Annotated in this window: 47 protein-coding genes, 2 pseudogenes and 1 riboswitch; of the genes and pseudogenes, 25 read left to right on the forward strand and 24 right to left on the reverse strand. The window is 38.6% G+C overall.

Annotation, left to right across the window (positions count from 1 at the left end; all coding sequences use genetic code 11):
- Nucleotides 1–186: 186 nt before the first annotated feature.
- Complete coding sequence (locus CFPU101_RS17655) at nt 187–816, forward strand: precorrin-8X methylmutase (protein ID WP_206816653.1); 630 nt, start codon at nt 187–189, stop codon at nt 814–816.
- Between the two features lie 85 nt (nt 817–901).
- Here the strand turns inward: CFPU101_RS17655 and thiC are convergent, their stop codons facing one another.
- The 3 genes from thiC to CFPU101_RS17670 form a co-directional block, all read right to left on the reverse strand.
- The gene (gene thiC / locus CFPU101_RS17660) at nt 902–2,281 is read right to left on the reverse strand and encodes a phosphomethylpyrimidine synthase (RefSeq protein ID WP_206816654.1); all 1,380 of its coding nucleotides are present in this window, start codon (nt 2,279–2,281) and stop codon (nt 902–904) included.
- 7 nt (nt 2,282–2,288) lie between these two features.
- Nucleotides 2,289–2,384, reverse strand: a riboswitch (TPP riboswitch).
- A 196-nt stretch (nt 2,385–2,580) separates the two neighbouring features.
- A complete protein-coding gene (locus CFPU101_RS17665) occupies nt 2,581–2,775 on the reverse strand; it encodes a hypothetical protein (RefSeq protein ID WP_206816655.1) in 195 nt (64 codons plus the stop codon).
- A gap of 154 nt (nt 2,776–2,929) precedes the next feature.
- Nucleotides 2,930–3,463: an AAA family ATPase gene (locus CFPU101_RS17670; protein WP_242578063.1), complete on the reverse strand. Its 534-nt coding sequence runs from the start codon at nt 3,461–3,463 to the stop codon at nt 2,930–2,932.
- Nucleotides 3,464–3,565: 102 nt separating this feature from the next.
- Between CFPU101_RS17670 and CFPU101_RS17675 the strand changes: the two genes are divergently transcribed.
- Both CFPU101_RS17675 and CFPU101_RS17680 read left to right on the forward strand, forming a co-directional pair.
- Entirely contained in the window at nt 3,566–3,907 is a 342-nt protein-coding gene (locus CFPU101_RS17675) for a DUF6883 domain-containing protein (RefSeq protein ID WP_206816656.1), read from the forward strand.
- A complete protein-coding gene (locus CFPU101_RS17680; RefSeq protein WP_206816657.1) occupies nt 3,900–4,139 on the forward strand; it encodes a DUF4926 domain-containing protein in 240 nt (79 codons plus the stop codon). The genes CFPU101_RS17675 and CFPU101_RS17680 overlap by 8 nt, the downstream gene beginning before the upstream one ends.
- 42 nt (nt 4,140–4,181) lie before the next feature.
- Here CFPU101_RS17680 and CFPU101_RS17685 read toward each other — a convergent pair whose 3' ends face one another.
- From CFPU101_RS17685 to CFPU101_RS17700, 4 genes are all read right to left on the reverse strand, one after another.
- A complete protein-coding gene (locus tag CFPU101_RS17685) occupies nt 4,182–4,775 on the reverse strand; it encodes a hypothetical protein (RefSeq protein ID WP_206816658.1) in 594 nt (197 codons plus the stop codon).
- A gap of 374 nt (nt 4,776–5,149) precedes the next feature.
- Nucleotides 5,150–5,497, reverse strand: a complete 348-nt coding sequence (locus CFPU101_RS17690) for a hypothetical protein (protein ID WP_206816659.1) — start codon at nt 5,495–5,497, stop codon at nt 5,150–5,152.
- Between the two features lie 34 nt (nt 5,498–5,531).
- Nucleotides 5,532–6,233, reverse strand: coding sequence for a tetratricopeptide repeat protein (locus CFPU101_RS17695; RefSeq protein WP_206816660.1), 702 nt, complete (start codon nt 6,231–6,233; stop codon nt 5,532–5,534).
- A gap of 45 nt (nt 6,234–6,278) precedes the next feature.
- Complete coding sequence (locus CFPU101_RS17700) at nt 6,279–6,656, reverse strand: hypothetical protein (RefSeq protein ID WP_206816661.1); 378 nt, start codon at nt 6,654–6,656, stop codon at nt 6,279–6,281.
- Nucleotides 6,657–6,773: 117 nt separating this feature from the next.
- Here CFPU101_RS17700 and CFPU101_RS26325 point away from each other — a divergent pair.
- Nucleotides 6,774–7,658, forward strand: a pseudogene (locus CFPU101_RS26325) (IS982 family transposase).
- Between the two features lie 164 nt (nt 7,659–7,822).
- Nucleotides 7,823–8,452, forward strand: coding sequence for an NAD(P)H-dependent oxidoreductase (locus CFPU101_RS17710; RefSeq protein WP_206816662.1), 630 nt, complete (start codon nt 7,823–7,825; stop codon nt 8,450–8,452).
- A 32-nt stretch (nt 8,453–8,484) separates the two neighbouring features.
- On the opposite strand, the gene CFPU101_RS17715 is transcribed toward CFPU101_RS17710, so the two are convergent.
- On the reverse strand, nt 8,485–8,832 hold the full coding sequence (locus tag CFPU101_RS17715) for a hypothetical protein (RefSeq protein WP_206816663.1): 348 nt from the start codon (nt 8,830–8,832) through the stop codon (nt 8,485–8,487).
- Nucleotides 8,833–8,962: 130 nt separating this feature from the next.
- Between CFPU101_RS17715 and kefC the strand changes: the two genes are divergently transcribed.
- Nucleotides 8,963–10,879, forward strand: a complete 1,917-nt coding sequence (kefC, locus tag CFPU101_RS17720; protein ID WP_206816664.1) for a glutathione-regulated potassium-efflux system protein KefC — start codon at nt 8,963–8,965, stop codon at nt 10,877–10,879.
- Here kefC and CFPU101_RS17725 read toward each other — a convergent pair.
- Complete coding sequence (locus CFPU101_RS17725) at nt 10,863–12,521, reverse strand: ATP-binding protein (RefSeq protein ID WP_206816665.1); 1,659 nt, start codon at nt 12,519–12,521, stop codon at nt 10,863–10,865. The genes kefC and CFPU101_RS17725 overlap by 17 nt on opposite strands.
- A gap of 548 nt (nt 12,522–13,069) precedes the next feature.
- On the opposite strand from CFPU101_RS17725, the gene CFPU101_RS17730 reads away from it, so the two are divergent.
- Both CFPU101_RS17730 and CFPU101_RS17735 read left to right on the forward strand, forming a co-directional pair.
- Entirely contained in the window at nt 13,070–13,870 is an 801-nt protein-coding gene (locus tag CFPU101_RS17730; RefSeq protein ID WP_206816666.1) for an SDR family oxidoreductase, read from the forward strand.
- A gap of 183 nt (nt 13,871–14,053) precedes the next feature.
- Nucleotides 14,054–14,164 (forward strand): NAD synthetase, encoded by a 111-nt coding sequence (locus CFPU101_RS17735; protein ID WP_206816667.1) that lies wholly within the window; start codon nt 14,054–14,056, stop codon nt 14,162–14,164.
- A 10-nt stretch (nt 14,165–14,174) separates the two neighbouring features.
- Here the strand turns inward: CFPU101_RS17735 and CFPU101_RS17740 are convergent, their stop codons facing one another.
- Both CFPU101_RS17740 and CFPU101_RS17745 read right to left on the reverse strand, forming a co-directional pair.
- Entirely contained in the window at nt 14,175–18,119 is a 3,945-nt protein-coding gene (locus tag CFPU101_RS17740) for a PAS domain-containing protein (RefSeq protein WP_206816668.1), read from the reverse strand.
- A 358-nt stretch (nt 18,120–18,477) separates the two neighbouring features.
- Nucleotides 18,478–19,155, reverse strand: coding sequence for a uracil-DNA glycosylase family protein (locus tag CFPU101_RS17745; RefSeq protein ID WP_206816669.1), 678 nt, complete (start codon nt 19,153–19,155; stop codon nt 18,478–18,480).
- Between the two features lie 198 nt (nt 19,156–19,353).
- Between CFPU101_RS17745 and CFPU101_RS17750 the strand changes: the two genes are divergently transcribed.
- Nucleotides 19,354–19,782 (forward strand): hypothetical protein, encoded by a 429-nt coding sequence (locus CFPU101_RS17750; RefSeq protein WP_206816670.1) that lies wholly within the window; start codon nt 19,354–19,356, stop codon nt 19,780–19,782.
- Between the two features lie 68 nt (nt 19,783–19,850).
- Here the strand turns inward: CFPU101_RS17750 and CFPU101_RS17755 are convergent, their stop codons facing one another.
- The gene (locus CFPU101_RS17755; RefSeq protein ID WP_206816671.1) at nt 19,851–20,273 is read right to left on the reverse strand and encodes a DUF1824 family protein; all 423 of its coding nucleotides are present in this window, start codon (nt 20,271–20,273) and stop codon (nt 19,851–19,853) included.
- Nucleotides 20,274–20,581: 308 nt separating this feature from the next.
- Between CFPU101_RS17755 and recJ the strand changes: the two genes are divergently transcribed.
- On the forward strand, nt 20,582–22,924 hold the full coding sequence (gene recJ / locus CFPU101_RS17760; RefSeq protein ID WP_206816672.1) for a single-stranded-DNA-specific exonuclease RecJ: 2,343 nt from the start codon (nt 20,582–20,584) through the stop codon (nt 22,922–22,924).
- On the opposite strand, the gene der is transcribed toward recJ, so the two are convergent.
- On the reverse strand, nt 22,859–24,217 hold the full coding sequence (gene der, locus CFPU101_RS17765) for a ribosome biogenesis GTPase Der (protein ID WP_206816673.1): 1,359 nt from the start codon (nt 24,215–24,217) through the stop codon (nt 22,859–22,861). The genes recJ and der overlap by 66 nt on opposite strands.
- Nucleotides 24,218–24,673: 456 nt before the next feature.
- On the opposite strand from der, the gene CFPU101_RS17770 reads away from it, so the two are divergent.
- The 4 genes and pseudogenes from CFPU101_RS17770 to CFPU101_RS17785 all read left to right on the forward strand — a co-directional run bounded on the left by CFPU101_RS17770 (nt 24,674) and on the right by CFPU101_RS17785 (nt 35,768).
- Complete coding sequence (locus CFPU101_RS17770) at nt 24,674–30,466, forward strand: HAMP domain-containing protein (RefSeq protein WP_206816674.1); 5,793 nt, start codon at nt 24,674–24,676, stop codon at nt 30,464–30,466.
- A 73-nt stretch (nt 30,467–30,539) separates the two neighbouring features.
- Complete coding sequence (locus CFPU101_RS17775; protein ID WP_206816675.1) at nt 30,540–30,929, forward strand: hypothetical protein; 390 nt, start codon at nt 30,540–30,542, stop codon at nt 30,927–30,929.
- A 299-nt stretch (nt 30,930–31,228) separates the two neighbouring features.
- Nucleotides 31,229–35,217 (forward strand): annotated as a pseudogene (locus tag CFPU101_RS17780) (magnesium chelatase subunit H).
- A gap of 116 nt (nt 35,218–35,333) precedes the next feature.
- Nucleotides 35,334–35,768: a DUF29 domain-containing protein gene (locus tag CFPU101_RS17785; protein WP_206816676.1), complete on the forward strand. Its 435-nt coding sequence runs from the start codon at nt 35,334–35,336 to the stop codon at nt 35,766–35,768.
- A 12-nt stretch (nt 35,769–35,780) separates the two neighbouring features.
- Here CFPU101_RS17785 and CFPU101_RS17790 read toward each other — a convergent pair whose 3' ends face one another.
- From CFPU101_RS17790 to CFPU101_RS17800, 3 genes are all read right to left on the reverse strand, one after another.
- Nucleotides 35,781–36,560 (reverse strand): photosystem II S4 domain protein, encoded by a 780-nt coding sequence (locus CFPU101_RS17790; protein ID WP_206816677.1) that lies wholly within the window; start codon nt 36,558–36,560, stop codon nt 35,781–35,783.
- Nucleotides 36,561–36,617: 57 nt separating this feature from the next.
- Nucleotides 36,618–37,124: a hypothetical protein gene (locus CFPU101_RS17795; RefSeq protein ID WP_206816678.1), complete on the reverse strand. Its 507-nt coding sequence runs from the start codon at nt 37,122–37,124 to the stop codon at nt 36,618–36,620.
- 99 nt (nt 37,125–37,223) lie between these two features.
- Nucleotides 37,224–38,792, reverse strand: coding sequence for a photosystem II high light acclimation radical SAM protein (locus tag CFPU101_RS17800; RefSeq protein ID WP_206816679.1), 1,569 nt, complete (start codon nt 38,790–38,792; stop codon nt 37,224–37,226).
- Nucleotides 38,793–39,262: 470 nt separating this feature from the next.
- Here CFPU101_RS17800 and CFPU101_RS17805 point away from each other — a divergent pair, with 470 nt between their 5' ends.
- Nucleotides 39,263–39,658, forward strand: a complete 396-nt coding sequence (locus CFPU101_RS17805) for a DUF1830 domain-containing protein (RefSeq protein ID WP_206816680.1) — start codon at nt 39,263–39,265, stop codon at nt 39,656–39,658.
- Between the two features lie 58 nt (nt 39,659–39,716).
- On the opposite strand, the gene CFPU101_RS17810 is transcribed toward CFPU101_RS17805, so the two are convergent.
- Together CFPU101_RS17810 and glyQ are read right to left on the reverse strand one after the other, a co-directional pair.
- Nucleotides 39,717–39,920, reverse strand: coding sequence for a hypothetical protein (locus CFPU101_RS17810; RefSeq protein WP_206816681.1), 204 nt, complete (start codon nt 39,918–39,920; stop codon nt 39,717–39,719).
- Nucleotides 39,913–40,806: a glycine--tRNA ligase subunit alpha gene (gene glyQ, locus CFPU101_RS17815; protein ID WP_206816682.1), complete on the reverse strand. Its 894-nt coding sequence runs from the start codon at nt 40,804–40,806 to the stop codon at nt 39,913–39,915. The genes CFPU101_RS17810 and glyQ overlap by 8 nt, the downstream gene beginning before the upstream one ends.
- 185 nt (nt 40,807–40,991) lie before the next feature.
- Here glyQ and CFPU101_RS17820 point away from each other — a divergent pair, with 185 nt between their 5' ends.
- Nucleotides 40,992–41,615 carry an FMN-dependent NADH-azoreductase gene (locus CFPU101_RS17820; RefSeq protein WP_206816683.1) on the forward strand — a complete coding sequence of 208 codons (624 nt, stop codon included), beginning with the start codon at nt 40,992–40,994 and terminating at the stop codon, nt 41,613–41,615.
- 3 nt (nt 41,616–41,618) lie between these two features.
- Nucleotides 41,619–42,488 carry an RNA polymerase sigma-70 factor gene (locus CFPU101_RS17825; RefSeq protein WP_206816684.1) on the forward strand — a complete coding sequence of 290 codons (870 nt, stop codon included), beginning with the start codon at nt 41,619–41,621 and terminating at the stop codon, nt 42,486–42,488.
- 104 nt (nt 42,489–42,592) lie between these two features.
- Here the strand turns inward: CFPU101_RS17825 and CFPU101_RS17830 are convergent, their stop codons facing one another.
- The 3 genes from CFPU101_RS17830 to crtO form a co-directional block, all read right to left on the reverse strand.
- On the reverse strand, nt 42,593–42,730 hold the full coding sequence (locus CFPU101_RS17830; protein ID WP_206816685.1) for a high light inducible protein: 138 nt from the start codon (nt 42,728–42,730) through the stop codon (nt 42,593–42,595).
- Between the two features lie 50 nt (nt 42,731–42,780).
- Complete coding sequence (locus CFPU101_RS17835; RefSeq protein WP_206816686.1) at nt 42,781–42,918, reverse strand: high light inducible protein; 138 nt, start codon at nt 42,916–42,918, stop codon at nt 42,781–42,783.
- Between the two features lie 355 nt (nt 42,919–43,273).
- A complete protein-coding gene (gene crtO / locus CFPU101_RS17840) occupies nt 43,274–44,929 on the reverse strand; it encodes a beta-carotene ketolase CrtO (protein WP_206816687.1) in 1,656 nt (551 codons plus the stop codon).
- Between the two features lie 112 nt (nt 44,930–45,041).
- Between crtO and CFPU101_RS17845 the strand changes: the two genes are divergently transcribed.
- Nucleotides 45,042–45,383 (forward strand): STAS domain-containing protein, encoded by a 342-nt coding sequence (locus tag CFPU101_RS17845; RefSeq protein WP_206816688.1) that lies wholly within the window; start codon nt 45,042–45,044, stop codon nt 45,381–45,383.
- Here CFPU101_RS17845 and CFPU101_RS17850 read toward each other — a convergent pair.
- A complete protein-coding gene (locus CFPU101_RS17850) occupies nt 45,370–46,506 on the reverse strand; it encodes a PP2C family protein-serine/threonine phosphatase (RefSeq protein ID WP_206816689.1) in 1,137 nt (378 codons plus the stop codon). The genes CFPU101_RS17845 and CFPU101_RS17850 overlap by 14 nt on opposite strands.
- 219 nt (nt 46,507–46,725) lie before the next feature.
- On the opposite strand from CFPU101_RS17850, the gene CFPU101_RS17855 reads away from it, so the two are divergent.
- From CFPU101_RS17855 to CFPU101_RS17870, 4 genes are all read left to right on the forward strand, one after another.
- Nucleotides 46,726–47,166, forward strand: coding sequence for an anti-sigma regulatory factor (locus CFPU101_RS17855; RefSeq protein ID WP_206816706.1), 441 nt, complete (start codon nt 46,726–46,728; stop codon nt 47,164–47,166).
- Nucleotides 47,159–48,007 carry a sulfurtransferase gene (locus CFPU101_RS17860; protein WP_206816690.1) on the forward strand — a complete coding sequence of 283 codons (849 nt, stop codon included), beginning with the start codon at nt 47,159–47,161 and terminating at the stop codon, nt 48,005–48,007. The genes CFPU101_RS17855 and CFPU101_RS17860 overlap by 8 nt, the downstream gene beginning before the upstream one ends.
- Nucleotides 48,008–48,356: 349 nt before the next feature.
- A complete protein-coding gene (locus CFPU101_RS17865) occupies nt 48,357–48,899 on the forward strand; it encodes an NYN domain-containing protein (RefSeq protein ID WP_206816691.1) in 543 nt (180 codons plus the stop codon).
- A gap of 91 nt (nt 48,900–48,990) precedes the next feature.
- Nucleotides 48,991–50,580, forward strand: coding sequence for a 2-isopropylmalate synthase (locus CFPU101_RS17870; RefSeq protein ID WP_206816692.1), 1,590 nt, complete (start codon nt 48,991–48,993; stop codon nt 50,578–50,580).
- 55 nt (nt 50,581–50,635) lie between these two features.
- Here CFPU101_RS17870 and CFPU101_RS17875 read toward each other — a convergent pair whose 3' ends face one another.
- Nucleotides 50,636–50,833 (reverse strand): transferase hexapeptide repeat containing protein, encoded by a 198-nt coding sequence (locus CFPU101_RS17875; protein WP_206816693.1) that lies wholly within the window; start codon nt 50,831–50,833, stop codon nt 50,636–50,638.
- A gap of 226 nt (nt 50,834–51,059) precedes the next feature.
- Complete coding sequence (locus tag CFPU101_RS17880; protein ID WP_206816694.1) at nt 51,060–51,368, reverse strand: hypothetical protein; 309 nt, start codon at nt 51,366–51,368, stop codon at nt 51,060–51,062.
- Between the two features lie 1,093 nt (nt 51,369–52,461).
- On the opposite strand from CFPU101_RS17880, the gene CFPU101_RS17885 reads away from it, so the two are divergent.
- From CFPU101_RS17885 to moeB, 3 genes are all read left to right on the forward strand, one after another.
- Nucleotides 52,462–55,386: a UPF0182 family protein gene (locus tag CFPU101_RS17885; RefSeq protein ID WP_206816695.1), complete on the forward strand. Its 2,925-nt coding sequence runs from the start codon at nt 52,462–52,464 to the stop codon at nt 55,384–55,386.
- Between the two features lie 93 nt (nt 55,387–55,479).
- Complete coding sequence (locus CFPU101_RS17890) at nt 55,480–56,316, forward strand: neutral zinc metallopeptidase (protein WP_206816696.1); 837 nt, start codon at nt 55,480–55,482, stop codon at nt 56,314–56,316.
- Between the two features lie 134 nt (nt 56,317–56,450).
- Nucleotides 56,451–57,623, forward strand: coding sequence for a molybdopterin-synthase adenylyltransferase MoeB (gene moeB, locus CFPU101_RS17895; RefSeq protein ID WP_206816697.1), 1,173 nt, complete (start codon nt 56,451–56,453; stop codon nt 57,621–57,623).
- The last annotated feature ends 48 nt before the right edge of the window (nt 57,624–57,671 follow it).

The following is a 57,671-nucleotide window of genomic DNA, read 5'->3' on the forward strand; positions in this document are numbered from 1 at the left end:
TTTTGTCCTCATTTCTTTGATGAGTTTAACCTATCTGTAGCCTATTTTTCAATAATTGGTATAACTCGATACTTGTCATATTTCTTTACAATATGGAGTATGGATTTGGCTTCCTTCTATAAAAACGAAATCAGCTTTCGACGTAATAGGATATAAACAAGCTAAAACAAAACTTTTTAACAATTTATGGAATGGCACATCACTGATGTTCAAAATTTAACTGTAATTGAGCAAGAAATTGAAAATAATGAGCTTAAACCCGCTATTATTGAAATTGTGCGCCGTATTATCCTAGAAACGGCTGATTTTGAATATCAAAACTTAATGCAATTTTCCGAACGTGCCTTAAATGATGGGGCGGCGGCAATAGCGGCCAGAAGTACGATTATTGTTGATACACCGATGGTACAAGTGGGGATAGCATCTAATTTACAGCATACTTTTGCTAATCCTGTATATTGTGCGATCGAAACCATTACCCGACCTCAAAAAGATAAAACAAAAGCTGAATGGGGCATTATTACCCTAGCTAAACGATATCCTGAAGCGATTTTTGTTATTGGACAATCCTTAACAGCCCTTACTGGATTAATTGAATTAATCGAAGAACAAGAAGTTAAACCCGCTTTGATTATTGGAACACCTGCGGCATTTATTGAAGCTGATATCGCTAAAGAACGGCTTAAAGATACAGATATTCCTTATATTACGATTAGTGGACGCAAAGGGGGCGCAATGGTCGCTGTAGCTATCGTCAATGCTCTAGTTGATTTAACTTGGCAAGCTTATGGACAAAATTCTCATGCTCAAGAATAAATTGAGAGTTTTTGGCTTAGAAACCAAGCCCCTACATTAATTAAATTTGTAGGGGTTTGGTCTCCAAACCCTTATGATTTGTTCGTTAAACCTGTGCGGTTTCCTTCTCTTTTGAAGCTAGGAATTTTTCTAACTCCGTCAACGCATCCGCATCCACTTTCGTTTGCATCGGACAGAATTTCGGCCCACACATCGAACAGAATTCCGCAGTTTTATAAATATCTGCGGGTAAGGTTTCATCATGATATTCTTTAGCACGTTCGGGGTCTAAAGATAACTCAAACTGACGATTCCAATCGAAATTATAACGAGCGTGGGACAGTTCATCATCTCTGTCTCTTGCATTTGGACGATGACGCGCAATATCAGCCGCATGAGCCGCAATTTTATAGGCAATTAAGCCATTACGGACATCTTCAGCATTCGGTAAGCCTAGATGTTCTTTGGGTGTTACATAACATAACATGGCGGCACCACTCCAACCCGCGATCGCTGCCCCAATTGCTGAGGTAATATGGTCGTATCCTGGCGCAATATCGGTCACCAAGGGGCCAAGTACATAGAAAGGAGCTTCGTCACATTCTTCCATTTGTTTCTTGACATTAAAGTCAATTTGATCCATAGGAACATGACCAGGCCCTTCAACCATTACTTGTACATCGTGTTCCCAAGCACGGCGCGTTAGTTGGCCAAGGGTTTTTAGTTCTGCGAGTTGTGCTTCATCCGTCGCATCGTGAGTACAACCAGGACGTAGTGAATCACCTAAACTAAAAGAAACGTCATATTTCTTAAAGATTTCGATAATGTGGTCAAAGTGTGTATAGAGGGGGTTTTGTTTGTGGTGATGCAACATCCATTTTGCTAAAATCCCACCACCGCGAGATACAATCCCTGTAATCCGATTTCTCACTAGGGGTAAATGTTCGATTAAAATACCTGCGTGAATCGTCATATAATCGACACCTTGCTGGGCGTGTTTTTCGATGATGTGAAGAAAATCATCGGGGGTAAGTTTTTCTACATTACCATGCACACTTTCTAACGCTTGGTAAATGGGAACCGTACCGATAGGCACACTAGACGCATTAATAATAGCTGTGCGGATTTCATCTAAGTTACCACCACCTGTCGATAAATCCATCACCGTATCTGCACCGTATTTAATCGATAGATGGAGTTTATCGATTTCTTCTTGCATATTAGAAGAATTGGGCGATGCTCCCAGATTAGCATTAACCTTACACTTAGAAGCAATCCCAATACACATCGGTTCTAGATTGACGTGATTGATATTTGCAGGAATAATCAGTCTTCCTCGTGCAATTTCTGCTTTAATCAAATCTACTGGAAGATTTTCGCGTTTGGCGACATATTCCATTTCTTCGGTAATGATTCCTTGACGTGCGTAGTGCATTTGCGATACATTATCTTGACCACGCCGTTTAGCAATCCATTGAGATCTCATATTTGTTATCCTCTATAAACAGCTTCCCTACGCTGGTATTAGCCAGTCTCAGGTTCTAAGGGTATTTCTCAGCCTGTCTATTCAGGCACCCCTAGCTATGTCTGGATTGTATCATTAAGTAAGAGGGTAGTTTGATTTTGCACAGAATGTCATAAGATTTGGTATATTGCCTAGAATCGGTGAACAAGACTAGCAAATCTAGAAAAATTTATCTTTTAAGTATAAGATTTTTTGCGCCTTACTGAATATATTCATATCAAAGTCTCGCGTCAAGATTTCCAGATCTAGAACCCAAAGACTCAATCTTTAACCTCCGTATTTTCCTCATCTAATGCTTGTCTATAATCTTGAATATACTGCTGAACTGTCTCAAAATCTGGATTATCTTTAAATACTCCTGCAAACTTCATCCAAGGCTTTTCGAGTTGTTGTGATTGAGGAATTTCGATTTTTAAGGGGATAACTTCTATATTTTCTAAATGGGAAGCAACCATTTTTTTAGGCTTTCTATTGCCTGTTTATCAGTTGATGCTTCAACACGACAATTAGGTAATTCAAATACAGACGCTATGATTTTTCCTGTATCAGTTCGTTCTAGTAAAATATGTAAGGTAAATGATTCGCCATCTCCCAAGAACGAGGTGAGGGCTAAGAGGACTGTTGCGGGTCGAATTGGTGTAATAATGGAGTTCGATAAGCCAAAAAAGCGACGATTTGCTCATCAATTTTTCCATTGAACGCATACATTTTAAAACTATCAAAGTCAGGTTCTACAGATAGATGCAAAAAACGATTAGCTAAAGGTGCAGGCATTTCAAACACCGATGTACGGTCTTCTTTACGGTTTCCTGCGGTCCAAATGAACCAATTTTCAGGTACTTGATAACTGCCGACATCTCGATCTAAAATTAGCTGTTGGGCGACTCCTGGCATGACTGGGGGTGCCATATTTAATTCATTTAGAAATAAAATCCCTTTTCCTTTGCGGGGGAGAAATTCGGGAGGATACCAAGTAGAAATACCTTTTTGGGTATCATTTTCATCGGGAACCGCGACAGGTAAACCGCTTAAGTCAGTGGGTGCAAGTTGACTGAGACGCACATCAATAAAATCTAGGTTATTTTCTCTAGCAACTTGGGAAACGATACTAGATTTACCAATTCCAGGCGCTCCCCAAATCATCGTACTAAGTAAGATAAAGTTGATGGGTAATTAGGCTGTTTAAGTAGGTTTTCAGGGCAGAGGGAGTCATTTACAGGTAATAGAATAAAAAATAAGTCAAGTATGAAGATTCCTAATAGTGCCATTATTCCCGATGCTAAAATAACTAAATATCTGTTGGTATATCAAAAACAAGACGATAAATCTAAATTTCTAGCTCAAGGTGGCTTTACCCAAGATAACCCAGAACAATTAAAACTAGCCATCCGATATTTAGCTGATAATAACAGAGCGATAGAGGACATAAAGAATGAATATGGAACGTTTTATCGTGTAGAAGGAGAATTGATTAGCATTGCAGGACAAAACTTGTTAGTGATTACTATTTGGCTGCATCGGAAAATAGATAATCAATTTCAATTTATTACACTTAAACCAAAAAAGGAGAAGAAAATAAATGCTTGATTTATATCAAAAAGTCTCTTTAAATCGTGATTTTCCCGAGTATAACTTAGTCAAAGGTGATATAGCCACTGTGATTGATCTCGTCCCTCACCCCGAACAAGGTGAAGATGGATATGTTTTAGAGATTTTTAACGCTGTTGGCGAATCGATTAACGTTATTATTGTCCCTATGTCTGCCGTTGAAACTTTAAAAGATGATGAGATTTTATCAGTTCGTTTGCTTACAAATTAAGATATTTACTTTTATGCGTTAAATTATAAAGATTGACAAAAATTATTTAATGTGAAAGTGATAGAAGGCGATTCGATGTCTAACTTTAGCATCCGTATCTTGAGCCAGTATTTTAATGATTCTTTTAGGGGTTTTGGGATGAGATGCAACCCGACATCGTACTTGTACATCTTGATCGCTTGCTAGGTATTCTAGAAGATTTTCAGAGGTATTGCGATGGGATGCAACATTAGAGCGTACCTGTGCATCTGGATCTTTAGCTAAAATTTCTAAAAAGATTAAAGGTGTATTTTGATCTTTTGCTAATTCTATTCGATCTTTATGTCTGGCGGCTCCTTCTAAAATAAACTCTGATATTTGTTTAAGTTTGAGCAGTTTTTTGAGAATAACGATATTGATTTCTGAGATTAGATTAGGATTTTCTAAGAGTAAAAGATCAAACATTGGATTATCTAACAAGACTTGAGGAAATTTAGCCCCCAACTTAAGTAATAATTTTGATGGTGTGCTAGGATTTGTTGCTACAGCTTTTAGAATTTCTTGATCTTGAGCATACAAAGTTGCTAATTTCTGTAAACGTTCAGGAGAGGTTTTTATAGACACTGCTTCTTGTTGAGGAGTTAATACAGGTTTCATCGGTCTTGTCGTCTTAATAATTTTTGTCGTGCTGATTAGAATAAAATCTAGCTAATTCGATTTAAAGCAAAATCACGGATAACTTGAGGATATCAATCTATTAGCTAACGTCAGTTCGGGATAAGCGTTCAATAAGCACCGACCCTTTAGGGTTTGTGCTATCAATTGCGTTGACCGCCGACGCGGTCACCACGCAATGAGATTGACCCTAGCCTGCGTCAGTAGGCTTGGTAATCGTAGCCCCATTCAGTCTGCAGGCTAAGTGTTATCCCGAACTCAGCTTAACTGACATCTTACCGCCTAAAATGAAATCTATGGCATTTTTTCTATTAGTAATTAATTGCTTAACGATTCTCTCAATTCAGGGCAGAAGCTCAAAATTTAAGTGGCATTTCTTGGTCAGGTGATATTGGAACAGCATCATCAAACGCTTCGGTATTGCCAGGGGATTCTCGGCTTTGAGTTCCTCTTTGTTGAATATTTAAATTATGTTCTAGTTTTCTCTCTTCTTGTTGTTGAATTTGTTCGATATTTTGCTCTTGCTGCGGTTGAGTTTCTAATTGCTGACTTTCTTGAGCGTTTTGTGGCTTATCCTGCTCGACCAACTCTTGAGTATTTTCGCCACGATTCTGCGCTGCAATATCACGGAATCGACTATCAAAAGTTAAAATAGATAAGGTGAGCAGAGTTAAGGTGATTAAAAAATAGACAATTTTGTTCATGATGATTTCTCTCATTTAAAAATGGCAGTAATGTTTACCGAAGTTGAGCCAGATTATCTTGAATCTGTGACTCTAAAACAGTATCATTAATTTCTCGGCTCAAGGGGAGTGCTTGCTCGAAAATATTCTTCGCTTGAGCCATCTGTCCAAGAGCTTGATAGATTAACCCTATCGAGTTTAAGGTATTAGCTTCTTTGAGAATATCTCCAACTTCTTGATAGATTGCTAGAGATTTTTGGTAGTGAGCTAAGGAAGTTTGTAAGTCTTTTTTGCTTTGATGGACTAAAGCCATGCTATTAAGGGTAGCCGCCTCACCAAGTCGATTTTGAACGGAGCTATAGGCGATTAAGGCTTGATTGTAGGTGTTTAACGCCATTTGTTTCTCTCCCTGGGCTTGATAAACATCTCCCAAGTCACTTAAAGCTTGAGCTTGACCTAATGGCTGTTGTAAATCTTGGAAGATATCCGCAGCACGAGTTAAAGTATTAATTGCATCTGTATAGTTGCCTTGAGAATAATGAATCCGTCCAATCTGGGTTAAGGCGATTGCTTGTTCTTGAATATTATTATTGTTTTCGGCTTGAACAAGAGCTTGTTGAGCTTGGAGTAATCGGCTAGCCTGACTTGAAGTAATATTAGCTGACTGAGCGAAAACAATGATTGATGTTTTGAAGGTGAAAACTACTGTCAAACTAAACCAGATCAGATAAACAAACAGATTTTTTATTTTTATCATAATTGACGTAAACACAAACGATTGAATAATTTGAAGTAGTTAAGATTAACGACCTGAATTTCCTTGAATCATAAATTCAAGCTGTTCTTGTACTTCCTGTATATAGTTTTTGTGAGTGGCTACACCATATTGATCGCTTAATAAACAACCCGCTACGGCAGCTTGAACAACTTTTTGAGCGTTTATATTTCCCGAGCCAAATTCGGATTCAAAAACTCCATAACCAGGAATTCCCTGCTTTTCTAAATAGCCTTGGTAAGCCATGCTAGCTAAAGTTTCTGGTGCAATATAGGGCTGAGGTTCTCTGATGCACTTAGACGGGTTAGCTTCAGAGGTAGCTTGGGCGTTAGCTAATTGAGGAATAAAAACGGTTGTTACTATCGAGAAAAAAGTAATAAAACTTAAAGAAATAAAATTTTTCATTGCTTTTGCAGTTAGACTAAAAAAAACTCGATTTAGACTTAAAATATTATATTAACGTCAGTTCGGGATCAGGAAATCAAGAAAAGGCGGGAGCATTTTAAGCTTAAAGAAATTGGAATTAATCAGCACCCCCACCTATATCTAGTAAAGACAGCATTATTTTGTCATGTAGATGATTTCTGTCAAAAATTTGAACCCAAATGGCACTCAGAAGTCCTATCAGCCCAAGTAAAAAGCCGTAAACGAGCTAAAAAATTGATTTTGAGCGAAATTATGACCATTCTAATCGCCTTCCATCAAAATCATTACCAAAATTTTAAACACTACTACCTCGATTACGTCTGCGTCTAAAAAGCGAGGAGCCTTCCCGCAACTGCCTAGTTATCAAAGATTTGTCGAATGGATGCCCTCGACGTTGCTACCTCGCTCGTGTCTATCTCCAGACCTGTTTTGGCCAATGTACAGGCATCAGTTTTCGTATAGGCTACAGCACTTCTTCGTTTGTCATAATCGTCGGATTGCGAGTCATCGAGTTTTCCAAAATCTAGCCGTTTGCGGAAAGACTTCTGTTGATTGGTTCTTCGGTTTTAAGCTGCATTTGGTTGTTAATGAATTAGGAGAACTGTTAAAGGTTTACGTCACTCCAGGAAATGTCGATGATCGTCAGCCAGTACCTCATCTTCTTAGCTCTTTGTGGGGAAAAGTTTTTGCCGACAGAGGTTACATTTCTCAATTATTGACCGAGCAGTTAAGGCAAGAAAAAGGGCCTATCGTTCTTTGTCAAACCTCGAAAGAATATGAAAAATCAATTAATGCTACTTCATGATAAGCTTTTAGCTCGTCAACGCTCTATCCCTATCGACCATTATTGATCAACTCAAAAATCTTTCCCTTTCTTGACATTCTCGTCATCGTAGCCCCGTCAATTTTTGCGTTAATCTTCTTTGTGGCTTGATCGCTTATTGCCATCAACCTAAAAAGCCTTCTCTTTCTCTAGATTAGACTTTACCTTTATTTGCTTATCCCGAACTGACGTTAGTTAGGGTGGTAATAGCTATATTCTACTCAATGAAAAAGAAGGATTGATGTTTAAGGTTTGTCCGTAATCCAAAACCGATAAAAAAAGATAAGATATTCTTGCGTATTGAATGTGGATGGATAAAGTTATGGGGAGTCCAAACAGTATATTAATCTTATTTGCTCACCCTGCTCTTGAAAAGTCACGGATTAATCGACATTTGATTCGTGCTGTTCAAGGTTTAGAGGGTGTCACTGTACATGATCTTTATGAAACATATCCCGATTTTCAGATTAATGTCAAGATTGAACAAGATTTGTTATTAGCTCATGACATTATTATTTTTCATCATCCGTTTTATTGGTATAGTAGTCCCGCTATTCTAAAAGAGTGGCAAGATTTAGTATTAGAACATGGTTTCGCTTATGGACATCGGGGAACTGCGTTAAAAGGGAAAAAGTTTTTAAGTGCTATTACAACTGGTGGAGGTGAACCTGCTTATTGTCGCAAAGGATATAACTATTTTACGATTCGTGAACTTCTTGCACCCTTTGAACAGACTGCACATCTATGTGGAATGGAATATATACCGCCTTTTGTGGTTTATGGAACCCATCAACTTCAAAAAAACAACGAATTTGATAAATATGCAGTAGACTATCGTAATGTATTGATGGCACTGCGAGATAATAACATTGATTGGGAGAGCCTAAAAGCTTTTTATTATTTTAATCAAAACTTAGAACAAGTGATTAAGATACCAACACATCAATCATAATCAGTAACAGGGTGGCTACTCATTAATGTAATTCAAGGATTTGGGAAAAATACAACCTTTGTGACAATTCCTAATAAACCTGTAACCAAAATCCCAACAATGCTTAAAAAGCCAAGTGTGATAGTATTTAGACGTGCGTTAACTCCATCAATACGTTTATTAGTATCATCAAAGCGTTTGTTAGTTTCGTCAAAACGTTGATCGGTTCTTTTATCCATTTGTGCGATTGTATTATTAATCGCTTTTAGCTGTTCATCAGTACGAACGATATGTATGTCCAGTTTTTTGTCTACCCCGTCTATTTTTCGCTCTAACTCATTAAACCGACTGTTGATTAGATCTTTGAGTTCTCTTAAATCGTTTTCTGTTACGGTAGACATTTTTGATAAACTCCAAGAGAGTTAAAGATTTTTCTAGTCTAAAAGGAGTTTGCACCTTTAGGAGATTACTACTTATATCATGGGGCTAAACCCATTTGTTTATTCATAACTGTTGTAGAGTGACCCATTTATGCACAGTGAAGATTTTTTCTTTCAAGCGTTTATTTATCTCGTTGCTGCTGTTGTCTCGGTTCCACTGGCTCAAAAATTAGGTCTTGGTTCAGTTTTAGGATATCTCATTGCTGGAGTTATTATCGGGCCCTTTGGGTTCGGTTTTGTGGGACAAGAAAAAAGCGATGATGTGATGCACTTCGCCGAATTTGGTGTCGTGATGATGCTCTTTTTAGTTGGTTTGGAACTGCAACCCTCTTTATTATGGCGGTTACGGATGCCTATTTTGGGTTTGGGGGGTTTACAGGTTAGTGTAACAACAATTTTAGTGGCGATTTTAGGGTTAGTTTTTGGACTATCTTGGCCAATGGCTTTAGCAGTCGGTATGATTTTATCAATGTCCTCAACTGCGATCGCACTTTCTACCCTCAAAGAAAAAGGACTGATGAAAACCGAAGCGGGACAATCTGCTTTTTCTGTCTTATTATTCCAAGATATCGCCGTTATTCCGATTTTAGCCTTAATGCCCTTGCTGGCGATGAAAAATCCTGTTTCTCACGCTGCTAATGGTCTAATTTTTGTGGCTGCGACTGAAAAGAGTACAAGTTTACCACCTTTATTACAAGCATTACTGGTTATTGGTGTAGTCGGTGGTATTGTTGTCGGGGGACGTTTTCTGATGCGTCCAGTGTTTCGTATCATTGCCACAACACGTTTACAAGAAATTTTCACGGCAACTGCTTTATTACTCGTCATTGGTATTGCCCTAGCGATGCAACAGGTGGGACTATCGCCAGCACTGGGAACCTTTGTCGCGGGTGTGGTATTAGCCGATAATGAATACCGTCACGAATTAGAAGGCGATATCGAACCGTTTAAAGGATTATTATTAGGTCTATTCTTCATTTCTGTAGGGGCTAGTATTAACTTTAATTTGTTCTTCAGTCAGCCTTTATTGATTCTAGGGCTGGTGATTGGGCTTACTTTAGTCAAATTTGTCGTTTTATTTGGATTAGGGCGATTATTCAAAATAGAACTCAGTCAGAATTTAATTTTTGCCTTTTTTCTCGCTCAGGGTGGTGAGTTTGCTTTTGTTCTGTTTTCCTTTGCCACACAGAATAATGTTCTAACCTCGAATGTTGCAGGGCCTTTAGTTGCAGTCGTCGCCTTTTCGATGATTGTTACACCGCTACTTGCACTGATTAATGATAAATTTGTACAGCCACTTTTGACTCGTGCCACACCTGAACGAGAAGCCGATGAAATCGATGAAACCGAAAATCCAGTCATTATCGTGGGTTTTGGGCGTTTTGGGCAAATTGTTGGACGTTTATTGACGGCTAATGGCTTTAAAATTACTGTTTTAGAGCATAATGCGACTCAGATTGAATTATTACGGCGTTTTGGCTGGAAAGTCTTTTATGGTGATGCGTCTCGTCTTGACTTACTTCGTGCTGCGGGTGCCGAACAAGCTAAATTAATTGTAATTGCGATCGATGATCGTGAAAAAATCCTTCAAACGATCGAACTTGTTCATAAACATTTCCCCCATCTTAAAATACTAGCCCGCGCTATCGACCGTCGTCACGCCTACGAATTGATCCGACATGGTGTCGATGTCATCGAACGCGAAACCTTTGCCTCATCTTTAGATATGGGAGTAGAAGCCCTAAAATTATTAGGTGTCCGTTCTTATAAAGCTTATCGTACTGCTCGTATGTTTAAAGAACATGACATCGAAGCACTCTACGAAGTGGCGCAATTAGAAGGAGATGAAGCGCAAATAATCGCCCGTTCTCGACAATTATCGCAAGACTTAGAACAATTATTGCGTACTGATGACCGAGAATTAAAACAAGATATTGACCGCGCTTGGGATATTACAGAACTCAGAGAAGAAATTAATGAGCAGAATAACATTAAGCAGGCCAAGTAAAATGAATTGTTGTTCCCTTTCCTTCTTGGGACTCTATGGTAATTGTTCCTTTTTCGCCATCAACAATTTTTTTGACTAAGGCTAAACCAATTCCAGTATTATGACTACTATGGGGTTGAAGGGTTTGAAATAAGCCAAAGATTTTTTCATGAAATTGAGGATCAATACCAGGCCCATCATCAGCCACAGAAAATTTATAGAAATTACCTTCTTGTTGAGCCGTTATTTTAATGGTTCCCGTTTCGCCATCGTGATGTTTAATCGCATTACTGATCAAATTAGTAAACACTTGTTGTAATAAAAGTTTTACGGTACAAAACATTGGCATCGATGAATCTATTTCGATGGTGAAATGGTCTTCTGGAGCTAAATTATCAATGACATCTTTGAGCACTTGTTCTACATCTACCATTTCTGAACTCATTTGCGCTCGTCCGACTCGATAATATTGCAAAAGACCATCAATCAAATTATCCATACGGTAAACTCGTCCTTGGAGCAATTCGAGATGTGATTGCGTTTCTTCCGATAGTTGTCCTTGTAGATCATCAAGAAGCCATTGTGCTATATTTGCGATCGCTCTTAAAGGGGATTTTAGATCATGAGAAGCCGCATAGACAAATTGATCGAGTTCTTTATTGCGCTTTTCTAATAAAATATTGCTTTGGGTTAAAGCCGTCGTCAAATAAGTCAATTCATCCGCATGAGTTCTTAAAGCGGTTTCTGCTTGTTTAGCTTCGGTAATATCGAGCAAAAGACCGCGTAATTTTAGTATGGTTCCCTCCTCATCTCGGACTAAATAAGCTTTGTCACGTAGCCAAACGACTTGATCATTAGCACTCATACATCGATATTGAATTTCATGATCAAGACCTTGTTTAATTTGCTGCCGACGATACTGTAATATTTCTTCTCGTTCATCGGGATGAATCAAATTAACCCAAAAATCTGGTTTTGAAAGCCATTGCTCTGATGAATAGCCTAACAACATTTGAGAGCTTTGACTAACAAACGAAAATTGTAACGTTTTTGCGTTTGCTTCCCAAAAAATCGCATGATCTAAACCATTCACTAAATCTTTAAATCTTTGTTCTGCTGCTTCTGCTACTTCCCGCGCTGACTGTTCTCGCTCAAGTAAATCATCTTTTTGCTGGTTGGCTGCTTCTAGTTGAGCCGTCCGTTTTTTGACCCTAAGTTCTAATTGAGCATTGAGTTGGACAATTTGAGCCGCTTGTTGTTTAATTTGGTCTGTTTTCTTGTAGAGTTCCACAAAAACGGCGACTTTTGAGAGTAATATTTCTGGATCTAATGGTTTGACTAAATAATCTACAGCACCTAGAGCATAACCTTTAAACGCTTGTTGTTCGTTGCGACTGTAAGCGGTGAGAAATATAATCGGAACATCACGCGATCGTTCTCTAGAACGAATGAGGGTTGCTGTCTCAAAACCGTCCATCTCAGGCATCTTTACATCTAGCAAAATTACTGCAAAATCTTGTTTGAGTAAACATCTTAGTGCGTCTCTTCCCGAAGTCGCTCTGACTAGATTTTGTTCAAGACGATTTAAAATCGCTTCTAGTGCTAATAAGTTGTTGGGGTTATCGTCAACTAAAAGAATGTTAACTTTAGATTCTGGTTGCATAGGATTTTAGATCATAAAGTACGTTTTTGAATACAGATTCAGCATGATCCGCGCTTATTAAATTAGACTCACAAAAATTATTAAAGACATCAAAGCAAAAGATATCTTTAACAACTTAGCATGAATAGAATTCCATCTATAGGATACTAATAACTACACACCTTAGATATAAATTTAGTATTAAATAGGTATACATTTAGACAGAAATTATTTTGAATTGTGTTTCCCTAAAAGTTATATAAAGTTAATTAAGCCTTGTGGACGACAAGCTTCAAGGTTTAAGGACAAAGATTTCGCTTTCCCTTAAGTCAATCTACAAAGAGCTTTAGTAAAAATAAAAATATGAGATTTTTGATTTAAAAAATAAAAGTATCATCAAAATTGAAATCAATATTTAATGAATCCTCTATCTAAGTAATTAGACTGAATCAAAACATCAAAGAAATAACCTCAAATAAATTGCTGAGATACATCCAGAGAAAGACCCAGTGACAGTACAGACTCTTTTAGGATGATAAGGGTTCAAAGCATATATAGGATAAATAGTAATGAACAGTTCATTTACGCGCCCTCTAGCCGTTGTTACGGGTGCTTCCAATGGTATTGGCTATGAACTCGCCCGACAGTTTGCTCAACATGGTTTTGATCTTTTAGTAACAGCCACAGGTTCTAGTATAAATGATGCGGCTCAAGCTTTTGAGCAATTAGGTGCAAAAGTCCAGACTGTAGAAGCGGATCTGGCTACTTATGATGGTGTTGAAAAACTGTATGATCAAATTAAGGCAATAGGTCAACCTGTAGAAGCGATCGCCATTAATGCAGGTGTTGGCGTTGGTGGTAATTTTACCCACGAAACAGACTTAAAAGATGAACTCAATTTAATTAATCTCAATGTCGTTTCAACCGTTCATCTAGCCAAACGTGTGGTTAAAGATATGGTTGAACGCGGTTATGGACGTATTTTGTTTACTTCTTCCATTGCTGCTTTGATGCCAGGGCCATTTGAAGCGGTTTATGCAGCATCTAAATCTTTTATACAATCTTTTTCTGAAGCTTTGCGTAATGAATTAAAAGATAAGGGTGTCACTGTTACTGCACTATTGCCAGGGCCGACGGATACTAACTTTTTTCACCGTGCGGAAATGGATGACACGAAAGCGGGTTCAAGCAAGAAAGATGATCCAGCAGAGGTGGCAAAACAGGGCTTTGAAGCTCTAATGGCGGGTAAAGATTCTGTGATCGCAGGTTCACTGATGACCAAGATTCAGGGCGCGGTAGCTAATATTTTACCTGATACGGCTAATGCTGAACAACACCGTAAGCTGACAGAGCCAGGTTCTGGGAAGTAATTTTATAGATAAAGAAGTAGTGCAAAAGATGGGAAATTGACCTCACCCCGCCTTCGGCACCCCTTTCCTACAGGAGAGGGGAAGGGGGAGAGGTTAAAAAATATTATTAAATCGAATGCGATATGAGATCATAATCAATGAAATCATATCGTTTTCCATAGAGGAAAAGAGATTTAAACAACAATGGACAACACTTTAATGGATTGGGTTTTAGGGGGTGTGGCTTTGGTCATCGTTCTCAGTGGGTTGTTGATGTTGTTGAATGGAGTTCGAGAGATGGGGAAAAAGCCGTAAAAATCATTTATCATCTCGATTTTGGCCAAGTAAAACGGAAAGTGGTTCCTTGACCTAACTTAGATTCTAGGGTAATTTTACCGCCATGCTTCTCGACCAGTTTTTTAACGATCGCAAGACCAATTCCTGTATTATTCTTAGATTCATTACCGACGGTCTGGAAAATAGCAAACACTTTTTCATGGTGTTCGGGTGCGATACCCTTTCCGTTATCCGCTACTGTAAATTGATAAGATTTACCTAAGTCTTGGGCTGAAATAGTAACTTTTCCATCGCTGCGTCCGTGATGTTTAATCGCATTAGAAATTAAGTTAGCAAACACCTGACTTAAAGGTAGTCTGGGAGTATTCAGTATAGGAAGTTTCGGCTGTATTTCGAGGGTAAAACTCTCTGAAGGAGCCAACGAATCAATAATTTCTTCTAATAATTGAGTAGTATCTACTTTTTCGGTTGCAGCGTCGGTACGATTAATGCGCGAATAGTTCAACAAACCATCAATTAAGTTTTCCATACGAATCACTCGATCTTGAAGGAGTTGCATTTGCTGTTGATTTTCGGGCGGTAATAACTCACCTATATCATCGGCTATCCATTGTGAAAGGTTAGAAATTGCCCGCAGTGGAGCTTTGAGATCGTGTGACACAATATAAACAAACTGATCGAGTTCTTGATTACGCTCTTGTAAAATGGCTGTTGCTTCTGTTAACTCTTGATTGAGTGAAATTAAATCTTGTGTTGTTTGCTGCAAGTCTTCTTCAGTTTGTTTCCGTTCAGTAATATCAAGCACTACACCCATCATACGAATGGGCTGTCCCGTTGCATCATAAATACAGTTCCCTTTAGCAGCAAGCCAACGTAGTGTACCATCGGGCCAAATGGTACGATACTCAATATCATAGTCCTGTTGTAGTTTGATGGATCGTTCAACCGCTTCATTAGTCCGTTGACGATCGTCTGGATGAAGAGCATTGAGGAACATTTCATAGGACATCGGCGCATCAGCACTGAGTCCAAAAAGAGCCTTACACCGATCTGTCCAAGTGAGGGTATCTGTTTCAAGATCCCAATACCACATCCCCAGTCTAGCGGCTTCTAGGGCGACTCGTAAACGTTCTTCACTCTTTTGTAGAGCCTGTTCGGTTTGTTTGCGTTCGGTAAGATCGAGAGTAACCCCAATCAGTCTTAGAGGATAGCCATTATTACTATAAATCGCTCTGCCCCGCGCCATAATCCAATGCAAAGTCCCATCAGGCCAAATGTTGCGGAATTCTAAATCGAAATCAGTACGACTGATGATTGCTTCTTGAACCGCTTGCCGTACTTCTTCTTGATCATCGGGGTGAAGTAATCCTAAAAGGCGTTGATAAGATATATTGTCCTCAAAAGCCAGCCCAAAGTTGGCTTTCATTTGGCTAGAGCATTCCAAAGCATTTGTTACTAGATTAAGCTGCCAAGAACCTAGTTTACCCGTTCGTAGAGCGATTTTTAGTTTTTGTTCACTCTCTCTAATTGCTTCTTGAACTTGTTTGCGCTCCGTAATATCAAAAGAAACACCAATTAAACCGATAATATTGCCTGTTTGATCACGATAGGGTGATTTAGCCGAGAGGAAAGTCTTGATGCCCTGTGGTAATTCTACAGTTTCTTCGACAACCTGCATTTGTCCCGTTTCCATGACTTGACGATCGGTTTCAACAATAGGAGCCGCTTCCGAAGGGTTAACATAGAATTCTGCATCGGTGCTACCAATCACCTCCGATTCTGATTTACCTAGGGCGCGGAATAAGGCTGAATTCCCCATCACTAAACGACCTTGGCGATCTTTAACATAAATCATGGTAGGAGTCGCTTCATTAATGGTATTGAGTATGGCTAAACTTTGACGGAGTGCCGTTTCACTTTCACGTAAGGCTTGCTCTGCCTGTTGACGTTCCTGTTGTGCTTGTTTACGCTCGGTAATATCTTCCGCAAAACCCACTAATCGATAGGGCTGTCCGTTATTATCTTTAATCAGATAACTGCGATCGCGTATCCAACGAATTTGATCATCGGGACGCACAATTCGATATTCAATATCTATACCTTCTTGCAAACGCTCACGTGACGCACCCGCCATAACACGCTCTTGATCTTCGGGATGAATTGACTCAATTAATTCTTTAAAATTAGTATACAATTTCTCACGAGAACGTCCCCAAATGCGATCATAGGCTGGACTAACATAGAGAATCTGTTCATGAAGGGCATCGGAAAGCCAGAAAACGACCTCGATGGTTTCTGCCATTTGTCTAAATCGTTCTGTGGTTTCTATTAAAGCGGTTTCTGTTTGTTTCTGTTGTTCAATATCAACGGCGGAACCAACCCAACGCATCGGCGTGATTTGATCATCTCCCGTCAAAACAGCACGACTAATACACCAGCGATAAGATCCTGAGAAGTGTTTAATACGATGGGTCATTTCATAAGGTTGTTGTTTGGCGGCTGCTTCACTCCAGCGATTATAGGTTTCGTTAAGATCATCGGGATGAATTAAATCTTGCCAGCCTTGTTGTTGTATTTTTTCAAGATCTAATCCTGTATAGTCGATCCAAGGTTGACTCACAAAATCGATCGTGCCATCGGGTAGTGCTGTCCACAGTAAAACAGGAACATTATCTGTAAGGTTTTGTAAAAATAGTTTTTGTTCTTTGAAATTTTGTTCAGCCTGTTTTTTATCGCTAATATCGGTTGTACTGCCGACGACTCGAATCGGATTGCCGTCTTGGTCTCGCTTGGCGATGAGACCTTGATCCAAGACGTGTATATAATAACCGTCTTTGTGGCGCACTCGATACTCGGCTGTCCAACGATCATCAGTAATCCAATTAACATTTAATCGTTTTTGAATTCTTTCTTGATCGCCTGGGTGGCAAATATTAAACCACCATTCGGCACTCGGATCAATTTCTTCTGGAGAATAACCTAAGATGCGGGTTATTCCATCGGTTCTTTCGACGATATTCTTTTCTAGATCCCAATCATAAATTAAACAGTTAACAGCCGCCGCCGCTAGTTCAAAACGTTCATTTGCTGCTTTAAGACGTTGTTCATTCTCTCTTAAGGCCGATTCAACATTTCGGCGATCTGTAATATCTTGAAAATAGACGGCTAGACCTTCAGGAATGGGATAAGCATGGACTTCAAACCATCGATTTAGAGTCGGATTGAAGTCTTCAAATCTCACCGCAACTTGTTCTCGCATGGCCCGTCGCAGTTCCCGATAGACAAGCAAATTCAGTTCAGCTAGTTCTGTAAAAACGTCCCAAAGTACTTGTCCTAGAAGTTCTTCACGTGTTTTGTGTAAATGTTTTGTAGCTTGTTGATTAACGTAAATATATCGCCACTGATGGTCAAAAGCCACAAAAGCATCGCTAATACTTTCGAGAATATCGTTAACTCGGTTGTGGAAGGCTTCATTTTCTACCCGTAGTTGTTGTTCTCGTTCTTGTGCTTCTAGACGGATTTTCGATATTTTTAAATGAGCTTCTACTCGTGCGACTAATTCGCGCTCCGAAAAGGGTTGAAGCATATATTCATCTACTCCTACCTCTTGCCACTGCTGTTTAATGTCTTCTCCGACTACATCTGATAAAACGATGATCGGAAGATCTTTTGTTTTTGGGTTAGTCCGCAATTGCCGCAGTAATTCTAATTCATATAGGTTATGCGACATCAAATTAATTAAGACTAGATCGGGTGGTTGTTGCTTAATAACCGTTAATGCTTGATCCCCATTACTGACGGTTTCGATGTCATACTGGCGACTCAACAGGCGTTTGACATACAATTGAATTTCAGCATGATCATCTATCAAAAGAAGACGAGCTATTGAAAAAGTTGTAGCTGAATTAAAATACCTCCTCATTTGCAAGTCCTGATTGCTATGGCTATTCGTGGTCATAGTATTTTCATTCATCAAGACCTACCTATTGATATAGTTCATTTGACTTATGCCTATTCTACATCGTTAATTCTCATCACCTTCTAATAATTAAAATTAGGTTAAATTAAATGTATAAAAGTTAACATTTGTATCGCCTACTTTTCTGGAACGTTAACGACTACAAAAATCTTAACATAAATTTTTATATTTTTTTAAGATTTTAGTTGTTGCTCGACTTCAAACAACGTTTTCTATTTCTTGTTCCCTCTAGTTAGAGCATAGAATAGAGGGCTATGAGTAAAATATATCCGAAGAGTGATTTCTGCTTTTTGATGCGATCTCTCAAAAGATTGAGCCTATATTTAGTTAAGTTCTAATGTATTAATTTCTTTTAAAATTCAAAATCATTCAGTCTATCTTGTAACATTTTAGGGAAAAGATCATAGTACTGTTGATTTAGTGGAGAAGGATGAGGTAAAGGTAAAAGTTTAATTTCGCGTTGATGCTGCATTCCTAGTTCATCTTTAGCCGTTAACAGAACTGGTAATTTAGAACTATAACGATCGTCCTGTAAAAAGTATTTATTCACTTCTCCTTTTTTACCATAGGGAGTAAACCATTTAAAGGCTTCAGTTCCTAATGTAATGATTTGATTACCTTCCCAGTGAAACAGCAAAAATTTTTCCATAAAAGGACGAAAGCGTTCTTTAACTTGAGTAGAATAGGCTTTATTACCTGGGGGTTTGTAGGGAACTGTATTCGTCATCAGAATGCGATCGCAAACCGTCAACAAGTCTTTCTTTGTTTTATTTTTCGTCCCGTGTAAAGCATAATAAAATCCCTCTCTAACCAGAGTTCCTGCGGCACCGATTAAAGGTTGTCCCGCATATACTTCATCTCTCCCTAAATCTCGTCCAAAAAAACACAACTGACTTTTGAGATTTCCTGCATACAAAATCGGTTGAGTGGGTTCTTTTTTAGCAGACTGATAGATAGGAACATCGATCGGAAAAGGTTCGCGTTCTGCTTCAGTTTTAATCTGCTCGATTAGGGTTTCGATATCTGACATCCTTCAGACTCATATCAAGGGACGTTTTATTTTAACTTAATCGGCTCAAATCAGACAAGCCAAAACAATTATCGGTTTGTGACAAAGGTGAATTAGCTGATCCCCAAATCTATCTTAGGAGTGAAAATTGATGTAATTTTGCTATACAATAGCGATAAATAGACGTATTTTTACTATTAATCTTTTTTATTTAAACCGATGAATCGCTTACTCTATGAGAAAACTGCTTCTTATAAAGGACATTTGATCGTCCCATTTATATTAAGTCGTCTGGGCGGTGAAACCATCTATTCTTATAAATTACTTGCCGAGAAAGGTCATACCAGTCCATTACATCAATCTGACAACTTATCGGGGATTTGTACGAATAACCTTGAAGAACTGATCAAAATTGCTAGACAAAATTTAGACGAAAAAATCAACAGTTACTTAGGAATCGATCATTTTAGAGAGAGGTATATTTATCAAAATAATCTGATTATTATACATTATCAAAGTGGTCAATACTTTTATGATCATTATCCCCCAGAAGAACTGACCAACATCGCCGCACCCAAATTATTTATCTCTGCTAATGAATGTCTCAACTGGATTAAAGAAGGATTAGATCAGCACAAAGTTAGTTAAGAAATTATACTCAATCTGATTTAATAAAAATGTAGGGGTTTGGAGACCAAACCCTATTTAAACACAACTTAATCAAATAAATCTAAAGGGAAATGACCATAAGTCCCCAATAACGAATCATTCTCACCTTGACAAGACACTAAAACACCTCGATAGCTTCCCGTATAAGTATCAACATAATAAGTCATTTTGCGAGAATTAAATTTAATGTAAACCGCATGAGTTTTTTCTTCATACTGCTCAGGTTCTAAAAGTAGATCATAACCTAAAGCTTTGAGGTACTTAGATAATGCGATAAATCCTTCCTCAACATGATCCGCACAAACTCCTAGCGTTTCATATTCTGATAAATTAGTCACTACTAATAAAGCTTGACGTAACTGTTCTTTATCAGTTTGAGAATTTACCGTTTGAACTTGAAGACAGCTATATTCTTTGAGATGTTTTAAAGCTTCTTCTACACTTAAACTAACTTGTTGTTGACTAGACATAGGAACAAATTTGAATTAACCGTATGAAAGAATAATCTTGAGGAGTTTTTTTTATTAGACTTGTTCACCAGATGAGGTTCTAAACACAATTAGAACATCGTATGATCTATATTATTTTGAATAAATCAGACAAACTTGATCAACTGTCACGGGAGAACAACAGCAAAAAACTACACTTTCATCATGCTACCCTTAAATTGTGTAACATTAATCACTGTTTGAGAACAAACTTTAAGATTTTTGACATTTTTTTAAAAACTTCGGAATAGTACGATAATACTATTCAGTATCATCTATCTTATAGAGCAATGGTATCAGATTCTCGCTTCTCCATTCACCCACTGTACACTATTCCAGAATGGTTTCTAGCAATTGTCAATCAATACTCACCCGAATTAGGGGGGCGTTTTGTCGCACAATTACTATGGCATCGTGGAATACAAGACCCTGGAACCTTAATCGGGTTTTTAGATTCTAAAGCTTATCAACCGACTAGCCCGTTTGCGTTTGGACAAGAAATGAAATGGGCAATGCAACGATTGAAAAAAGCCTTAGAGACAAAAGAAAGAATAACCATTTGGGGTGATTTCGATGCAGATGGTATTACAGCAACTAGCGTTTTGTGGGAAGGTTTAGGGCAATTTTTTCCACAACATCTTCAGTTAAATTATTATATCCCAAATCGTTTTACCGAATCTCATGGCTTAAATTGTTTAGGAATTGAAAAATTAGCTGTACAGGGAACGAAATTAATTATTACTTGTGATACGGGAAGTACGAATCTAGTTGAAATTGAATATGCAAATCAGTTAGGAATTGATATTATTGTAACCGATCATCATACCTTACCTGAAGATCGTCCCTCGGTTGTGGCGATGATTAATTCTCGTTATTTTGCCGATAATCATCCCTTGTTTCATCTATCTGGAGTCGCCGTTGCTTATAAATTAATCGAAGCCTTATATCAAACCTTTCCTGATCTTCCACAACAACCAATAGAAAATTTATTAGATTTAGTCGCTATTGGATTAATTGCTGATTTAGTACAGTTAAAAGGGGACTGTCGTTATTTAGCTCAAAAGGGAATTGAACAAATTCAAAAATCAACTCACCTAGGTGTAGTAAAGTTATTAGAATATTGTAAAAGAAATGGTGATAGACCTACTGATATTTCCTTTGGTATTGGCCCCAGAATAAACGCAGTGAGTCGTATTCATGGTGATGGAAGTTTTTGTGTTGAATTACTCACCAGTCAAGACAGCAAACAATGTCAAAAATTAGTCATTGATGCAGAATTAGCAAATACTCGCAGGAAGTCTTTACAAAATGATTTAATCCTCAATGTTAAAAAGAAATTAGCCAGAATAGATTTATCGACAACGGGTGTAATTGTCTTAGATGATCCACAATGGCCAAGTGGTATTTTAGGATTAGTCGCAGGTCAGATTGCCCAAGAATACGGAAAGCCGACGATTTTATTAAGTACGAGTTCCGAAGAAAATAGTACAACTCATTTAGCAAGAGGATCAGCCCGTTCTGTCCAGAATATTGATCTATATAAATTAGTAAATTCACAATCTCATTTATTACATCGTTTTGGGGGACATCCTCTAGCTGCTGGCTTAAGTTTACCTGTCGAGAATATTAGTTTATTTCGTGAAGGAATTAACCAACAATTACGACAAAAAGGCTATGATAACCTAAATTTAATGCCGACTGTAGAAGCAGATTTATTAGTTACTGTAGCAGATTTAGGGTTATCACTCTATCGAGAATTAAAATTATTAGAACCCTGTGGCATGGGAAACCCTAGCCCAAAATTATTGATTCAGAATTGTCGATTTATTAATGTTTTTAGTAAAAATATTGAAGATTTGAGAGGCAAAAAAATTAGATATCAAAGAGTCGCTTTTTCTCTGGTAGATGAAACATTACCCGAAGGATTTGAGGGCGTTTGGTGGGGTCATACTTCCGATGAACTACCCCAGAATATTAATTGTGATACGATTGTTGAGTTAGATTTTAATACAAAAACTGAAAAATGTGAACTACGTTTAATTGCAGTGCGTCCCACCACATCACAAATTAATTACAATGAGTCATTAATTGAGGAACAATATTTAATCGATTGGCGTTTGACAAAAGATGAAACAATGAGTTTAGAACGACTACAACTCTTAGAAAAATGTCCGACGGATTGGACAGAAATTCAACAAGCTTATCGAGATGCGATCGCACAACAAGACAAACTCGCTTTAGCCTATTCTCACTCCTTAAAATCTTCGGCTGAACAGACTTTGCAACAATTCATCGGGATAGCTAAATATCTGACTCGAAGGAAACAAACGATTACTAAACAACAGTTAAAAGAAAAATTAAATTTAAGTGATCATACTTTGAATTTGGGACTACAAACCTTAGCTAATTCTGGATTTATCTATCAACTCAAAAATGACACAGTTAAATTTACTTTCATTCAATCTCATCACAAAGCAAATCATCAAGATTTTCTGAACGCCTATCAAGAAGAACAATTCCAAAAACAATATTTTTATCAAGTTCCTCTTGAGACATTACAACATCAATTAAACTTTAGTAGCACGATTAGTAGTTCTTTCAACCTCTCTAGTCCGTTTACCACGCCAGAATAGACGAATCGGTGTGCCTTTAAACCCTAATTGCTCACGAAATTGCCCTTCAATATAACGGCGATAATTATCATTAAAACGCTGTGGATCATTGACAAATAAAGTAATCGATGGCGGTTGACTCGTTACTTGAGTTCCATAATAAATTTTACCCTGTTTACCTTGACGATTTGTGGGTGGGTTATGCCATTTTATCGCATCTTCCAAGACTTCATTAATTACTGATGTACTGACCCGACGACGGTGTGCTTCGGCTGCTTGATCGACTAAATCAAGGATTTTTTCAACCCGTTGACCCGTCATAGCACTAATAAAAATCATCTCCGCCCATTCCATGAAATAAAGACGATCCCGTAATAATTTTTGATACTCATAAATCGTATGGGAATCCTTTTCTACAGCATCCCATTTATTCACCACTAAAACGACAGCTTTTCCTTCGTCGATAATGCGCCCTGATAGTTTTAAATCTTGTTCAGTAACACCATCAATAACATCAATTACAAATAACACAACATCAGAACGATTAATTGCTTTAAAAGCACGATTAATCCCAAAAAATTCCGCCCCATATTCGACATTTTTCTTACGCCGAATCCCTGCTGTATCAATAATTCGATAGGTTTGACCGTTTCTTTCAATTAAGGTATCAATTGCATCTCTGGTTGTTCCCGAAATCGGACTAACGATCGCTCTTTGTTCACCCGTCAACGCATTGAGTAAACTAGATTTACCCACATTGGGACGACCAATAATCGCCACTTTAATTTCTGATGTTTCGGGAAGATCATCCGTAGAAGGTAAATAAGTAATCACTTCATCGAGTAATTCACCTGTACCACCCCCATGAATTGCAGAAATTGCATAAGGTTCGCTTAAACCCAATTCCCAAAACTGCGCTCCTTGGATTAAACCCTGTTCGGGAGATTCACACTTATTAACACAAAGAACAACAGGAACAGACTGGGTTCTCAGCCATTCAGCAATTTCATGATCCGCAGGTGTTGGCCCAGCTTGCCCATCGACGACAAAAATAGCTACACTCGCTTCATTGAGAGCAATCATCGCCTGTTCTCGAATCAGGGGTAAAAATTCGGTATCATCATGGAAGACCAAACCTCCCGTATCAACGACTTGGAAATCACGATCTTGCCAAAATGCGGGGCGATAAGTGCGATCGCGTGTGATACCAGGTTGATCGTGTACGATCGCTTGTTGATCACCCGCTAAACGGTTAACTAGAGTTGATTTCCCGACATTTGGTCGTCCGATAATAGCTACAATAGGCAGTGTCATAGGATAAAAATTAAATATAACAACTTAACATAAACATCCGATCTTCAATCATAACGTACTCAACTTGTCATACTTATAAGATCAAGTTTTTCGGGATTTTTTTTGAGTTATATTAAATCTGCCACAAATTAAATCTTTAAACTTATGTGGGGATTTGGTGATAAAACCCCTACCTATCCATCAAGCATAGTCCAATTAATCTAACTTCGGTATCAAAATATTTGTTCAGATTTTTTTCAATCTAAACTTTTTAGAAAAACCTCAATTTGGAATGATGATTCAAAAGTTATCTATATTTTTGTCAAAGAATAACTCAATCAGCACTCCACATAACGTTTTTAAGCCTTAATTTTATCCGTCTAAAGAGGGATTTTTGTCAAGCTGGTTAAGCAGGAAAATTAATCATTACCCCCTGCTTAAAAATGCTTATTTTTCCACTGCATAAGGTTATAAACCATGTCTACTGCTGAGTCAACGAGAAATACTGATGAACTTGATCTGCACGAACTTTTAAAAACTTTAGTAGCTGTCAAAAAAGGTGATTTTTCCGTACGTCTCCCGCTAGATCATACGGGTGTAGCGGGAAAAATTGCGGATACCCTCAATGATATTATTGAATTAAACGAAAGGATGGCAGCCGAGTTAAATCGCATCAGTACAGTCGTCGGCAAAGAAGGTCAATTAGTCCAAAGGGCAAATTTAGGAAGCGCGGGTGGTTCATGGTCTGATTGTATCGACTCCGTTAATATCCTGATCACCGACTTAGTACAACCGACCGCAGAAACCGCCAGAGTTATTCGCGCTGTAGCTAATGGGGATCTCTCGCAGACGATCGCTACCGAAATTGATGGAATACCCCTAAAAGGTGAATTTCTTCAAACCGCCCAAGTTGTGAATACAATGGTCGATCAACTAGGTTCCTTTGCATCGGAAGTAACAAGAGTAGCTAGAGAGGTGGGAACTGAAGGAAAATTAGGCGTACAAGCCGAAGTCAAAGGCGTTGCGGGAACATGGAAGGATCTCACAGATAATGTGAATTCGATGGCAGGAAATTTGACCGCGCAGGTGAGAAATATTGCAGAGGTAGCAACAGCGATCGCAAATGGTGATCTTTCCAAAAAAATCACCGTCAACGTCAAAGGCGAAATTTTAGAATTAAAAAACACCGTTAATACAATGGTGGATCAATTGAATTCCTTTGCATCGGAAGTAACCAGAGTAGCTAGAGAGGTGGGAACTGAAGGAAAATTAGGCGTACAAGCCGAAGTCAAGGGCGTTGCAGGGACATGGAAAGATCTAACCGATAGTGTGAATTTGATGGCAGGTAATTTAACCGCGCAAGTGAGAAATATTGCAGAGGTGACAACGGCGGTAGCCAATGGCGATCTCTCTAAGAAAATTACGGTTAATGTGCGCGGGGAAATCTTAGAACTAAAAAACACCGTTAATACAATGGTGGATCAGTTAAATTCCTTTGCATCAGAAGTAACTAGAGTAGCGCGAGAAGTCGGGGCTGAAGGAAAACTGGGAGGACAAGCCGATGTACGGGGTGTAGCAGGAACTTGGAAAGATTTGACCGACTCGGTTAATTTTATGGCAGGGAATTTAACCGCGCAAGTGAGAAATATTGCAGAGGTGACGACGGCGGTAGCGAATGGCGATCTTTCTAAAAAAATTACAGTCGATGTGAAAGGGGAAATCTTTGAACTGAAAAACACGATTAATATCATGGTAGATCAGTTGAACTCCTTTGCATCGGAAGTAACTAGAGTAGCGCGAGAAGTCGGGGCTGAAGGAAAACTGGGAGGACAAGCCGAAGTCCGTGGCGTGGCGGGAACTTGGAAAGATTTGACCGACTCAGTAAACTTCATGGCGGGTTCTCTGACGGCGCAAGTGAGAAATATTGCAGAGGTGACGACGGCGGTAGCCAATGGCGATCTTTCCAAAAAAATTACAGTTGATGTGAAAGGGGAAATTTTAGAACTGAAAAACACGATTAATATTATGGTGGATCAGTTAAATTCCTTCGCATCGGAAGTAACTAGAGTGGCGCGTGAGGTGGGAACTGAAGGAAAATTAGGCGTACAAGCCGAAGTCCGTGGCGTGGCAGGAACTTGGAAAGATTTGACGGAAAATGTAAACTCGATGGCGGGCAATTTAACCGCGCAAGTGAGAAATATTGCAGAGGTGACAACGGCGGTAGCGAATGGCGATCTTTCCAAGAAAATTACAGTCGATGTCAAAGGGGAAATCTTTGAACTAAAAAACACCATTAATGTGATGGTAGATCAACTTTCGTCCTTTGCATCGGAAGTAACCAGAGTAGCCAGAGAAGTGGGAACGGAAGGAAAACTAGGGGTACAAGCCGAAGTCCGAGGCGTGGCAGGAACTTGGAAGGATCTGACTGATAATGTGAACTTGATGGCGAGTTCTTTAACTGCACAAGTAAGGAATATTGCAGAGGTGACAACGGCAGTAGCGAATGGCGATCTTTCCAAAAAAATTACAGTCGATGTCAAAGGGGAAATCTTAGAACTGAAAAACACCGTTAATATTATGGTGGATCAGTTAAATTCCTTTGCATCGGAAGTAACTAGAGTGGCGCGTGAGGTGGGAACGGAAGGAAAATTAGGCGTACAAGCGTATGTCAAAGGCGTTGCGGGAACTTGGAAAGATCTTACCGATAATGTGAACTCGATGGCGGGTAATTTGACGGGGCAAGTACGAAACATTGCCGAAGTGACGAAAGCAGTAGCGAATGGGGATCTATCGAAGAAAATTACAGTCGATGTGAAAGGGGAAATTCTAGAACTCAAAGACACGATCAATACAATGGTGGATCAACTTTCATCTTTTGCATCAGAAGTAACACGGGTGGCGCGTGAGGTAGGAACTGAAGGAAAATTAGGAGGACAAGCCCAAGTTAGCGGGGTGGCAGGAACTTGGAAGGATCTTACCGATAATGTAAATTCGATGGCGGGCAATTTAACCGCGCAAGTACGGGGTATTGCCAGAGTCGTAACCTCGGTTGCTAATGGGGACTTGAAACGAAAATTAATGCTCGATGCGAAAGGAGAAATTGAAACCTTAGCGGATACAATTAATGAGATGATTGATACACTGGCGACATTTGCCGATCAAGTGACGACGGTAGCGCGAGAGGTTGGTATTGAGGGGAAACTGGGGGGACAAGCCAATGTACCAGGGGCTTCGGGGACTTGGCGACATCTGACGGATAATGTGAATGAGTTAGCGGCGAATTTGACGACTCAGGTCAGAGCGATCGCAGAAGTAGCCATTGCAGTAGCCAGAGGGGACTTAACCCGATCAATTTCGGTTCAAGCCGAAGGAGAGGTTGCAGTATTAAAAGACAATATTAACCAAATGATCTCGAATTTGCGAGAAACAACTCAGAAAAACACTGAACAAGATTGGTTGAAGACTAATTTAGCGAAATTTACTCGAATGCTGCAAGGTCAGCGTGATCTAGAAACGGTTTCTAAGTTAATTCTTTCGGAACTCGCACCCCTCGTACACGCGCAACACGGTGTCTTTTATTTGATGGATGCAGCCGAAAATCAACAACCTTATCTCAAATTACTAAGTAGTTATGCGTATCGAGAACGCAAACATCTAGCGAATCGTTTTTATCTTGGCGATGGTTTAGTTGGTCAATGTGCTTTAGAAAAAGAACGAATTTTATTAACTGAGATTCCTCATGATTATATTAAGATTAATTCGGGTCTGGGTGAAGCGTCTCCTCTGAATGCGGTGGTTCTGCCAGTGTTGTTTGAGGGACAAGTGACGGCAGTAATTGAACTGGCTTCGTTCCAACGTTTTAATGAGATTCATTTAACCTTTTTTGATCAACTGACAGAAAGTATTGCGATCGTACTCAATACCATTGCCGCATCGATGAGAACAGAAGAACTACTCAAACAGTCTCAATCTTTGGCCCAAGAATTACAAACCCAGCAAGGGGAACTCCAAGAAACCAACCAACGCCTAGAAGAACAAGCCAGAAGTCTCAAAGCTAGTGAAGAACTCCTGAAAAATCAACAAGAACAACTACAACAAACCAATGAAGAACTAGAAGAAAAAGCCCGTCTACTCTATCAACAAAACGAAGAAGTTGAACGCAAAAACTCGGAAATTGAACAGGCTAGACGCTCATTAGAAGAAAAAGCAGCCCAATTAGCCCTAACTTCTAAATATAAATCCGAATTCCTAGCAAATATGTCCCATGAGTTGCGGACACCTCTAAATAGCTTATTAATTTTAGCGCGACTTTTGTCCGATAATGTGGAAAGTAATCTGACGAGTAAACAAGTTGAATACGCTCAAATTATTCATTCAGCAGGTAGTGACCTTCTCGGACTGATTAACGATATTTTAGATTTGGCTAAAATTGAATCGGGTACAATGTCAGTTGAATCTGAACAGATGCCGCTAGTTGATCTCAGAAATCATATTGAGCGTACTTTTAGACAAATTGCCCACGATAAAGGTTTAAAATTTAATATTATTGTCTCTGATGGGTTGCCCGATAGCGTTTACATCGATGCTAAACGCTTGCAACAAGTTCTCAAAAACTTACTATCTAATGCCTTTAAGTTTACGGCACAAGGTCAAGTCAGCCTACAAGTGATGAAAGCAACAAGGGGCTGGAGTAAGGATCATGATAGCCTAAACCATGCAAAGAGTGTCATTGCTTTTAGGGTGAGTGATACAGGTATTGGTATTGCCCCAGATAAACAAAAACTGATTTTTGAAGCCTTTCAGCAAGCAGACGGAACCACATCCCGCCATTATGGGGGAACAGGTTTAGGTTTATCGATCTCTCGTGAAATTGCATCCTTACTCGGTGGCGAAATAACTTTATCGAGTCAAGTCGGAGTCGGTAGTACTTTTACTCTCTATGTGCCACAAACCTATTTAGAGGAAGAGGTCAATATACCACCATTAGAAAAACAGATAATCATTCCAGAAATCACTCCACCACACACTGAATATGTGATCAATGCAGTCGAACCGATTGAAATTACGACAACGTTAGAATCTTATCCGATTGTAAATGACGATCGCAGTAATATCAAAAACGGTGATCAGTCTATTCTCATTGTCGAAGACGATCCGAATTTTGCCCGTTTACTGCTCGATTTAGTACGAGAAACGGGGTATAAAGGTTTAATTACCATGAGATCGGCTACTGCTTTAACCATGATGCAAAAATATCGACCCTGCGCCGTTTTCCTCGATATTTGTTTACCTAGTGATAGTGGTTGGCCTATATTAGATCGCATTAAACACTCCTTCGAGACCCGCCATATTCCTGTCGTGATCTTCTCGATGAAAGAGGCTAAAACACGTGCTGAAAAATTGGGTGCGATCGCTTTTCATCAAAAACCAATTGAACGCGACGCTTTAGTAGACATTATTACTCATCTGAAAAATTGGCTCGATCGTCCTCAGAAAAATCTCCTGCTTGTGATACCCGATGAAACACAACGACAAGAAATTATCGAATTGATTAGTAATAATGATCTACAAATCACCCCAGTCAGTACCGCCACAGAAGCCATAGACCTTTTAAATTCACAGCCTTTTGATAGTGCCGTCATACACAGCACATTAATTGAAGAATGTCAAGAAAAAATCAGTGAGACTCCGATATCGCTCATTGTCCACACAACAGATCCTTTAACCGACGATCAACAAAATCAAATTACTTATTTAAGCCAAACCACTCGACTCAAAGTAACCAACACACTGCCAAGTCTTTTAGGTGAAACAACGTTATTTTTACATCGTGTTCAATCCCAATTATCACCCGTTCAACAACAACAATTACAACAAGTTCAGCAAACCGATCAAATTTTGCAGGGTAAAAAAGTTATAGTAATCGATGATGACCTAAGAAATATCTTTGCGCTAACCAGTCTTTTAGAACGTTATTCGATGCAAGTCCTATCAGCAGAAAACGGAACCGATGGACTCGCCCTCTTACGCAACCATCCTGATACTGATCTAATTCTGATGGATGTCATGATGCCTGGTATTGATGGCTATGAAACAACTCGTCTGATTCGTCAAATGACTTCATCTAGCACTATACCGATTATTTCCCTCACTGCTAAAGCCATGAAAAGCGATCGTAACAAATGCTTAGAAGCAGGTTCATCAGATTATATTACTAAACCCGTTGATACCGAACAATTACTTTCTTTACTGCGGGTTTGGTTAACTTAAACCTAATGATGGATGGCTTATTCTAGCTTGCGATCATAGAATCAAGCCAAACATTAGAATTTACAAAAGAATTATGGATGCCCTGCCCCTTTCTCTCAATAAAGAGCAACTAGAACTATTACAGCAAAGTATTGAGCAAAGTATAGTCAAATTAGAAAAAACTGATCAAGCTCAATTTTCATCTGAAGAAAATCTGTTAACTTATGGTACCAATGACTATACAGAAGCTCAAAAACGAATCCAAGCCATCAGAGAGCAACTAGGGTCACAATTAAAATCGTGGGATAGTCCATCTGATGATCCTAAACCCGTACCCCTTGATCTCGATCCCTATCAACTGAAGGTATTACAAAAAGGCATTGAACATCAAATGACCAACCTTAATGATCCATCTGAAAAAGACTTACTATCGGACGTGATGAACCAACTGCCTGAATTTAGTATGCAAGAAGATGCGGATTAAAGCATCATTGTTGATTTAACTCTAACCCTTCTCCTAAAAGAGAGGGGGTTTTATATTCATATTATTGCTAATTAGTCAATATATAAATTGTAAATTTATATAAATCAATAATTGAGTAACTACTCATCAATACAGCAAATATTTGTTACAAAATATTTCACATTGTTTATCAAATTGTGTCGAATCCGCGAGTAAACGCTCAGTTGATACACCTTTTCTGATACAAACACAGAAGAATCCTTTTTAGCAGTGATCACCCAATCAGCCGATTCAGCAAACGTTTAGGAGAACCAGCATATATGTTCACTCACGTCAAGTCCACCATCCGCCACATTGCCCCCGACTCATTAAATGGCCGATCTCTTGTTAAGGTGGTCTATGTCGTGCTAGAACCTCAGTATCAGAGTGCGCTATCTACTGCCGTTAAAGCTATCAATGCCAACAATCCTAATTTAGCCATTGAAATAAGCGGCTATCTCATTGAAGAATTGCGCGACCCTGAGAACTTCGCAGATTTTAAAGAAGATGTTGCCAAAGCTAATATTTTTATTGCCTCACTTATTTTTATCGAAGACTTAGCCGATAAATTAGTCGCTGCTGTACAACCCCATCGAGATCACTTAGATGCCGTCGTCGTCTTCCCTTCGATGCCTCAAGTGATGCGCCTTAATAAACTTGGTAGCTTTTCGATGGCCCAACTGGGACAGTCGAAAAGTGCGATCGCTCAGTTTATGAAAAAGCGCAAAGAAAACTCAGGTTCAGGGTTCCAAGACGCGATGTTAAAACTATTGCGTACCCTTCCCCAAGTTTTAAAATACCTTCCCATTGAAAAAGCTCAAGATGCGCGAAACTTCATGCTGAGTTTTCAATATTGGTTAGGCGGTTCTTCCGATAACCTCGAAAACTTCCTGCTGATGTTAGCCGATAAATATGTCTTTTCCGATAAAGATCAAAACGTTAGTTACAAAGAACCCATCGTTTATCCAGATATGGGTATTTGGCATCCTTTGTCAATGAAAATGTTTGAGGATGTCAAAGAATATTTGGCCTGGTATAACACCCGTACCGATATTCCAGATGATCTTAAAGATCCCCTTGCGCCTTGTATTGGCATTATCCTACAACGAACTCACCTCGTGACAGGCGATGATGCACATTATGTAGCGATCGTACAGGAATTCGAGGCAATGGGGGCGCGGGTACTTCCCGTTTTTGCAGGTGGGTTAGACTTCTCCAAACCTGTTGATGCTTATTTCCTAGATCGCAGTGTTAAAGGAGTTGAAGCAGTTCCTATTGTTGACGCGGCTGTATCTCTAACAGGTTTCGCCCTCGTCGGTGGCCCTGCTCGTCAAGACCATCCCAAAGCGATAGAATCATTAAAACGCCTCAACCGTCCCTATATGTGTGCCTTACCGCTTGTTTTCCAAACGACACAAGAATGGGAAGAAAGCGAACTCGGTTTACACCCGATTCAAGTCGCTTTACAAATTGCGATTCCTGAACTTGATGGCGCAATTGAGCCTATTATCTTATCAGGGCGTGACGGTGTAACCGGAAAAGCGATCGCCCTACAAGACCGCATCGAAGCCATTACCCAACGCGCCTTAAAATGGGCAAATCTCCGCAAAAAACCGAAATTACAGAAGAAAGTCGCCATTACTGTTTTCAGTTTTCCCCCCGATAAAGGAAATGTCGGAACTGCTGCTTATCTAGATGTTTTCGGCTCGATCACGAAGTGATGAGAACATTACAAAACAATGGTTATGATGTTCAAGAATTACCCGACTCGCCAAAAGCCTTAATGGAAGCAGTGATCCATGATGCCCAAGCACAGTATCATAGTCCAGAACTAAACATCGCTTATCGGATGTCCGTCGAACAATATGAACGTTTAACCCCATATTCAGAACGTTTAGAGGAAAATTGGGGTAAACCACCAGGACATTTAAACAGTGATGGACAAAATTTATTGATCTACGGTAAACAGTTTGGTAACGTCTTCATCGGTGTACAACCCACCTTTGGTTATGAAGGTGATCCCATGCGGTTACTCTTCTCGCGTTCAGCAAGTCCCCATCATGGTTTTGCTGCTTACTATACCTATCTCAACCAAATTTGGCACGCCGATGCTGTACTACACTTTGGTACACATGGCTCCTTAGAATTTATGCCAGGTAAACAGATGGGAATGTCGGGCGAATGTTACCCCGATAACCTCATTGGTAATATTCCGAACTTATATTATTACGCAGCCAATAATCCATCCGAAGCAACGATCGCCAAACGCCGTAGTTATGCCGCAACCATTTCTTATCTGACACCTCCTGCGGAAAATGCAGGGTTATACAAAGGGTTACAGGAATTAAGTGAATTAATAGGTTCCTATCAAACTCTCAAAGATAGCGGGCGCGGTATCCAAATTGTTGATACGATTATGGATAAATGTCGCCTCGTCAATTTAGATAAAGATATTGAACTCCCTGAAACCAATTCCGCATCTTCCCTAAGTGCCGATGAACGGGATCATATCGTAGGTTTAGTGTATCGGAAACTGATGGAAATTGAGTCGCGTTTACTTCCCTGTGGACTCCATGTGATCGGAAAACCTCCTACAGCAGAAGAAGCGATCGCAACCTTAGTTAATATCGCCAGTCTAGATCGAGAAGAAGAAGAAATTGTCTCTTTACCTCGGATCATTGCTAATAGTATTGGACGAGATATCGATCAAATTTATCAAAATAGCGATCGGGGTATTTTAGAAGACGTTGAACTCCTACAAAATATTACTCTAGCAACTCGTGCGGCCGTATCAGCCTTAGTCAAAGCGCAAATAGACGCAGATGGTAGAGTTTCGATGATCTCCAAACTCAACTTCTTCAATATCGGTAAAAAAGCACCTTGGCTCGAAGCCTTACACCAACTCGGTTACAATAAAGTCGATCAAGATGCCTTAAAACCCCTTTTTGAATACCTCGAATTCTGTTTAGAACAAGTTTGTGCCGATAATGAATTAGGCGGTTTACTCAAAGCATTAGAAGGTGAATACGTGTTACCTGGGCCTGGAGGTGATCCCATTCGGAACCCTGGAGTACTGCCAACAGGTAAAAACATCCACGCTTTAGATCCGCAGTCGATCCCAACGATGGCCGCCGTAAAATCAGCTAAAATCGTCGTAGATCGCCTGTTAGATCGCCAAAAATTCGATAATGGGGGACAGTATCCCGAAACGATCGCCTGTGTCCTCTGGGGAACGGATAATATTAAAACCTATGGAGAATCACTCGCACAGATCATGTGGATGGTGGGTGCAAAACCTGTACCCGATGCGTTAGGACGAGTTAATAAATTAGAACTCATTTCCCTAGAAGAATTAGGAAGACCTCGTATTGACGTTGTAGTAAATTGTTCGGGTGTATTCCGTGATCTATTTATCAACCAAATGAACCTATTAGATCAAGCGGTGAAAATGGCAGCCGAAGCAAACGAACCCATCGAAATGAATTTTGTTCGCAAACACGCCTTAGAACAAGCGCAAGAAATGGGTTTAAGTGTTCGTCAAGCAGCTACCCGTGTCTTTTCTAATGCTTCAGGTTCCTATTCTTCTAACATCAACCTCGCTGTCGAAAATAGCAGTTGGGAAGAAGAAAAAGAATTACAGGATATGTACCTCAACCGTAAAGGGTTCGCTTTCGACTCCGATAACCCTGGGGTGATGAAAGACAACCGTAGAATCTTTGAAGCGTCTCTAAAAACGGCTGATGTTACCTTCCAAAATCTTGATTCTTCTGAAATTAGTTTAACCGACGTTTCCCACTATTTCGACTCAGATCCAACCAAAGTCGTCGCTAGTCTACGGGATGATGGTAAAAAACCCACTGCCTTTATAGCAGATACCACCACCGCTAACGCACAAGTCAGAACCCTCTCAGAAACCGTTCGTCTCGATGCACGTACCAAACTACTAAACCCCAAATGGTATGAAGGGATGTTGAGTCATGGTTACGAAGGAGTCAGAGAACTATCGAAGCGTCTAGTTAATACGATGGGATGGAGTGCCACCGCCGATGCAGTCGATAATTGGGTGTATGAGGACGTAAACACGACCTTTATTCAAGATGAGGAAATGTGTAAACGTCTGATGAATATGAACCCCAACTCATTCCGCAAAATGGTCGGTACTCTCCTAGAAGTCAATGGACGCGGTTACTGGGAAACCTCCGAAGAAAACCTCGAACGCTTACAAGAGTTGTATCAAGAGGTTGAAGACCGCATTGAAGGAATTGAGTAGAATAAAAATATAAATCTTAGGAGACTGGTTTAATCACCAGTCTCTTAAGGTTTAAGTAGGAAAAATAAATTAAAATCCATGTAAGTAAATGTAATTGTCAAAAGTTGAAGCTTAAAATGTACGATACTGACTATTACCAATGGACACAGCAACAAGCTGATGCTATGAGGCGTAGAGAATTACAACTGATCGACTGGCAGAATTTAATTGAGGAGATCGAGGGTTTGGGTAAGAGCGAAAAGCGAAAACTAGAAAGTTATTTAGCTCGTCTCCTTGATCATTTATTAAAACTATCTTTTTGGGAATCAGAAAAACTTTACAATAAAAGCCATTGGGAAACTGAGGTAGCAAACTTTCGTTTTGAGATTGAAAAGGTTTTGAAAGAAAATCCATCTCTAGGTAATCTAGTTGAGCCAATTTGGGATGAAATTTATGACAAACGGGTTAAAGTTATGTCTAGAAGCTTTGCTATCCCAAATCATCCAAAAATTCCCATCACAACCGCTTTGGATGATGATTGGTTTCCCAGTCCTAACCTAGAGCTACAATAAAATCTATATAAATTAAACATATCTCGTCAATTGCACCCGATAACGCTGCTTTTTGGTTACTTCTACTTCGCCAATTTCTAATCTTCCTTTGCCGCGCATCGAAATCAGATCACCCGACTGGATATTATGACTCGGTTGGCTAATTTCCTTCCAATTGACTCGAATATCACCCGCAGAAATCGCCTCAGACATTTTACTACGAGACATCCCAAAACCCGCAGATGCGATCGCATCTAACCTCAAAGACGCTTCTACCGTTGTCAGTTCTTTTTTCTGGGGTGGACGTACTCTTAATTCACTCAATTCGATGGGTTGCGCTTTGACGGGAACCGAACGAACTTGAGTTAAAGAAAGTGTGAAAAAATCGACTAATTCTGGAACGACAATAATTTGTGCGCCCCGTTCTCCTAAAACTAGAATATCACCGACTTTTTCGCGGACAATTCCAGTACCTAAAATCGCCCCTAAAAAATCTCGATGGGTAGCAGGATCAAACAGAAAATTACCTGCGACATCTAAAGCAGTGACTTGAACCTGTTCTGGATCAAGCGGAACTTCTTCTCGAGCAATACCTAATCTTTGTCGTTCAGCTTGTGGATATCCTCCCCATGAAACGATCTGAACTTCGGTTAAACGGCTAAAAATTCTTTGAACTTCAGCAAGTACAGGAGGTGAAAAGAAATCCGTTAAAACAACTTCCCAAGTTCTGATCGCTTGATCCGCTAGATCGATGATTCTGGCGATTTCCTCTTTGTTTTCAACACCCTTTAATAATTCTTCTCTCGGTAACATCTTTTCAGTAATCAGTAATCAGTAATGAGTGGGCTTTGAATAGTACAATTATGCTAACTAATCAAATACATAGCCTTGTAAACTTTCGGGATTAAATTTGCGTAAAATATTTGTTGCTTGAGGATTCTGGGAATCTTCACCCTGCACAATTACAATATATTTCCCTTCATTGAGACGATTTCGATAGGGTAGCGCGTCACCACTACCATAGGCAAACCCGACACCTCCACCGACAAAAACACTACCCATAGCGGCGGCGATCGCACCTGCAACTCCTCCTAAAATATGGTTTCCTGGTTCACCCGCCCAATCAAAAGTATGTAGATTGGTAATTAAGTTAAATAAATATCCTGCCGCAAAACCAAAGGGAATTAGCCAATATGCCATTTGAGTAGCTTGTTTTTTGGCTTGTTTATTGGGGTCGATAAAACCGAATTCGTCAGCCGTTTTATAACCTTTTCCCAGAATCGCTAAATTTTGGGTCGGAATGCCCGATTTTTCTAACGCAGTATAAGCCTCTTCAGCTTGCATCCGATCATCGACAACAGCAATTAAATAACTCATATGTTTAAATCAAATTCACTGATCACAGCCCTATTGTAAATTGAGTTGATCTTTGTCAACATCATCTTGAAGGATAGTATTAGAAATCAAAATCATCACCTAAGCAGGGATCAATTCTTTGCGATTTGGTTCTACTGGTGCGGTTAAAGCTTCTTCTAAATCGGCTTTACCTAGTCTTTCTTCAAGAATTTTCAGCACTTCTCGACCAAAATCATTGGGATTTTGTCGCCAAGCTTCTAGACAAACTTCACCAAAAAATGAGCCTAAAGGTTCAGGGTTCCATAAGAGTTTTTTGGCAGTCCAAGGCATTAAACTCATGGGATCATAGCCTGGTTTTAGAATTTCTTTTTTGAAGGCATATTCTTCTAAATGAGTATGGGGTTGTAACCCGATAAAAAAGATGGCGGGTTCGACTTTATCGACACCAAAGATCTTTTCTAATTCTCGATGATAGGCGATCGTTTGACGAATGGTATCAAAGGTTTCATCAATGACATTAAAAGAATAGTTCACTGATACTAAATCATTAAAACCAGCCGCTTTTAAATCTCGACAGTTTTGTAGGACGGTTCTGAGATTGTAACCCATTCTCATTTTACGGACTAATTCCTGAGATCCACTGGTAATACCAATTTCAAAATAGTTCATTCCCGTTTTTACCATCAGATCACACAATTGAGGGTTTAGATTATCAGCACGTATATAAGCTGCCCAGTGAATATCCGTCATTCCAGAATCAACAATTTTTTGTAACAATTCAATTGCATCATTAATAAATTTTCTGGCTGGAATAAACTGAGCATCAGTAAACCAAAAATTCCGAATCCCGCGATCATAAAGTTGTCTCATTTCTTTAACCACTTCGTCAGCTGGATTAATCCGAACTTGTTTCCCTTCTACAACTGTATAAACACAATAACAACAGTTATGAGGACAACCCCGCTTTGTTTGTACACCGATGTAAAAATCACTATCTTGTAAATAGTAGTCTAAATCGGGCCAAATACGGTGAATATAATCATAGTTACAAGCACTTTTTTCTAAAGGTGTTGGCTCTTCATGAATCAAATTTTTTCGCGGTTCTTTCTCGCCTACGACATAACAGCGTTCACTCGAAAAGTCATCACCCCGAAGATACTTTTCTAAAAGCGTTTCACCTTCTCCCACAGAAACAATTGTCCCTTGCGGTAATTGTTTTTTTAGCTGCTCATAAAAAACACTCACTGCACCACCACCAACAATACACCGTGCATCTGGATGATATTTTCTAGCTCGTTTTAAGCCCTGTTGAATTAATCCTTTATTGCGCCATAATTCCCCATAATAAGCAGTGGTCACTTTTAAACCTCCTAAAGCTCCTCTAAATCTAATCAAAGGATTTTTAGCGTAATAAAATTCAAAGGCATTTTGTAAAGGATTTCCTCCGCGACCACCTACTGGAGCATAAATTTGTATATCTCGCCAAGAAAACACTAAAAGAGTAGGCTGGAATTCATCAATACACTGATTTAAAGCTTTGCCAAAGTCTAGTGGTGGAATCGTTCCTAAATCAAAAATTCTTTGTTCTATTTCTGGGAAAAGCTTATGGACATGATCCGATAAATAAACGACTCCAATGGGAAAAATCGGGTTACAAGGGAGACGAACGTACAAAATTTTCTGATTCATATTTTATTGAATAATTTAATTAAATTAATACTTTGTTATTAATAATACTTATCTAATTTGGAAAATTTGATTAACTTAACCCCCAACAAAGATGAGAGTAGATCACCTAATATTTAATATAACTTAACTTAAGTGATAATGTCCTGACGAATCGGGTCAATCAGACTTGACTTTATAGTGAGATCGGATTACCCTATTGCTTATTGTGCATTTTCTCCTTGACAAAATCAGAAAAACAAACTAGCAAAAATTAGTGAGTTTAACAATCGTGTCCTAGCTTATTAGAGTCAGAAAAAGTAAATAGTCTAATAAATTGCCCTGTTATCGTTAAATCTGAAGCGATAATAAGTTTTTAGTTGTGTGAATTCAGACATTTTAGGGATTGTAGTTATCTTTACAGCCAATGGGGATCACACAGTGTTAGGGTAAAAGGGTCAATACAAACTCTATATAAGATTCTTTTTAAGTATATGGCTCAGATTCTCGATCCACTGCCAAATGATCAAAAAAAGAGTATTCTTTGCTGCTATGTAAATGCAACCAGTCAGATTCAAGTCGTACGCATTAGTAATATGGCTAACTGGTATTTTGAAAGAGTGGTATTTCCAGGTCAACGATTAGTCTTTGAATCTTTACCAGAATCTTTGTTAGAGATTCATACGGGAATGATGGCAAGTTGTATTTTATCAGATACAATTCCCTGCGAACGTCTTTCAATTGATGATGAATTGGAGGATGAACCCGTCTCACCCAGTGAACAATCTAAGGCTCATGATGGTAAATCCGAACCAAAAAGCTCCAGTGCTCAAACCGCAGGAAGTACTGTTAACCACCATTTTAAGGCTGTTTTGGCTTCTGCCACTTAACACAAAAAACGTTAACATTAATCGGGTTGTCTGTTTAAACATCCCGATTCGTGTTAATTCAATCATCAGGAAATTGCCAACACGCGATCGATTCCACTCGATGTCCTCCACATTTTGGACAAGATATATCTTGATTTGAACTCACCCACTCAGCATTACAAGTTCGACAGTGGCAAAAGATATTATGCTGGTTAATTCTTGTAATTTCTATTTGCCAAATGGCTAATTCATTGGGTGTAAGATATTGAGGATCATCAGACATGATTCGATACGGCTACAGGTTGTAGAGGAAAGTTTAAAGATTCTCTTTGTTGTAAATATAAACCAGCCACCTCTCTAGCTAAGTTTCTAATCCGACCAATATAACGAGTTCTTTCGGCTACAGCAATGACCCCTCGCGCATCCAATAAATTGAAGGTATGAGAACACTTTAGAACATAATCTAAACTCGGAACAACCAGCCCCCTTTCAATGAGTTGTTTTGCCTCTTGTTCATAAAGACTAAATAAATTCAATAATAAATCGGGGCTAGAGGCTTCAAAATTGTAGGTACATTGTTCAATTTCATTTTGCAGAAAGATTTCGCCATAATTTACCCGTTCATTCCATTGTATTTGTGTGATTGAATTGACATTTTGCAGATACATGGCGAGACGTTCTAAACCATAGGTGATTTCAATAGAAACGGGACGACAATCTATACCCCCACATTGCTGAAAGTAGGTAAATTGGGTGATTTCCATGCCATCTAACCAGACTTCCCAACCAACACCCCACGCCCCTAATGTCGGTGATTCCCAGTTATCCTCAACAAAACGAATATCATGATCTTCGGGATTAATTCCTAATGTTCTTAAAGAATCAAGATAAATTTCTTGAATATTGTTAGGTGAGGGTTTGATTAATACTTGATACTGATAGTAGTGTTGAAAACGATTCGGATTTTCTCCATAACGCCCATCAGTTGGACGGCGACAGGGTTCTACATATGCCACTGACCAAGGTTCGGGGCCGATCGCACGTAAAAAAGTATGCGGTGACATGGTTCCAGCCCCTTTTTCCGTATCGTAGGGTTGAGCAATTAAACACCCCTGCTGTGACCAAAATTCGTTTAATTTAGCAATAATTGACTGAAATGTAATCGTCACGTTTGACCTCTTTAACATAAAATCTCCTAATCTATTATCGCAGAGTGTCAAAAATTAAAAGGCGCGTATCAGTAGTAACTACTCAAAAAATTCTTAGTTGAGCCACAGATTATAAAATTAAGCCTGTCACAAGCAGATGTGTTACTTCGTCTTATAAATAGAGGTTTTATAATGAATGATTAATAATGAAACTGCTTGAAATTCAATCGAGTGTTCGTCAAGAGGGTTCGATTTCGCGCTCCTTGAGTAATGAGTTTGTCCAAGCTTGGCAAACGCTACATTCTGAGACTCAACATCAAAAGCGTGATGTTGGACTTAATCCACCTGCTCATCCAACCGAACTTTGGACAAAGGCTAATTATATTTTGCCAGAGGAGCGCTCGTCAGAAATGACAAACGTATTGAGCGAATCAGAAAATTTGATAGAAGAGTTACTTTGGGCAGATCGCCTCTTATTAGGTGTGCCAATGTATAACTTTAGTGTTCCATCTACTTTTAAAGCTTATCTAGATAATGTTGTCCGAATCAATCGTACTTTTTCTTTTGATCCTACAACCTATTGTTTTCAAGGACTCACAACAGGTAAAAAAGCTCTTATTATTACACCAAGTGCAGGAAACTTTGTTGTAGGAACGCCCCTTGGTAGTCTAAATTTTTGCGACACTTATTTACGTTCCGTTCTAGGGTTTATTGGGATTGAGGATGTTATTGTTGTGCCTGTACCAGAGCAATTTATGTCAAACAAAATTCGACAACGAGAAATCGCAACTGCACGAGCCAAGCTGATGAAGTTAGTAACAGAGTGGTAGCATATGGAGCGACTAGAAATTTTTAATCAGTATCGTTCCTTATTATTTGCGATCGCCTATCGAATGCTGGGTAGTGTTACTGATGCAGACGACATGATTCAAGAAGCTTGGCTACGTTGGCAATTAACACAAGTGAGCGTGCAATCTCCAAAAGCCTTTTTATCCTGCCTTATTACTCGTTTGTGCATTGATCAGCTTCGTTCAGCGCGGAGCCAACGAGAAAAATATGTCGGAATTTGGCTCCCAGAACCTTTAATCGCGATTAATGACATCGAAGATAACGCTGAATTAACTGAGTCATTATCATTTGCTTTTCTAACACTGATTGAGTGTTTATCGCCAACCGAACGAGCTATTTTTTTATTACGCGAAGTGTTTGACTATGAGTACTCAGAAATTGCTCAAACTGTCGGAAAAAGTATTTCAAATTGTCGTCAAATTGTTCATCGTGCGCGTCAACATCTCGTTTTGCGTAGACCCAGTAGTCGCTTATCTATTCAACAACAAGAGGAAATGATTGAACAGTTTTTAATCAGTTGGAATCAAGGTGATTTACATAACTTGATTGCCTTAATGGCAGAAGATCTCACCTTCTGGTCAGATGGTGGAGGTCGAGTCACGGCGGCACAGCGACCTTTGCAGGGTTGTCAAAAAGTAGCCCGCTTTTTAGTTGCGCTTCGTCGGAGTCGGTTGATTCCAACATTTAATCCTCAAATCATCACAATTAATCATCAGCCTGGAATTTTAAACACGTTTCAGGGAAATCCCCAAAGCACTTTTAGTTTTGAATTTTCAGCTTCAAGGATCAAATCGATCTTCGCAGTTGTTAATCCAGAAAAGCTGAGAGCCGTGAAGCGATCAGTCGTCGTATAATTCGATAGCTTCTCAATATTAAAAGGATGCAATCATTTAGATCACATCCTTGATTAAACAAGTCGGACGGTATTAGAGAATCAATAAAATCACATTCAAAAACCTTACATTAAGCCAATTTGGGCGAGGATACCTTTACCTGTCATTAACTCTGTCAGAATGCCGATCGTAAAACCGAGCATTGCTAGACGACCATTCCAGTTTTCAGCAAATGCAGTAAAGCCAAATTTTCCTTTTTCCATGATCGTAACTCCAGTTAAGTTTTTATGATGAAATGTCTTAAATAAAGTAATTACATTAAACCGAGTTGAGAAAGAATACCTTTACCAGTTAATAACTCGGTAGCAACACCAATTACAAAACCGAGCATCGCTAAACGACCATTCCAGTTTTCAGCAAATGCGGTGAAGCCAAATTTTCCTTTTTCCATGATCGTAACTCCAGTTAATTAAAGTAGCAGTAAAGTCAAGCTCTTGTTATTAAATGTAACGTAGTTTTTCAAAGATTGCAACATTTCTTTACTTTACGACTCAAAAATTTTTAAAAATGTTCATAAGCCCTGCTTATACATCTTGAAACTTCTTTGTAACAAAAGATACAAACAACAAAATTAAACAGAAAGACTTGAGTAGTATTAAAGAAAGCAGCGAAAAAACAGGGGGATATATGACCACTGAACTCTATCAAGTCCTGATCGCTAATGGAATACTGACGCTAATGACCATTATTCTTACGCCGATTCTGTTATGGGCGATTGGCTATAGCTGGCGTAATCAATGATCGCTCTAACTGAACAGAGCTTTGATTTTACCCGTTAAAGAGCGATGTTCAGCTAGAAAAACCTTAGCACAATTGCGTCCTGGCATTCCCGAGATAGAGCCACCTGGATGAGTACCTGCACCCGTTAGATACAAACCTTTAATCGGTGTTTTGTAGTTCGCAATTTCTGGTAAAGGACGCAAAAAGATCATTTGATCCAGCGTCATATCCAAATGATAATAATTCCCTTTGTATGAGCCAAGCCGTTCTCCCAATTCGGCTGGACTCTCGACGCGACGGGCGATGATCGACTGTTTGAGGTTCGGCGCATAGTCAGCTAACTTATCTATTACGCGATCGGCCACCTTATTTTTAAGTTCATCTGTCCAACCCGTACCATTTAAACCCGTTCCCTCGGCCCCTGCGATCTGATAGGGTGCAAAAAATTCGATCCACAAGGTATGTTTACCATCTGGTGCCATCGTCGGATCGAGCATCGTTGGTACATCTACATAAATCGATGGATCTTGATCGGGAATTTCCCCCATAATCGTTAAAGCATGAGCTTTTTCCACCTGTCGTACTGAATCGGCAATTAAAACTGTACCGATTAAATGTTCGTCTTTGTGACCCCACGCCTCAAAACGGGGAGCCTCTGAAAGAGCACAATCAATTTTAAGAATTGTTTCGTTATTATTGACTATTCTGCGATCTATGCGGTTGCGTAATTCTGGATCAGCTTGATCAATTGCCGCAGGTTCCACCAATTGTAAAAACAGCCGTCGTGCATCAATATTAGAAATAACCCCTTTAGTCGCTCGATATTCCGTTCCATTGCCCACCCTAACACCGACAGCGCGACCTTCATCAATTAAAACATCTTTAACCAATTGTTCCGTCAAAATGACCCCGCCTAATGACTGAACCAATTTCGCCAAAACCTGAGACAATGCACCCGTTCCGCCTTTTGGACGTGCCATGCCTGGAGAATGACGCATCGCCATCATCATCATGCCTGCGGTAATTCCCTTTTGCGAGGGAGGTGCGCCAATTTCAGCCGCCAAACGTGCTAGAGGTGCTTTAACCAGTTCTGTATCAAACCACTCATTTAAAATATCTTCTGGAGAACTGATCATCGTGCGGATAAAATCGAGGGCTTTTTTCTTTGATCCCGCCATTTTCCAGACAATTTTCAGGGTTTCTACATCATAGCTTTTAACAATTTCAAAAATCGCTTGGGGAGGTACATTAAACATCGGTGCGACTGAACGCATCAACTGATCCCAGTATTGGATAAATTCTGCGTATTTTTCGGCATCTCGTGGACTGTAACGAGCAATTTCAGAGCAAGTTTTTTCGAGTGAACGATGGGCTAAAAAATATTTGCCATCTGGATGAGGACAATAAACCGTCGGATCACAGAACAGATATTCTAAGCCATATTGCGTTAAATTCAGTTCTTCAATAATGGGGCCAAGGAAAATAAACTCATGATCGATCGCACAAAGGTTAAACTTAAAGCCTGGTGCTTCAGTGGGCATTGCTTCTTCTGTCGTCGCCGCACCACCAGGGACAGGACGTTTCTCTAGTAACAATACTTTATAGCCCGCTTTGAGTAAATAGGCGGCACACACTAACCCATTGTGTCCTGCCCCAATGATAATGACATCGTAAGCTTGCATGAGTTGATCCTGATAAACATCACTATTTATAATGAAAGCAAAATTTGGGGATGTTTAGACTAGCTATAATAAACAAATAAGTTGAGTCACCCACATTTAGGATCGTTAAAATATGACATCTACCGTCAAAGTCGTTCAACCATCAGGGATTTTAGATAGTACACAATCAGGTCAGTTTCGTCAAGAAATTATTGACTTAGTTCAAGCACAAACAGAAGTCATTATTATTGATTTTAAAGATGTTACCTTTATGGATAGTTCTGGACTTGGTGCATTAGTATTATCTTTAAAAGCGGTACGAGCGGCTGGTGGTCAGATGTTTATCTGTTCTATTAATGAACAAATTAAAATGCTGTTTGAATTGACCAGTATGGATCAAGTTTTTGAAATTTTTCCCAATCGTGAAGAATTAGAAAAAGAAAAATTAGGGCTAGATTTATCTAATAAAACTTAATTTGCATAATCGAAAGATCGTCATCTAAATGGCTACTTTGGTTTAAATAATGAACTCTTTGGATCAATTGTTCTAAACCATTGGATGAATTTTGATAATAAGTTTTAAGCAGCTTAATAAAATTGTCTAAACCCCAAATTTTGCCATTTATCTGCTCAATTTCATAAATCCCATCACTGAAAACGTAGAGACTTGAATCTGGATTAACCGAACAAGAATGCTCTACATATTCCGCCTCTTCAAACATTCCAATGGGAAATCCTGGGGTTTTAAGCCGTTGTTCGGTAATAACACCCGTCTGAGACGACAGTAAAATAGCTGGTGGATGCCCCGCACTAGAATAGGTTAACTGTGCATTTTTTCGGCTATATACACCATACCAAATGGTAAAGTATTTGTCATTGCGCGGAGTAATTTGAAAAACGCGATTCAGTCCCCCCAAAACTTCACTAGGACAAGAATAATTAACTTGATTTAAGCTTTGACTTCGCAATAAATTAATCACAGAAAGAGAGGGTAAAGCTGATCGTAAACCATGCCCAGAGACATCTAACAAATAGATCACAAAATGCTCTTGATCTAACCAATAATAATCGAAACCATCACCGCCAAGTTGTCGAGAGGGAAAAAAGCGAAAATCAATTTTTAAAGTCGGATCTTGAACTGGAACAGGCAAAATTGACCGTACATAGTCTGCTGCTTCTGCTAATTCGGCTTCTAGTAATTGTTTTTGATGCTGTAAATCATAACTGAGTTGATGTAGCCTAAGACCTGCGCGGACTCTAGCTTGTAATTCATTAATTTCGATCGGTTTACATAAAAAATCATCTGCCCCCGCATCAAGTCCCTTAACGCGATCGTCAACTGATCCTAAAGAAGTCACCAAAATCAAAAAAGTCGTTGAAAGTTCGGCGCGAGATTTAATGTGCCGACAGACATCTAAACCGTTCATTTTGGGCATCAGCCAATCACAAATAATTAAAGCTGGACATAACTGAACAGCCATTTTAAGCCCTTCTTCTCCGTCACTAGCTAAACTCACTTCATGACCACTGCGGGTTAAAGCGCGTTTTAGCAGCAATTGAATCGATGGATCATCATCTATAACCAGTATTTGAGCCATAGCATATTAGTCTATCGGATCATTGTTAGGAGTTGTCCTTTTTTTAAAATTTGATTTGAACAAAGATTGAGAACAAGATAGAATATTTGTGGATAGTCATAAGTCAAATGGCTTTTCTATATACGATTAGTATTTTTAATTTCATTAGGGAATCTAAATAAGGGTAGGGGTCATGAAACCATTACTATTTTCATGTTCGTGAAAAGAGGCTTGGCACAGTTGAAAGTTTTCTTTAAGGTGGAAAGCGACCTAAAAGCATTAGACCAAGTTTTGAGGTATTTTGACGAACTCAATCAACCTTGGATACCTAGACAAGATTGGTTACAGTGTCAATTGGCCCTTGCTGAGGGCTTTACAAATGCTGTACGCCATGCTCATAAAGAACTTCCTAAAGAGATCCCTATCGAAATTGAGCTTATCTTAAAACAAGATAGCCTAGAAATGAAGATTTGGGATTATGGTTTTCCTTTTGATCTTAATGCTTTCTTGCAAAATAAGCGCAAAAATGTTGATCAGTTTGCTGCTAATGGTCAAGGATTACCAATCTTACAAAAAATTGCGGCTCATCTAAGCTATCTCCGCACTGAAGATAACCGCAACTGTTTATTAATTGTGAAGCATTTTTCCAAGCTTAAACATTCAGAATTAATCAATGAATAATTTTAAGACGGTTGTTTCTAGCGCATGGTTAGTTCAACAACTCGATAACCCATCTGTGGTAATTGTTGACTGTCGTTTTCAATTGGCTAACCCAGATTGGGGCTATCAGCAATATCTGGCAAGTCATATCAAAGGGGCTTATTTTTTAGACTTAAATCAAGATTTATCATCCCCTATCGCTGAACATGGTGGACGACATCCCTTACCAAACCCTGATCAACTAGCTGAAAAATTAGGCTCAATGGGTATTCGTTCGGGACAGACTTGGGTTATTGCCTATGATGATGCTCGGATGGCTTTTGCTTCGCGTCTTTGGTGGCTATTGCGTTATTTAGGTCATGAACAAGTTTCTGTTCTCGATGGAGGTTGGTTATGTTGGAAAAATGCTGGTTATCCCATTAGCGATCTCGAAGAGATCCGCGAAGCGGTGCGCATCCCCCAAGCAACTCCGACTCAATTTATTCCTCAAATTCGTGAGGAAGGAATTGTCGATTATACAACGGTTAAAACCCTCTCAGACAATGATTCCGTTATTTTAGTCGATTCTAGAGAAGGCGATCGCTATCGTGGGGAACGAGAACCCATCGACCCCATTGCAGGTCACATCCCAGGGGCGGTTAATTCTTTTTGGGGAGAAGTAACGGATGAGGCGGGTTATCTGCGTCCCATTGAAGAACAACAGCGTCTCTGGGAGAAATATCAAACAGCAGAGGACATGATTCTGTATTGTGGTTCTGGTGTAACTGCCTGTGTTAATCTTCTTTCTTTGAACCTCACTGGACGACAAAATGTCAAATTATACCCTGGTGGTTGGAGTGATTGGTGTTCTTATGAGGCTTAATCAAGCTTAAAATAAAAAATTGACTCGTGGAATTTGGGTTATCCGATCCATTGCTAAAAGCGGCAGTTGATCGGATGACTTGACATAATTGTTATCTTTAGGGATAAATTTAATCAAGACTGCTCTAGAATTTCTTTCTAGGTCTAGCTGTCCTGTCTATTGTAAAATCCAATAAACTAACTATTATCTCGTCCTACTTCCTAATATAATTAAAACTTTTACGATTATAGTAAAAGCTAAATTACTTATTATCTAATAATTTTTTTTGGTCAGATTATGCTGTCTTTTTTAAGATAGTAAATCTGTCCTTATATCAGATTATTTATATTAAATTTTGCTTGTATATTTTATGACAAATTCTCATCAGTGTACCTGTATTTATCCTAGAAATAGACTATCAATTTTTGTAGATGGAAATAATATGTTTTATGCTCAACAAAAAAATGGATGGTTTTTTGATCCTAAACGAGTTTTAGAATATTTTACGAATGATCCTTATGTATCTTTAATTAATGCTTTTTGGTACACAGGTTTAAAAGATTCTCAAGATCAAAGAGGTTTTAGAGATGCTTTAATTAGCTTAGGCTATACCGTTAGAACAAAAATCCTTAAAGAATATTATGATGATAGCTCAGGTCGTTATTCCCAAAAAGCGAACTTAGATATAGAAATTGTCGTCGATATGTTTAATACAGTAGAACAGTATGACCGAGTAATTTTATTTAGCGGTGATGGAGATTTTGAAAGAGCGATCGAGCTTTTAAGATCAAAAAATACTCATATTACTGTGGTATCTACTGAAGGAATGATCGCAAGAGAATTGAGAAATGTGACGGATCGATACATTGATTTAAACGATATTCGCGGCACAATCGAAAAAGTAGATGGCTAATCTTTGATCAAAAAAATTCTGTAGTATAATTCATTCTATAGACTTAAATCAAAAAACTCCCAATCCAGTTAAGTCAAGAGTAGATCACGCTATGAATCAACAAACAGACAGAATTATCATCTTTGATACCACCTTGCGAGACGGGGAACAGTCCCCAGGGGCAACACTCAACGTAGATGAAAAATTAGCGATCGCTCGTTCACTGGCACGACTGGGAGTAGATGTCATTGAAGCGGGTTTTCCCTATGCAAGTCCAGGTGATTTTATCGCCGTTCAAAAAATCGCTGAAGCTATTGGTAGTGAAAATGGGCCGACCATTTGTGGGTTAGCCCGCGCCACACGTCAAGATATTGCAAAAGCAGCAGAAGCCCTCAAACCCGCCGCTAAATCCAGAATTCACACTTTTCTCGCGACTTCAGATATTCATCTAGAATACAAACTCAAAAAAACACGTCAGGATATTTTAAGCATCGTGCCTGAAATGGTCGCTTATGCTAAAACATTTGTCAATGATGTAGAATTTTCGCCCGAAGACGCAGGAAGAAGCGATCCAGAATTTCTCTATCAAGTCTTAGAAAGAGCGATCGCAGCTGGGGCAACAACAGTTAATATTCCCGATACCGTCGGTTATACAACACCCGCAGAATTCGGCGCATTGATTCGAGGAATTAAAGAAAATGTCCCCAATATCGATCAAGCAATTATTTCTGTTCATGGACACAATGACCTCGGTTTAGCCGTCGCCAACTTTCTCGAAGCCGTGAAAAATGGGGCGAGACAGTTAGAATGTACGATTAATGGCATCGGTGAACGGGCGGGAAATGCAGCACTAGAAGAGTTAGTGATGGCACTTCATGTTAGACGTTCCTATTTTAATCCGTTCTTTGGACGACCCGCCGAATCGACCGAACCCTTAACCCAGATTAATACCAAAGAGATTTATAAAACCTCTCGTATGGTATCGAATCTCACTGGCATGATGGTACAACCGAATAAAGCGATAGTCGGGGCGAATGCTTTTGCCCATCAATCGGGAATTCATCAAGATGGTGTGCTAAAACATAAGCTAACCTACGAGATTATGGATGCTGAATCGATCGGTTTAACCAATAACCAAATCGTTTTAGGTAAACTATCGGGACGTAATGCTTTTCAGTCGCGTTTGAAAGAATTGGGTTTTGATCTTGGAGAAACGGATCTTAATAAAGCCTTCTTGCGGTTTAAAGATGTTGCCGACAAGAAAAAAGAGATCACAGACTGGGATTTAGAAGCCATTGTTAATGATGAAATCCAAAACGCTCCCGAAGTCTTTTGCCTAGAATTAGTACAAGTGTCCTGTGGTGATCATGCTCGTCCAACCGCTACAGTCATTGTCAGAAACGCAAACGGCGAAGAATTAATGGATGCAGCCATTGGAACAGGGCCAGTTGACGCAGTTTATAAGGCGATTAACCGTGTGGTTGATGTTCCTAACCAGTTAATCGAATTTTCGGTTAAATCGGTGACAGGTGGCATTGACGCGATGGGAGAGGTGACGATTCGCATTAAGCATGAAGACCGTATTTATTCGGGTCACGCGGCGAATACCGATATTATCGTCGCTTCGGCTAAAGCTTATCTAATTGCCTTAAATCGTTTGTATGCGGTTCTTCAACAAAAAGAACAAGAAGCAATGGTGTAACGCTAGTTGTAGAGGCGTGAAATCCGCGTCTCTACTTAGAAAAACTTTTAGTATATCACGACTGTTTATCTGTTTGGCGAAAAGAACGTCCGTACTCTAAAGCTTCTAGAAAAGCCGATTCATCAGAAATTGAGCCAATAAGTTTATCAAGCCAATTTTTAGAGATGGAGTCATTATTAGATATACGTTTAAGGTTAGCGACCTCTTGCTCAAGAGTTGCTAAACGATGTTCAAGAATTGCTTCATCTATCATGATTTTTTCCTTAAAAAACTTCTTAAGCAACTTTATTTTAACTAATTGCTCGCACTCAATTAATAGATTTCGTAAGAAGCTTTAAGCTTGGCTTGGAGATGATTCGCGCGAATTTATCAAAAAAGCTTAACAGAAGCCGAGATGACGGCTGCTAAACTTTATTAGGTTAGTTTAATATCAAATTTCTCTAGCACAGTTTCAACAAGTAATTATTGTTATTATCAGGTTAAGATATTAAAATATCAAGAATCGCACTTAGATCTTTATCTAGAAGACCTCCATTATAAGTATAGTTACCATCAAATTTTTTTAGCGCGGCTAACATTGAATCATAATCTCCGTCTCCAGTGTTCCACACTCGTTCAAACGAAACTTCGTTAAAATTATGTTCATTATATTTTCTAGCATATAAATCTACTATCTCAGCCGAGCCGATGGGTAGGCTGCTGATGTAGGCATATGTACATTTAATCCTATCGTAACCGAAAACCTTTCCATCAGAGTACTCAATAACAATATCGCAACCACCAGGCAAATGTGAAAGTGGATTAGTTCTGGATTCTCGCTCAACCTATAAAACATTATTTGCCAAATGATCTGGAAGGCCTATGTAAACTCGTTCAATACTACGGCTCATGCTCTCTACTCCGAGCTAAACCAATTATTTAATCATTTATTATCTAAACATTAATTATACGAAATCTTTCTGTTTATTTAACTGATAAAAGACCAAAAATTAAAAAGTTTAGTAGATTCACTATGTATAAAAATAAAAGCAAAAAAACTTTTAGTATATTTACTGATGATGATTATAAATTCTCTTGCTGTCTCTCTGTAAGAATAGACTGTACTTATCTTGAAGCAGTTTTAAATACTATTCAATAAGTATAAAAGACATGAAAAAGGATGGGGTAAAACCCATCCATATTAGTTCCCTCGCTTATTCAGTCAAAATCTGTATTTTTGTGTAGCGGTTTTATTAATTTACTAATTGTTGTTGGTATCTTCGTTTAATCATGCCACTGCCTTTACACACTTCACAAATCACCATTCTAGAACTGTTTTCTAAGTACAATACCCTTTTACCTTTGCAGTGGTGACAGATGACTAATTCTTCTAACCAATAATTAGAGAGAAAACTTTCATCCGTGATGTATGTAAAATCTTCATACATTAGACCATCCTCATTACCGTAATTGGCTGGACGTTATTCAGTTGATTCGCTTAATATAGAGAAACTTAAGTTAAATTGAAAAATAACAAATATCTAGATAAAAACGATTGTTCTTCTTCTATAATTGATCTGATGTTCGCGATTGTCTTTGCTTTACTTTTTTAAATTTTAACCTCGTCAAATTTGTCTTCTTTAATTTTTATCTTAAAGACTATATTCAGAATAGGTCAAAAACTTTATATTAATTCATATTTTGTTACATAGCTTCAAACTACATGAGTTGTTACTCCAAGTTTATGAAGTTATATCAAATTCGATGATTTCTTTTCAATGAATGAAGAGGGTTACTGAAAGAACAAGAAATTTTGGATATAAAGCGATGAATAAATAAGATTGATAGAGTTTTTATCTGTATAGTGCCTATAATCTAAATAATCGTAGCGTTATGATAACTATGCTAAGACGGACAAAGTTTCATCAATACCAAATTTTACTCATTGTACTAGGCACTATACTGACTTTAGGACTTCTCAGTAAGTTTATAGCTGAAATTTTATGGTTTGAAGAAGTTAATTATTTAAGTGTCTTTCTCAAAAAATTATTTTGGCAGTTATTACTAGGTCTTAGTGTTGGTTTATTTTCTTTATGGTTTTTATTAAGTAATTTACAGTCTGCTCAAGAGTGGAAATGGAACGTAGTACCACAACCAAATACAGAACCTAGCTTTCTAGAGAGAAAATCACAACCAGTAGGAAAATCAGCAATGATCCCTCAAATTCTAGAACTGAGGTTTCTCTGGTTCTTAATTGTAGTAGGAGCAATATCAATTTGGCTCGGTTTAACCATCTTAGGATATTTTCAAATTATTCGTAGAGCTTGGACTCCCGATTTTTATCTTCCTAATATTAGAGCTTCTCAATCAACCCCATTTACACTTTTTTGGTTACATCAAGTGGGTCAGGATTTAATTAAAGATGTGCGTAAATTAAGTCTTGTTATTACATTTGTGAGCTTTGTCTTAATTAAACCAAAATGGGTTTTAAGAATAGTTGCTGTTTTAATGAGTGTTCTGTTTGGTTTTTTATTTGCCTTAAATTGGGAGGTTATTCTTAAATTTATTAATGGAACTTCTTTTAATCTTCTTGAGCCACAATTTAATCAAGATATTAGTTTTTATATTTTTACGATTCCTGTTTGGCAGTTATTAGCTTCATGGATAGAAGGCTTACTATTAACAGCTATCTTAGCAGTTAGCTTAATTTATTTATTATCTGCAGATAGTCTTGCTCAAGGTAAATTCCCAGGCTTTTCTAATGAGCAAATGCGCCATCTGTGTGTTCTTTGGGGAAGTTTAATGTTCTTTCTAGCGTTACGCCATCTTTTAGAACGCTTTCAATTAGTTTATTCAACTACAGGAGTTGTTTATGGTGCAAGTTTTACAGATGTTTACATACAGCAATATTTAGAAATTAGTTTATTCTTGATTGCTTTGTTCTGTTGTTTGTTTTTTTATTGGCGAGCCATAACAGGAAAAAATTTACTCAAAAAAGTTTTTTATTTTTTACCATATAAAAGAAGTTTAACTTTAATCCTAATTCCTGTAGCTTTTTATTTTAGTTGTATTATATTTGGATTCATCTTACGGGATTCTGTACAGAGAATCATTGTAGAACCCAATGAACTTGAAAAAGAAAAAATTTTTATTTCTCGTTCTATTTCTAGCACTAGAACAGCGTTTGCATTAAATCGTATTGAAGCTAAGGTATTTAATCCAAGTGGCGATTTAACTTCACAAATATTACAAGAAAATGAGCTAACGATCAACAATATTAGTCTCTGGAATTCTCGTCCTTTATTAGAAGCAAATCGTCAATTACAACAAATTAGACTCTATTATAAATTTCCTGATGCTGATATAGATCGTTATCCAGTTCAACTACAAACAAGACAAGAAGATGAAATATTTAAAGAAAAACAACAAATTATTATATCAGCGCGGGAATTAGATTATACAGCTTTACCTGAGTCTGCTAGAACATGGGTCAATAATCATTTAGTTTATACTCATGGTTATGGTTTTACACTGTCACCTGTTAATTTAGCAGCGCAAGGGGGGTTACCATACTACTTTGTTAAAGATATCGGAACCACAGAGGAACCAGGTGCATTAAGAACTTCTAGTAAATTAGTACAAGAAAGTATTCCTATTGGAAAACCAAGGATTTATTTTGGCGAATTGACGGATAACTATATTTTTACTTCGACCAAAGTTAAAGAATTCGATTTTCCTAATGGTGATGAAAATGCTTTTAATACTTATGATGGGACTGGTGGTATTAAGCTAAATTCACCGCTAAAAATCGCTTTATTTGCTGATTATCTCAAGGATTGGCAAATGCTGTTTACGAGAAATTTTACGCGTGAAACAAAATTATTATTCAGACGAAATATTAGAGAAAGAGTGAAAGCGATCGCACCTTTTCTCAATTACGATCAAAACCCCTATCTTGTGGCAGCTGATATTAGCAATGAAGCACAAATCTCTAATAATAGTAAGCTATTTTGGATTATAGATGGTTATACAATTAGCGATCGTTATCCCTATTCAGATCCAGGAAAAAGCAACTTTAACTATATTCGTAATTCTGTCAAAGTTGTGATTGATGCTTATAATGGCGATGTCAATTTTTATATTGCTGACCCAGAAGATCCAATTATTCAAACTTGGACAAAAATTTTTCCAGAATTATTTAAACCTTTAGCGGCTATGCCCAAAAATTTACAAACTCATATCCGCTACCCAGATGATTTATTTAACGCTCAAGCTGAACGTCTGTTAACTTATCATATGATCGATCCAAAAGTTTTTTATAACCGAGAAGATCAATGGCAAATTCCGCAAGAAATCTATGGCACTGAACAGCAAGACGTAAAACCCTATCATTTAATTATGAAATTACCAGGGGAAAAAGATGAAGAATTTGTCTTGTTACAACCTTATACACCAACCAGTCGCCCTAATTTAATAGGTTGGTTAGCAGCGCGTTCTGATACGCCTAATTATGGAAAATTATTACTTTATCAGTTTCCTAAACAACAATTAGTATTTGGCCCAAATCAGTTAGAAGCCTTAATCAATCAAAATCCTACTATTTCTCAGCAAATTTCCTTATGGAATCGAGCAGGTTCAAAAGTTTTACAGGGTAATCTTTTGATTATCCCAATTGAACAATCTTTATTATATGTAGAACCTTTATATTTAGTAGCTGATCAAAATGGTGTCCCTACGTTGGCTAAGGTAATCGTCATTTATGAAAATCAAATTGTGATGCAGGATACTCTACAAGAAAGTTTAGAGAAAATTTTTGGCTCTTCTTGAAAAGATTAAAATAATTCTTTAGTTTAATAGATAGCCAGATCACAAAATTATATTCTGTATAATGAAACCACAAAACGATTGAGGGATTAAATTATGCGTTGGCAAATGGGGCGCAGAAGCGATAATGTTGAAGACCGTCGAGGTGGAGGAATGGTTCCCGTCGTCGGTGGGGGTTTAGGTGCAATTGTTTTAGCTCTGATTGCGATGTTTTTAGGAATCGATCCATCAATCATTTTACAATCTGGAATCCCTCAGCAAACCTCACCCAATTCGGGTTCACCTGAAGAAGATAGAACCAAAGACTTTATATCAGTAGTTTTAGCCGATACCGAGGATGTTTGGATAAAACAATTTCGTCAGATGGGAAGACAGTATGTAGAACCGAAATTAGTCCTTTTTTCGGGTTCAGTTGATTCAGCTTGCGGTTATGCTCAAGCAGCAATGGGGCCGTTTTATTGTCCTCGTGATCAAAAAGTTTATATTGATTTAAGCTTTTATCGGGAACTGCAAAACAAACTAAATGCACCAGGTGATTTTGCTCAAGCATATGTCCTTGCTCATGAAGTTGGACATCACGTACAAACCTTACTTGGTATTAGCCAACAAGTCGATGCAGCACGACGACGCTCTAGTGAAGCTCAGTCTAATCAACTCTCAGTACGTTTAGAATTACAAGCCGATTGTTTGGCGGGAGTTTGGGCAAATCAAGCTCAAAGAGAAAGAAATGTTTTAGAACAAGGCGACATTGAAGAAGCTCTTAATGCAGCTAGTCAAATTGGTGACGATCGCTTACAGTCTAGATCAAGAGGTTATGTTGTACCTGATTCCTTTACACATGGCACCTCAGCGCAACGGGTTCGTTGGTTTACCAGAGGATTTCAATCAGGGGATATGAATCAATGTAATACTTTTGCAACTAAGAGTTTGTAAAAAAACATTAAGCCAACACTAGAGGAATCGGCATCAAATTATCTATGATAGATAGTTGGTAAATACAAGATTTGCTAAAATACATTTCTTGCGCCTCTGTATATTTAAGACCTGAAAAAGGTTTAAAAAAGACTATGCTAAATCCTAACTTGGAAGAGATTGTACTTTCTTTCGAGGACTATCAACGTTATTCTCGCCATATTATTTTGCCTGAAGTTGGTCTAGAAGGCCAAAAAAAACTTAAAGCCGCAAGTGTACTATGTATTGGTACAGGCGGACTAGGTTCACCCCTACTGTTATATTTAGCGGCGGCAGGTATTGGACAAATTGGAATTGTTGATTTTGATATTGTTGATACTTCCAACTTACAACGTCAAATCATTCATGGAACTTCTTGGGTTGGTAAACCTAAAATTGTCTCGGCCAAAAACCGTATTTTAGAAATAAATCCTGATTGTCAAGTTGATTTATATGAAACTCAACTCACTTCAGCGAATGCTCTAGAGATTTTAGCACCCTATGACATTGTAATTGATGGTACTGATAACTTTCCGACGCGCTATTTAACCAATGATGCTTGTGTTTTATTAGATAAACCCAACGTTTACGGTTCAATTTTCCGCTTTGAAGGACAAGCAACTGTCTTTAACTATCAAGGTGGGCCAAATTACCGCGATTTATATCCCGAACCTCCACCACCAGGAATGGTACCCTCTTGTGCCGAAGGTGGGGTTTTAGGCGTGTTACCTGGTGTCATTGGTACGATTCAAGCAACCGAAGCAATTAAAATTATTCTGGGGGCAAAAAATACCCTCAGTGGGCGTTTATTACTTTATAACGCTTGGGAGATGAAATTTAGAGAATTGAAACTCAGACCGAATCCAGAGCGTCCTGTAATTGACAAATTGATTGATTACGAGCAGTTCTGCGGAATTCCCCAAGCAAAAGCCCAGGAGGTACAGCAGGCAATGGAACTTTCAGAAATGACAGTGGTTGAACTTAAACAGCTTTTAGATAGCGATGCTGATGATTATGTATTAATTGATGTGCGAAACCCCAATGAATACGAAATAGCTAGTATTCCAGGGGCAATTTTAATTCCTTTACCTGATATTGAAGACGGTTCGGGTGTTGAAAAAGTCAAAGAATTAGTTAATGGTCATCGTCTAATTGCTCATTGCAAAATGGGGATGCGCTCGGCTAAAGCACTCAATATCCTCAAACAATCGGGTATTGAAGGAACTAACGTCGTAGGAGGAATTACGGCTTGGAGTCGAGAAGTTGATCCAAGTGTACCCGAATACTAATCTTAATAATTAATTTAAGGGAATAGAAAATCTGTTCCCTTTTATTAG

This window comes from Chroococcus sp. FPU101 (assembly GCF_017312365.1).
GTDB lineage: Bacteria > Cyanobacteriota > Cyanobacteriia > Cyanobacteriales > Microcystaceae > Chroococcus.

Bases quoted from the DNA above. Each gene is read 5' to 3' on its own strand.
- CFPU101_RS17750 (WP_206816670.1), top strand. From the start codon at position 19,354: ATGAATCGCTTACTCTATGAGAAAACTGCTTCTTATAAAGGACATTTG.
- CFPU101_RS17870 (WP_206816692.1), top strand. From the start codon at position 48,991: ATGAATCAACAAACAGACAGAATTATCATCTTTGATACCACCTTGCGA.
- kefC (WP_206816664.1), top strand. From the start codon at position 8,963: ATGCACAGTGAAGATTTTTTCTTTCAAGCGTTTATTTATCTCGTTGCT.
- CFPU101_RS17865 (WP_206816691.1), top strand. From the start codon at position 48,357: ATGACAAATTCTCATCAGTGTACCTGTATTTATCCTAGAAATAGACTA.
- CFPU101_RS17810 (WP_206816681.1), bottom strand. From the start codon at position 39,920: ATGTCTGATGATCCTCAATATCTTACACCCAATGAATTAGCCATTTGG.
- CFPU101_RS17875 (WP_206816693.1), bottom strand. From the start codon at position 50,833: ATGATAGATGAAGCAATTCTTGAACATCGTTTAGCAACTCTTGAGCAA.
- CFPU101_RS17700 (WP_206816661.1), bottom strand. From the start codon at position 6,656: ATGAAAAATTTTATTTCTTTAAGTTTTATTACTTTTTTCTCGATAGTA.
- CFPU101_RS17860 (WP_206816690.1), top strand. From the start codon at position 47,159: ATGAATAATTTTAAGACGGTTGTTTCTAGCGCATGGTTAGTTCAACAA.
- CFPU101_RS17725 (WP_206816665.1), bottom strand. From the start codon at position 12,521: ATGCAACCAGAATCTAAAGTTAACATTCTTTTAGTTGACGATAACCCC.
- CFPU101_RS17690 (WP_206816659.1), bottom strand. From the start codon at position 5,497: ATGAACAAAATTGTCTATTTTTTAATCACCTTAACTCTGCTCACCTTA.
- CFPU101_RS17740 (WP_206816668.1), bottom strand. From the start codon at position 18,119: ATGAATGAAAATACTATGACCACGAATAGCCATAGCAATCAGGACTTG.
- CFPU101_RS17755 (WP_206816671.1), bottom strand. From the start codon at position 20,273: ATGTCTAGTCAACAACAAGTTAGTTTAAGTGTAGAAGAAGCTTTAAAA.
- crtO (WP_206816687.1), bottom strand. From the start codon at position 44,929: ATGCAAGCTTACGATGTCATTATCATTGGGGCAGGACACAATGGGTTA.
- CFPU101_RS17775 (WP_206816675.1), top strand. From the start codon at position 30,540: ATGGATGCCCTGCCCCTTTCTCTCAATAAAGAGCAACTAGAACTATTA.
- CFPU101_RS17830 (WP_206816685.1), bottom strand. From the start codon at position 42,730: ATGGAAAAAGGAAAATTTGGCTTTACTGCATTTGCTGAAAACTGGAAT.
- CFPU101_RS17835 (WP_206816686.1), bottom strand. From the start codon at position 42,918: ATGGAAAAAGGAAAATTTGGCTTCACCGCATTTGCTGAAAACTGGAAT.
- thiC (WP_206816654.1), bottom strand. From the start codon at position 2,281: ATGAGATCTCAATGGATTGCTAAACGGCGTGGTCAAGATAATGTATCG.
- CFPU101_RS17665 (WP_206816655.1), bottom strand. From the start codon at position 2,775: ATGGTTGCTTCCCATTTAGAAAATATAGAAGTTATCCCCTTAAAAATC.
- CFPU101_RS17670 (WP_242578063.1), bottom strand. From the start codon at position 3,463: ATGATTTGGGGAGCGCCTGGAATTGGTAAATCTAGTATCGTTTCCCAA.
- CFPU101_RS17715 (WP_206816663.1), bottom strand. From the start codon at position 8,832: ATGTCTACCGTAACAGAAAACGATTTAAGAGAACTCAAAGATCTAATC.
- der (WP_206816673.1), bottom strand. From the start codon at position 24,217: ATGACACTGCCTATTGTAGCTATTATCGGACGACCAAATGTCGGGAAA.
- CFPU101_RS17795 (WP_206816678.1), bottom strand. From the start codon at position 37,124: ATGAGTTATTTAATTGCTGTTGTCGATGATCGGATGCAAGCTGAAGAG.
- moeB (WP_206816697.1), top strand. From the start codon at position 56,451: ATGCTAAATCCTAACTTGGAAGAGATTGTACTTTCTTTCGAGGACTAT.
- CFPU101_RS17685 (WP_206816658.1), bottom strand. From the start codon at position 4,775: ATGAAACCTGTATTAACTCCTCAACAAGAAGCAGTGTCTATAAAAACC.
- CFPU101_RS17770 (WP_206816674.1), top strand. From the start codon at position 24,674: ATGTCTACTGCTGAGTCAACGAGAAATACTGATGAACTTGATCTGCAC.
- CFPU101_RS17735 (WP_206816667.1), top strand. From the start codon at position 14,054: ATGGACAACACTTTAATGGATTGGGTTTTAGGGGGTGTGGCTTTGGTC.
- CFPU101_RS17805 (WP_206816680.1), top strand. From the start codon at position 39,263: ATGGCTCAGATTCTCGATCCACTGCCAAATGATCAAAAAAAGAGTATT.
- CFPU101_RS17820 (WP_206816683.1), top strand. From the start codon at position 40,992: ATGAAACTGCTTGAAATTCAATCGAGTGTTCGTCAAGAGGGTTCGATT.
- CFPU101_RS17845 (WP_206816688.1), top strand. From the start codon at position 45,042: ATGACATCTACCGTCAAAGTCGTTCAACCATCAGGGATTTTAGATAGT.
- CFPU101_RS17695 (WP_206816660.1), bottom strand. From the start codon at position 6,233: ATGATAAAAATAAAAAATCTGTTTGTTTATCTGATCTGGTTTAGTTTG.
- CFPU101_RS17890 (WP_206816696.1), top strand. From the start codon at position 55,480: ATGCGTTGGCAAATGGGGCGCAGAAGCGATAATGTTGAAGACCGTCGA.
- CFPU101_RS17745 (WP_206816669.1), bottom strand. From the start codon at position 19,155: ATGTCAGATATCGAAACCCTAATCGAGCAGATTAAAACTGAAGCAGAA.
- CFPU101_RS17800 (WP_206816679.1), bottom strand. From the start codon at position 38,792: ATGAATCAGAAAATTTTGTACGTTCGTCTCCCTTGTAACCCGATTTTT.
- recJ (WP_206816672.1), top strand. From the start codon at position 20,582: ATGGTATCAGATTCTCGCTTCTCCATTCACCCACTGTACACTATTCCA.
- CFPU101_RS17850 (WP_206816689.1), bottom strand. From the start codon at position 46,506: ATGGCTCAAATACTGGTTATAGATGATGATCCATCGATTCAATTGCTG.
- CFPU101_RS17680 (WP_206816657.1), top strand. From the start codon at position 3,900: ATGCTTGATTTATATCAAAAAGTCTCTTTAAATCGTGATTTTCCCGAG.
- CFPU101_RS17710 (WP_206816662.1), top strand. From the start codon at position 7,823: ATGGGGAGTCCAAACAGTATATTAATCTTATTTGCTCACCCTGCTCTT.
- CFPU101_RS17790 (WP_206816677.1), bottom strand. From the start codon at position 36,560: ATGTTACCGAGAGAAGAATTATTAAAGGGTGTTGAAAACAAAGAGGAA.
- CFPU101_RS17675 (WP_206816656.1), top strand. From the start codon at position 3,566: ATGAAGATTCCTAATAGTGCCATTATTCCCGATGCTAAAATAACTAAA.
- CFPU101_RS17655 (WP_206816653.1), top strand. From the start codon at position 187: ATGGAATGGCACATCACTGATGTTCAAAATTTAACTGTAATTGAGCAA.
- CFPU101_RS17825 (WP_206816684.1), top strand. From the start codon at position 41,619: ATGGAGCGACTAGAAATTTTTAATCAGTATCGTTCCTTATTATTTGCG.
- CFPU101_RS17785 (WP_206816676.1), top strand. From the start codon at position 35,334: ATGTACGATACTGACTATTACCAATGGACACAGCAACAAGCTGATGCT.
- CFPU101_RS17730 (WP_206816666.1), top strand. From the start codon at position 13,070: ATGAACAGTTCATTTACGCGCCCTCTAGCCGTTGTTACGGGTGCTTCC.
- CFPU101_RS17885 (WP_206816695.1), top strand. From the start codon at position 52,462: ATGCTAAGACGGACAAAGTTTCATCAATACCAAATTTTACTCATTGTA.